This window comes from Paraburkholderia sp. Ac-20340, from assembly GCF_017104965.1.
In the GTDB taxonomy this organism is placed as follows: domain Bacteria; phylum Pseudomonadota; class Gammaproteobacteria; order Burkholderiales; family Burkholderiaceae; genus Paraburkholderia.
This window is the reverse complement of sequence record NZ_JAAGPR010000004.1, coordinates 230,686-288,356: the sequence shown is the minus strand read 5'-3', so window position 1 is coordinate 288,356 and position 57,671 is coordinate 230,686. Positions and strand designations below refer to the sequence as shown.

Sequence of the window (57,671 nt, the reverse complement as noted above, 5' to 3'; positions counted from 1 at the left end):
ACGTCTGGAAGGCAGCCTCGCGCTGCTCGAAAGCCAGATGCCTGAAGGCACCGAAGGCAATCTGCGCGCGAAGGCCATGCTGATTTACAGCGCCTATGTGGGTGCGCTCGGCCTCTCGCGCGCGGTCTCCGATCCCAAGCTTTCGCGCCAGATTCTGAATTCCGTTTCGGCTGAGTTGATCTCCCTCTTTCCCGCCAGGAAGTCTTGAGATTCCGGCGCCCGGTCGACGGTGCATCGGGATGCATTCCAGGCGAGTCGCACGGACAGCCGATCAACCCGCGCCAGGCTTGGCGGCTTTGCTACGCGCAAGCAACTGCCGAATGCGCAGAAGGTGCAGGTCGCCCACGGAAGTGTGCGTGGACTCGCCTTCGATTGCGCGGCGCTGGACGGGCGGCCACGCGCCCAGATACCGGCACAGCGCAGAAACAAACGGCCGACGCCCGCCCTCGGACAAACGCTGCATAGCCGCCCGCACGCGCTCCGCGCCTACGTTCGCCATCAGCCAGTCCAGATTCTCGCGATCCTCGGCATTCACAATGCGGATAAGCGATTCCATGTGACCTCCATACTGGATGCATGCACATACTGTTAATTTATACAGTATTTTGCGCATTCGCAAGCATGGTGTCGCTGGCAATCGATAGTGGGCGGCCCCTGCGCCCTGGCTAGCCTTCCTGCACGATATCGGCGATCTGGTACACCCGCGCGTTCAGCACCGGAAGCTGCGGCGGCTCCTGCGCGATGCCCCAGGCGCTCAGCAAGCCCTCGAAGCACGGCGCTGCAATGCCCGCGCGCGGCTCCGGCAACGCCGCGCCGGTCGATCGATAGCGAGCCAGACCGCGCGCGCCGGCCGTCACCCGAACGGCCGCACCGTGGCGGATGGCATAGCGAATCACGTCCGAAGCCTCGCGCGAATTCATCAACCCCGACGCGACGATTTCACTGACCGACGCGCTTTCGCGTTGCGCCAGCCAGCCCAGCAATGTGAGCGCACTTGCGTGGACTTTCATGCCTGACCTCTCCCCTGCGGCCTGATTTTGCTTATTTGATTGTTCTGTCCATGGCGAAGGTTTGAGGCGCGCGATATCCGCCTTTGGGCCTTCGTGTCGTCGTTGCGTTGCTGTTATGTCGCCAGTGTGGCTCGACAAATCAGTTATCGGTCTGGCTCAGCGGGAGCTTTAATCGGCTCTTGGGATGGCCGTTCGGCGCGAGTCCATTTTTGGCCGCTTAATGTCTACCAGGCATTTGAAAAGCCGCTTAATCGACAAAGGGACTTCCATGACCGTGATCGCGCAGGTTTCCGATATCCACGTCCGCCCGCGCGGGCGGCTGTATCAGGATTGCGTCGACTCGAATGCGATGTTCGCGGAGGCCATCGAAACGCTCAATCGCCTGGACCCTGCGCCACAACTCGTGCTGATCACCGGCGACCTGACCGACGAGGGCGAGCCCGAGGAATATGCCATGCTGCGCAAACTGCTCGCGCCGCTGAAGCATCCCTATGCGGTCATGCCGGGCAATCATGACGATCGTGCACACCTACGGAGTGCGTTTGGCGACCAGCCCTTGCTGCCGCGAGAAGGCGAGCTGAACTTCGGTATCGATGTCGATCAGGTGCGAGTCTTGGCGCTGGATACGACGGTTCCAGGATTTCACCACGGCGAACTCTCCGAGGCCACGCTGCTCTGGCTGGAGCGTGAGCTTGTGGCCTGCACAGGGAGACCGGCGATCATCGCCATGCATCACCCTCCGTTCACGACCGGGATACCCTATCTCGATCTCTACGGCCTGCGGCAGCCCGAAGCGTTAAGCGCTCTTCTCGCGAAACACGCTCACGTCGACAGGATCATCGCCGGACACGTGCACCGGTCGATGCATACGCGCCTTGGAGCGGTTCCCGTCGTGACCTGTCCCAGCACCACGACGCAGATCGCGCTGCGCCTTCACGCGGGCGCAGAGGCCGCTTCATGGATGGAACCACCGGCCTTCATGCTTCATCACTGGAGCGATGCGGGGAATAACACGGTATCGCATCTGTGCTACATCGGCCAGTTCGAAGGACCATTGCCGTTCGCCTGAGCGTCGTTTGCGGCGACAATCCGCTTTCGTCGATGGACCCATCGACGTTCACTTTCACGCTCAGAAACCGGTCGCAGCCGATGGCGTAACAAGGGTGAATGCGCATGGTCTGCAGACATCGCTGCGGGAACTAATAGGTCAATCCCTATGGTTCAATCGCCGAAATGCGCTTGAGGTGAACGTCTATGGTTTTCAGATGTTTACGTTTTCTCTGCCAGCGACGGGCAGTTTACGTGTTTTCAGTTAACACGTTTACACCCTTTAATAGTTTACGCATCCAGATCCCTTACCTGGCTTGGCTTTCAGAGGGAAAAGGTCAACGCGGATGGTTCGTTGGGTGCAAGCGCATGGTTCTATAGGTTAACGAACATGGTTTCCATGGCGAATGACTATGGTTCGATACGTCAACGCACATGGGTCAAAGGCCAACAGCTATGGTTCGCGGGGCTTTGCGGGCCTGCAAAACGGTCTGTTTCGCGTGCCCGATCGACCCCGTTCGGCCCCAATCTTCGCGCTATGGGTGCAAATCTATGGTTCTCCGCTCTCGGGCAAAAATCCAGGGTGTTACCTTCAATAACGCCGCCATGTTATTGATTTTTATTGACTAATTTCTAACACCTCGCTACCCGTAGGGCGGCATACGAAGGGTCAAAGGATAACGGCCATGGTTCTTGAGGTGAAAGGCTATGGTTCGTTTGCCCGGCTTTTCGCATGATTGGTCAACGGCTATGGTTCCCGGACACCTGTTTCTGCCGATAGAGCATGCAAATCGGCCTCAGGTGAACGCCTATGGTTCTGGTGACAGCCAGATCCGCGATTTTCAGGCACGGGGAACTCACTTAGGGTGAATGCCTATGGTTCAGAATCGCTATAGGAGTGAGCACTTGCTAACTCATAAATCCTTGTTTTATCGATGTTTTATCGAAAGACGCACCATAAAAAGCTTCAGGTGAACGCGTATGGTTCACTCAGAACGGCACTTCGCGGGGTAATTTCCGCAGGGTTGAAGGTGAACGCGGTACAGTGTATTGTTACCCCGAATTGCCCTTCCGACCTGAAGCTACTGTGCCGAAGAAGAACGAGACAAAAACCGACCCGACTCAGATCGCCCTCTTCCAGATCCCCGAGTTACCGGAGCCTTTCCGGAAGGCTGTACCCGCTGTACACATCGCGCCCCAGGCGGGACCGATTTCGTTGCAGCAGGCGAAGATGTTCAACGCCCTGATCAAGAACGCGATCGAACAGAACAAGGAAGGTGAACGCGTATGGTTCGAATACACGGTCGGCGATCTGATTTCCGACGTCGGCCTGAACACGAAGAACCGTGACTACGTGAAGGCGACGATCAACTCGCTGGTCGGCTTCGTCGTCAACTGGGATCACCTGTCGGGCAAGCCGGAATGGAACGCCAGCGGTCTGGTGGCCGGCGCGAAGTTGTCCGGGTCCATCCTCAAATACCAGTTTTCCGAGAACATCCGCGAGATCCTGATGAATCCGCGGATCTACGCGAGCATCGATATGCGTATCGCTCGCGAGTTCAAGCGCGGCCATTCGCTGACCTTGTGGGAAAACGTCGTCCGGTATGAAGGCGTGGGCCGTACGCCGCGTCTGAGCGTCGATACCTTGCGCGACCTGCTGTTAGGCATGGACTGGAAGCGCGGTTCCTACGCGCAGTACAAGACGTTCAAGAGCCGCGTGCTGTTGCCGGCGCTCGAAGAGATCAACCGCATTGCCGATCACGAGGTCGAACTGCAGGAGTTCAAGGTGGGCCGCACCATCGCTGAAGTCCAGTTCACGATCAGCGGCAAGGTGAAGCCGGAGCTGTTGCAGGAAGACGATCTCGATTTGCTCGGCGCGATCACGAAGCTGGATATTCCGCTGACCGAGGCGCGCAAGCTGCTTGCCGAGCACGGCGCGGAAGCCATTCAGAAGGCCCTGAACTACACGGAGCAACGCCTGAGCAAGAAGAACGCTCAGCCCGTGGAGAACGTCGGCGCGTACTTCCGCAAGGCGTTGCTGGGCGGATGGCAGATCGAGGAGCCCAAAGGCAGCGCGTCGCGCAAGGTCGTCGCCACGGAATCGCGCCAGGAGCAGGCCGAAGACCAGTTGCTCGCGAAACTGCAGGCGTTCCGGGCTGGCGAAGCGAAGGGCTATTTCAATGAACTCGATGCGGATGAGCAGACCGCCTATGTCTCGCGCTACAACGAGCAACAGCCCGCGACGCCGTTGAAGCTGTTGGCTGGCAAGAAGCCGAAGAAGGCCGCGGAGGCGGCGTTCTTCAACTGGCTCGCCGAGCAGGTCTGGGGCAAGCCGACGGACCGCGATCTCCTGAACTTCCTGCTGACGAACGCCGCGACCGGCGCGAAGTAAGCGGAGCGGCAGGCAGACGGCGCGCAAGGCGTCGTTTGCTGCCGGTTCGTATTGCAAACTTGCCAGGCTGCCGTTTTCGCCTGTTACCCGACCGCCCGATGTGTCGCCAGCAAGAGTTGCGGGCTGGTCGCGGCAATCTGCCGACGCAAGGTCAACGCTCGGCCCTCGCTGCATCCCAGCAGCCGCACAATCTCCGAAATCGAGTTGGTCGCAGCGCCGGATTCGAGCGCGTCGCGCAGCACCCTTTCCTCTTCCTCGTCGCTGCGCATGAGCGTGCTGTTGCTCATTGCCGATGACGCAGTCTCTGCGTGCGGGATGCGGGTTTGAGCCGCATTATTCATTGGCTCGGAATCGTTCGCTGCCGGCTGGGACATGGTGTAGATCATCGCCAGCGGCTTCGGTGCGGGACTGTCTGCTGCGAGGTGAAACGCCTCTTTCGCCGGTTCGCGTTGTTCCGCCGGGGCCTGCTCCTGCCTGGGCCGCGACAAGGCGACGTACCAGGAAAAGCACGCGATGCTTTCGAGAAGCCAGCCGAAGAAGATCGCCATGGCGAGGTCGATCGTCGTCGCCGGCACGCCCAGCCAGAGCGACAACTTCGTCGATACAGGGTCGCCGCGTTGTGAATCCTGACGCGCAATCGCGTGGGCACGCTCGGCGGCCGTGCGGTCGTTGTCTCGCTCGACGCGCCGCGCCTGATCCAGTTGCCCCTTGATCGAATCGAGCTGACTGCGCAGCGTTCGGCGTCGCACGTCCAGCGCGCGGCAATCGTCATGGCACTTCGCCAGCGTCGACTGGTTCAGCGCCCCTTCGACGCGCGCCTGCTGACGCAACAGCGCCGAGATCGCCTCGCTCGTGGTCAGGTCCGCGGGCGCAGCGCCTGGCACCGCCACTTGCCCCGCACGGACGTCGCCGGCATGCTGCTGTGCCGCCAGGAAGAACGTGCCGTGCGTGTAGCCCGTCGACACCATGGCTGCGGCCCACAATCCGTACGCGACGATGCGGATTCCGTGGCGCGCACCGTGCGTCATGGCCGGGATCAAATGAGCGCCGAGCAGCAGCGACAGGCCAACGGTCACCCAGATCAGCTGTTCGGCCTCGGTGCCGCCGCGCTCGCGGCCGGCCATCCACGTGATGGCGATGGATGCGCTGGTCGCGACGGCGGCGAGACCCAGCGCGAGCCGCCGCGTGCCCGATGAAATGCCGGGGGGGACCGTCATTGCGCGTCCGGCTCGTCGCTGCCCGGCTTCGACGTGACGAATCGCTGCAGCGCCTGCTGGATGGCTTCCTGCAACCGGTCGCGAACGTCGATCGGCAGCCCGGAAACGCGCAGATCCAGACGATCTTCGCCGTAAGTCTTGAGGCTACCGACGCTCTCGCCGCTCGGCAGACGGAAATCCACGCGGCGATTGAAGACCGGGCGCGAATTGGCCTTGCCGCCCGCCGACGCGGCCTTGAGACCGGCGATCGCCGCCTGCACGCGCTTGATGGCGTAGTCGCCATTGGCGATGTGCTCGATCAGCTTGGCGGTGGCGGCTTCGTCGTGACCGCTGACGGCCCAGTAGCGGCCCACCTCATAGGCCTTGCGCAGGCCCATCTCTTCAGCCGGGATCGCGACCATGAGTTCGAGCAGATCTTCGGGAAGATCGGCGAGCGACAGCGTCTTGGAAATCTGCCCTTCCGCGATCCCCAGCACTTCCCCTAGCTCGCGCGCACTTTTGAACGTGCCATCGGCCAGCATGCCTTTCCACTTGACGGCGTCGTCGAACGGCGTCTGATCCTGCTTCGTGACGTTGAGGTCGTACGACAACTTGTAGCTTTGTACGCCGAGCGGCACGTCGACCACCAGTGCGATCACGTGCGGGCTTTTCAGCGCCTCCAGCGCACGCCAGCGGCGACCGCCATCGGTGACAAAGTAGTAGCCGGGATTGTCGTAGTCGGGAGTGACGTGAATCGGCTGCTGTTGCTTATGTTCCGCAATGTTTGCGATTAATTCCTGAAGTTGTGTGGAAAGATAGAAGTGCCGCGCGTTGTAGCGCGACGACTTGAGTTTTCCAACAGGAATTTCGATGTTCGTGCCTGGACGATAGGCATTCGCTTCGCACCATTGCCGATATTCGCTGCTTGCCGTGCTGAGATCGCCAGTCAGGACCTGAAGCTGCGGTTCGACGGCGGGCGCTGCAACGGGCGCGACGACGGGGGCGATCGAGGCATGAGCCAGAGCGCGTCGCGCGTGGTCGAATTTCGACGGCGTTTCCCGAAGCTGCGACAGACCAGACGTCTGCTCGCTAACAGTCTCGACGGTGCGTTGACGCCCGAAAGCCTGCTTGAGTTTGTTCGAACCCATAACCGTCTCCTTTACGCCGTGAGCCGTTCGACTTCGACTGCGAGCTTGCGCGCTTCATCGGCTGCGGCGCGGTAGCCCACCGATTTGCTGGCAAAAATGGTCTGCCCCAACGCGTAGGCATGGGTATGCAGCTCGCGCCGGGCGATCATGGTCTTGCACAGCGGATAGCCGAGTTCCTTGATCGCGTCCTTCGTGAACTGCAGCTGCAGACGCTTGTTCGAAACCATCGTGAGCAGAAGCGAGAATTTCAGGTCGGGACGTTCGTCCTGCGCGACGCGAATTTCCTTGACGATGCCCTGGGTGGAGTGAAGATCCGCGAGCGACGCCTGCAGCGGAACCAGAACCAGGTCGCTGAGAAGCAGGAGCGCGCTCATGCTGATTTCCAGCGTCGGGCGGCCATCGATGACGATGTAGTCGAAATCGAACTGCCGGCGTTCCAGCTCATCGCTGATATCGATGCCGGGCTGCGCGAGATTGAGGTACGGAACCTCAATAGGATTCGCCTCATCGGCTTGTCCATACCAACCTAGCAGCGTGTTCTGCGGATCATAGTCGACCAGCAGGACGCGTTTGCCGGCGTCATGGAACGCTGCTGCAAGACTCATCGCTGTGGTGGTCTTGCCGCTGCCTCCCTTTTGATTCGTCACCAGGACGATAACGGCCGGGTTGGGATTCTTCTTCGACGCCATAAGCAGCCCCTAAATAGTCAGTAAAAACTTTGCACGTGCACAGTTCGAGAACCAAAAAACTTTGCACGTGCAAAGTTTCAGGACGATTCGATCACGATGCTGCAGATAATTTTCGAATCCTAGCAGAACATTTGGGAATTGCGAATTGATTCGAGGTTTTTCGAGATTATCTGCGGGGGAAACTTTGCACGTGCACAGTTTTTAAGGCGCAGTGCTTTTGTGGCCGTGATCGACTGGGCTGAGCCTGAACTAGTCCGGTTCTCGGTTGCGCCGATTCGACCGACTAGCTGGATAGAGTGGCCTTGACGCGGAAGCGCATCACCATTTGCCGAGCGTCATTTCGGATGCGGAAGCACGAGTGTCTGTCCGTTGCGGCCTGCGTCGGCGGCGCGCTGAATAGAGATGAGCCGTGCTTGGTATCGAGCCGAAGCTGTCTTGATGCTAGCGATAGGAGATTGCGCGACTCCGTACGCGATGTTACTGACGCGGCTGGACGCGGAAGCATCGGCCGGCGAGTCCACCTACCGTCGCTTTGCGCGCGACCCACGCCGATAAAGTTTTCGCCCGTTTGCCTATACGCTTGTCGCGCCGCTAAGTACTTCTTCAACGTGCGACTAGTGCTGGTGTTCCGCTGGCTGAACTTTCCGGCTTGTTGGCACGCGCGACCTTCCGCTGTGCGTGTCAATTCGAGGCGGTTTCAGCGATCACGCATGCGATTGAGGCCGGTTCTGATCGGCGCTCCTGGTTGTTGCCGTTAGACGTGGTCGCGCGGCGATATCCGTCTTGCGTTGATATTCCTTCTCAACAATAGGCCGGCGGGACTTTGGCCGGATGCCACGTCGAAACTTTGCACGTGCACAGTTCGATGCCCGCAAGCTTGCCGTTTCGAGTTTTGGGTCGGGCACGCATGGGGATCATCGGCGCAAGGCTTTTAATCTGCCGGCAACGTGCCTCAGAGCCTATTCAATTGCACCGACGGCTTGGTGTTTGGTCTTTGCGTGTGAGCGGCTTCTACGAGTTTGAGAAGCGCAGCGGCCTAGGCTCTGGCTTCTTCAGGCACAGGAATCAGCGCGCGAAGCCTTGCGTGAGCTTTCATCGGCGAGGATGTACGGGCGCCGTTAGGCGCTATCGGCTGAGTTGACTTCGATCGGGCCTAGCACCGCCGCGGGGGAAACTTTGCACGTGCACAGTTTGATCGATTGGCGTCGCCCTCGTCGGTCCTGAGCGAGATGAAACACTCGGATCTTGGTTGCCGGACAATATCCGTCGCGAGCCCAGTTACCCGTACCAGCGGCGTAGTGTTGTCGAGGACGGAGGAAGATTCTGATCCACGGGAGCGAGCGACAGTTACAGGCGCCATAGGCGGAACGAGTAAGGCTTACGGCCCGCGCTATCTGCATGACCTCTGCCGCGCAAGTCAACGCCTCGCGCAGCGAGCACGATGAAGGCCGCTGGAAAACTTTGCACGTGCAAAGTGTGTGATGCGCTTAGTGGATTGGCGAATACCACAGCGCCCAACCTGCGGAAGGGCCACACTGATAATCCTCTGACCCCGGATCCCTACTCACGCGGGAGTGCGCCCGCGCGCCGTAGAGAATCGACTTTCATCGTCGGTCTGAAGCTGTCGAGCGCGTCCAGATTGAGCGCTGTTGCCTTTGATGCGGAGTGACCGCTGTGCCATACAGAAGCGGTGATTGTCCGATGCCGCTGAGCCAGCTTCTCCACGCCGGAACGCTCTGCGGTCATTCCGTGGCGAGCCTGCCGTCAAAACACTGCCGATCGGTAAAGCCGCAGGGTAGGGCGCCTGCCGCTGACGTGTCTTGAGCCCCTGCATCGAAGCCCCGCACTGGCTCAGAAAACACGACGCAGCATAGATCGCATCCCGATATCAGCGATGCACAATCTCCATCTATGCAACTAACTGCCTAATCACACCTGCACCCACGCTCGCGCCAATCGGCGCCAATACTTTGGCTCATAACACCAGGTTCGACGTTTGCAAGAACTGCCAGCCAAAACAAAGCAAAACAACACAAGCCGAAGCAAACCAAACCGCGTTAGAGCCGCACTATTTAGCAACTACGGACAACTTCGCAGCCGGGTAGGGCCGCGGCGAACACACTGCCGATCCCGGCGCCTCGCACACAAACACGAAGATGGCACAAGCAGCACCTGCTGCATCGACATCCACGCTGTAGTTAGCCCTGAAACCGAGCGCCAACGACCCAACCGTGAAACAACCACTAAAAATAAAATTTCCACATAAGCCACTGTTAATAAAGGATATTTTTATAACAACACCAAAGTGTTTCACGTTTCGACCCTAACGATCGCCACAAAATCCACCCAAACCTGCCTAAATTCGAGCCCAAATCATACGAACGCATGGTTTGTACGATTCATTACGTAAATCGTAGTCTTTGAATTTCTACTGAATATAAGCAACCCAACTCACCTCCAACCCGCACCCACCGTTGCCCCCACCTGGCCCCTCAAAATTTTGACCCCGCTGAGTATCAAGAAAATCGTGATACACGATCTGTGCGCATTTTCTGCCAGGCCGAAAGGCCGCCATTCAAAGCGAAAGCGCGCACGCCGTTTTTCTCATCAATCACGCTTTTTCACGGGATCTACATGCTTATCAAGAACGTAGCAGTTAGCTTGCCCTCGAAGGTCGTCACGAACGAAGAAGTTGTTGAAATGATCCGTTCGCACTCGGTTGGATTCGATGGCGAAATCGATCGCAGTCTCAGGACCATCAAAACACTGCTCGATCGCAGCGGCCTCGTTAGCCGTCGCTGGTGTGAGAGTCACGAGTCGCCTATCGATCATGTTGCAATGGCCATTCGTAAAGCGCTTTCGGAAAGCTATCTGCGCCCCGAACATATCGAGCTTTTTATTTTCGTCGGTATCGGACGCGGTTTTCTGGAGCCTGGCAATAGCCACATGATGGCAAGCGCTCTGGGTTTCACACACGCGGAATGCTTCGATGTCGTGGACGCGTGCATGAGCTGGACACGTGCGATGTCGCTGGTCGATAGCCTGTTTAAATCCGGTCAGTATCGCAATGCGTTGATTGTGAATGCGGAATTCAACATGCTGACCGGCGGGCCGCTTTATCCTTCGAATTTTTCCTTGAAGAATCACGCGCAGATCGAATACACGCTACCATCGTTCACCATCGGCGAGGCGGCCACGGCAACGCTGGTCGTGCCGAAAGACCCGGAGAACTTTGAGTTCGTTTTTCGCGGCAAACCGGCCGCTGCCGATCTCTGCACGATTCCCATCCACGGTTATGAAGGGTATTGCCATCCCACCGAACGGGTTGGCCGCAATGGCGATATGCGCTTCACATCGTATGGTCACGAGCTGCACAAAAACTCGGAAGAAATTACGGAAGTGTTTGGCAAGCTTTCCGTGCCGAAATCCGAAATCGATGTGGTTTTCACGCACGCGTCTTCAAAGGCTGCGTGGCAGGGTTATGGTGTGAAAGCCGGGATCGAGGACAAGATGTATCACATCTACCCGGAGACCGGTAATCTTGTATCCGCATCGATTCCTGCTGCGCTGGCGATGGCGAAAGACAGCGGCAGACTCAAGCGCGGCGACCGGGTCGCGTGCTGGGTTGGCAGTGCTGGCATGTCGTTCAACGTGAGCAGCTTCCGCTTCTGAAGCAGCAAAACAAAAAGAGAGTGAGATGAAAGCCATTGCAGGGGGCGTCCGCTTTGTGAAGCAGCGTATTCACGACGCTTACCATGTGTCGGACTACAGCGTGCTCGCAGTCGGTGTGATCGGCACGCTTGGCCATCCGCTGTACTGGTTCTGGTGGACGATCATCGATCCGCAGCCGAATGAAAGCGCATTGATGCGCTTCGCAGGCTCGCTTTCGTGTCTGCTATTGCTGTTGCGGCGTTTCTGGCCCGCTTCGCTGAAGCGTTTCCTGCCGTGGTATTACTTTGGAACGGTGGCCTATACGCTGCCGTTCTTTTTTACGTACTACCTGCTAGCCGGCCATTTTTCGATGCTGTGGTCGATGGCCGAATTGGGCATGGTCTTCTTTCTGATTGCGATATTCCCGTCGTATATCGCCTTGACCATGAATCTGGCGATCGGGCTGGGGCTTGCCATTGCCAGTATTGCGCTGATCGATCCATCGGCGCTGCAGGTCGATCCGCATTTGCTGCTCTATATTTATCTGCCGGTTTTTGCGTTCGGCATTTGTGCGGGCATTACCTTCAGCCATAGCAATATGAAGGGCATTACGGCGCAGGCGAAAAGCGAGGCGCTGCGCGCGCTCGCCGGAACGATCGCGCACGAAATGCGCAATCCGCTGAGCCAGTTGCGTTATGTACTCGATCGTATCGACGACGGTCTTTCGGCAATCGGCACATCGTCGCGCGACGCACGCGCTCAGGCGCCCGGCACGCTGGCATCGCTTTCGCAGCACCTCGAGCATGGGCAGATCGCCATCGATCGCGGGCTGCGCATCATCGCCATGACGCTTGACGAAGTCAGCGCCAAACCACTGCGCGCCGACAGCCTGACCTATCTGAGCGCCGCCGCGACCACGCGCAAGGCGCTCGACGAATACGGCTTCAGCGATGCGAAGGAGCGCGGCCGCGTCTCGCTGGTCGTGATCGAAGACTTCGTTTTTGGCGTCGATGAAACCGTCTACCTTTTCACGCTGTTCAATCTGATTCGCAACGCCTTGCATCACATGGGCACGCGCCAGTCGGCGAAGCTGACGATCACGGTGGATCTGAACATCGTGACTGTGCACGACAACGGCCCCGGCATTTCCCCCGAGACCATGGCAGACCTGTTCGCGCCGTTTCGCACGCATGGCAATTCAGCGGGCACGGGGCTCGGTCTCGCGTATTGCCAGCGCGCGATGCGCTCGTTCGACGGCACGATTACCTGCCAGTCAGAAGTCGATAAATTCACGCAGTTCACGCTGGCCTTTCCGCCGATCTCCGAAACGAAGATCGCCGATCAACGCCAGCAGGTGCTCGCCCGTGCCGCGGAATTCTTCACCGGCAAACGCGTGCTGATCGTGGACGACGACGCCAGCCAGCGCGCCCGCGCCGCGCTCGCGTTCGCGTTCGCGGGCGTGCATGCGCTGGTGAGCGAAGCCGAAAGCGGCGAGGCGGCGATCGCCATGCTGCAGGAAGGCGAGATGGTCGACGTCGTGCTCATGGATATCAATATGCCGGGCCTCGACGGCTATTCGGCCACGGAGGCGATACGCTCGGGCGGCAATCAGACGATCTCGAACGTGCCTATCGTCGGTTACTCGGTGGAGCCGCCGGGCGTTGCGGGCACGCTGGCGCGCAATGCGGGCATGGACGAGATGATCAGCAAGTCGAGCAGTGCGATGGAGTTGATCACGTCGCTGCAGGCGATCATGGAAAGCGGTGCGCGCAATAGCAAGCGCGCGCGTTTCGACGGCTTCGCGGGGCGCCTGATCGTGCTCGCCGACGACGACACCTACAGCCGCCTGATCGCCAAGAGCTATCTGGAGCGCTGCGGCGCCGAAGTGCTCGAAGCCGAAAACGGCCAGCAGGTGCTCGATCTGCTCAAGAGCGGCATCAACGCCGATGCCGTTGTCATCGACCTGAATATGCCCGGCATGGGCGGCATCGAGTCGGCGCGCCTGATTCGCGGGAGCGGCAGCGCGTATGCGAAGCTGCCGATCGTCGCCTTGACCGGGCAGTCCGATGTCGATGCCTTGCGCGCGTGTCTCGCGGCGGGCATGAACGAAGTGATGGTCAAGCCGGTGCGCGTCGGCGCGCTGTATGCGAGCCTGTCGCGGCAATTCGCGCACGCGCGCGGCAGCAAAGGGCGCGAGAGAGGCAACGTTCTGCGCGAAGCGAAGGTATTGTCGCCGCCTCGGCTCGCAAAAGCGTCTTCGACATCGCTTGCCGCCGCGAGCGACGCGGCAGTGGCCGATGAAGATCTGCTCGACACCGTGCAACTGGAAGAACTCGCGTCACTGGGTCTGCTCGACCCGAGCTTCCTGAAAGGCATCGGCCAGATTCGCGCGCTGCTCGACGAAATCGGCAAGCACGCGCGCGCTCAGGATAGCCAGAATATGCATCACGCGATGCATATTCTGCTCGGCGTGAGCGGGAATATCGGCGCGAAGGCGCTGCATGCGTTTGCGCGGCGCATCTATCCCGAACTGCAAGCCGGCCGCTTACCGGCGGAGCCAGGCTGGCTCGACGAGCTGACCGCACTGGGCACGCGCTCAGCCGACGCGCTGCAAAGTTATTTCGTGCTGGTAACGGGATTCGGCGAAGCACGCCGCACATTCGCGGACGACTGAGCCGGTTGAGCCGACTGAGCCGACTGAGCCGATGTAGGCGGCTGAAGCGATTCAGGCAAAGCCGCATCGATCGCGCGCACAGCGGCGGCCGCTTCATCGAGCCCGGCCATGGCCGGGTTTTTCTCGTGCTTGCCGAAACATAGCGTGACCGTCGTGCCCTGGCCCCACGTCGATTCGATCTTCAGGCTGCCTTTCAGGGAGCGCATCACGCGGTTGCAAAAGATCATGCCCATGCCGTGGCCGCCGTTCTCGGCGTGCGTGGTCACGGGGTCATGCAGCAGGCGCGCCTGAATTTCCGGCGGAATGCCCGCGCCGTTGTCGTGCATGCGGATTTCGGGCGCCGCGCCGCCCACGATCTCGATGCGCAGCGCCGGCGCGGCACAATCCACCAGCGCGCGCAGCGCATTCGTCAGCAACGAGGACAGCACCAGCACCACGCAATTGGGCATCGAATGCACAACGAAGTCGGACTGCAGATCCACGCTGATCCAGTCGCGCTGCGAGGCCGTAAATGGCCAGCTATCGAGCAGTGCCGCGACCAGTTGCGTTGCAGTGGTTTCGCGTCCCGCTTCCGGCGTGAGCGCCGTGTTGGTCGCGCTCTGATTGAGCGTGTCCCAGAACGATGAGATGAGCGCCATGCAATATTGGGCGTTATTCAGCATCGAAGCCGCGGCCTGTGCGAGATCGGCGGGATTCGACGGCGCGTCTGTATCCTGGACCGTGTTCTGCATATTCCCCGCGAACAGCGCAATGGTTGCGAGCGGCGTATTCAATTCGTGCGCGAGAAACGCAATCGTCTCGTTCATGGCGAGCAGGCGTTGCTGATGCGCTTCGCGCTCGCTAAAACGCGAAAACGCTTCGCGCAGGACGCCGCGAATCGCGCTCACGCGCAGCGGCTTTTCCAGCACGCGGAACACGTTTCCCGAATTCACGGTTTGCAGCAGCATGTCCTTGTCCGCATACGCCGTAACAATCACGCCGACGATATGCGGATAGCGCCGCGCCGCTTCGCCCAGCAGGCTCGCGCCGTCGTCGGTGGGCATGCGGAAGTCGGTGACCAGCACGGCGATCTCGGCGTGATGCCGCGCGAGGATCGACATCGCTTCGTCGGCGTTGCGCGCCAGATGGACCGGCCACGTGCCATCGATCGCCCGTTCGAAATGAACTCGCGACAGTTCGTCGTCGTCGACGAAAAGAATGGAAAGCGGCGCAGCGGATGGCTGGGGCATCGTGGTCCCGATCGATAAGCGTTGATCTGTTGCGGCTCGCCTCACGAACGCCGCCGTTTTGCGCGCGGAGCGGCGCTAACGCCGTGAACGTGATGCTATGCGCCGCGAATCTTGTACGCGGGCGAGCCCATACTGACTGAAATGATAGCCTGGCCAGCCTTCGGCGGTGCCTGCGTGACGCCGTGAGCGTTCCTGATTTCTTGTTAATTTGATTTGCATAATGCCGCGATCGGGCGTGGACCGCGCTCGTTGCATTGAGACCATCACTATGCCAATCCTGCGCGTTGGCGGGATGTTCGACAGTCACGTGAAGAAGATTCGCCATCCATTCGAGGCGATTGCGCCGGGCGAAGACGCGATTCAAGCCGTGTCCGGCGCAGGATTCCGGCTGGCTTTATAAGGGCGATGGGCTTCGTTTGCGGTTTCAGTCGCCTGCGCGCGCGACACTCGCGCCATCGATATGATGCCGCTCCAGCGCAGCCGCAACGAAGCCCGAGTCGCGCATGGCTTCGACGAATTGCGCGACGCACTGCGCGGCTGCATCGCCCTTCGATTTCGGCACGCCCATCGCCTGGCGGATCACCATGAAGCGGCCGTCGAGCACATGCAAACCGCTTGCGAGTGACGCGTATTGCACGAGTTGCGGCTTGACGCCGGCCAGCACATCCAGATGCTGCTTTTCGAACGCATCGAATACCGCCGCCGAAGGCGAAATGCGCACGATAGTCGCGTGCTGCAAGGTGCGCGACAGATAGAGATCGTAAGCGCTGCCTTTGCTGACGGCCACGCTCACGCCGGGTCGATCGACGTCTTCGTTTCGCGCGATGGGCGAATCGCCGCGCACCGCATACGCGCCTTCGATAAGCACATAAGGCGCGGTGAAACGCACTGCCTCGCCGCGCCGGGGATCGATGGCGAAAAAGCCGATATCGGCATGGTCATTCAGGACGTTATCGAGCGAAGCCGCAGCCGCATTCGCCACGACGAGTTGCAGCTTCGCGTGCAGACGTCCGGCGAGTTCGGCGGCCAGATCGACGGACACGCCTGCGGGCTCGCCAGAATTCGCATCGATTGCAGCAAGAACCGGATTGCCGATGTTGATCGAGGCGCGCAAGGTGCCGCCCGGCGCCAGCACGGCAGCCGCGGTGGTGCAGACATTGGCTTCGCCTGCAGCCGATGTCGCGGGTGTTTGCGCGCAGGCATGCCCGACGATGCAGGCGAAGCCGAGCATCGCAAGACTCGTGCGGGAGAGACGTGTTTTAAATGCCGTCATGGCGTGTCCGAAGTGATCTGTTCAAAACCTTATTGCATGACGTGATGCAGACGTTCGTCGAATGGCCCGCCGAGTAGCGGCTGGAGCGTATTGCGCAGCGCTCGCACATAGTCGCGCGACACGAACGCATCATAATCCGCCTGAGAATGCAGCACTTCAACGAGCGTGAAGTGATTTTCCGCGCCGCTTTGCTGAAGCACGTCGATACTCGCGACGGCGGGATCGTGTTTCGCCCGCGCTTCGAAGGCGTGCAAGGCGGGCAAGGCTTCCTTGACCCTTGGCGGTTCGATATCGACATGGACGACCGCGTACACGGCAGCGGACGCTGGCGCTTCGACTTGCGCCGCATGAGCGGCATTGACACAGAGCGCCGCAGCGATGGCAAAAAAGGCAAATTTCATTTCGGTAATCAAGCGTGTGGTCGCAATCAGTTTGCCGCGTTTGCGCTATTGAGCCCGCGCAGCAAGGCAGCGTGAAACTGATCGGGAATCTGCATTTGTGGCGCGTGGCCGGCTTCAGGAAACTCCACCAGTTGAACGTGCGGGATGACACTGGCGGCCTGATGCGCGAGCAGCGGGTAATTGCCGAGCGTCGGCCGCAGCGCAGCGGGCGCGAATTCCTTGCCGATGGCCGTCGTATCTTTATCGCCGATCATCAGCAACGTGGGCGGTTGAAGCTGCGAAAGCTCGTAGAAAACCGGCTGCGTGAGAATCATGTCGTAGAGCAGCGCCGAATCCCATGCCACCCGCGCACGATCGGGACCGCGATACATGCCCGCGAGCATCTGTACCGAAGGTTCGTAAGCATCGCGCCATTGGCCTGCAAAATAGGTATTTTTCTCGTAGTTGCGAATGCGCGCCGCCGAGGTATGCAGTTCGCGCTCATACCATTGATCGACGGAAACGGGCGGCACGCCTTTGGCGCGCCAGTCTTCCAGACCGATGGGATCGACCAGCACGAGTTGCTGGGTTTGCTCCGGCCAGGTGAGCGCATAGCGGATCGCCAGCATGCCGCCCGTCGAATGGCCGATCATGATCGCGTGCTCGATTCCAAGCGATTCGAGCAGGGCGTGCGTATTGAGCGCGAGTTGCTGGAACGTGAACTGATAATGCTCGGGCTTGCTCGATTTGCAGAAGCCGATCTGATCGACGGCAATCACGCGATAGCCCGCCGCGCTGAGCACCTTGATGGTCGGTGCCCAGGTGGCCGAGCAATAGTTTTTGCCGTGCAGCAGCACGGCGGTGCGGCCGTTCGCGTGGCCAGCCGCGGGCGGCACGTCCATATAGGCCATGTTCAAGGTCTGGCGCTGCGATTCGAACGTGAAGGTCTTGACCGGCCAGGGATAGTCGAAGCCTTGAAGTTCGGCGCCATAAACCGGGCCATCCTGGGTATCGGCAGCCGCGCTGGCGGCGGGGGTGTTTTCGGCGAAGGCCTGATTGCCCGTCGCCGATAGTGCGGAAAGTGCGAAAGCAGCCGCCAGCGCGAGCGGCACGAAGTTACGGAGCACGTTGAGTCCTGTTGCAAGGCGTTGAAAAGCGGGTGCGCGCGGCTTAGGCGTCGAGCGTGGCTTCGTCGTAAGCGGGATAGTCGGTGTAGCCGCGCTCGTCGCCGCCGAACAGCGTGGCCGGATCGAGATCGGCCAGCGGCCAGCCATTCGCGAGCCGCGCCGGCAGATCGGGATTGGCGACAAAGGGACGGCCGAACGCCACTAGGTCCGCATAACCTTGCGCGATGATCGCGTTGGCGCGCGCGAGATCGTATTGCCCCGCGACGATGATGGGCCGCGCAAAGCGCTCGCGAATCTCGCGGCGGAAGGCTTCCGTGAATACCGGCGCATCGTCCCAATCGGCTTCGACCAGATGCAGATACGCAATGCCGCGCGACTGCAGGAAGGTTGCGGCCTCAAGGATCGTTGGCAGGATATCGGGGCAGGCCATGCCGCGCGCAGTGAGGAACGGCGCAAGGCGAATCGCGGTGCGCTCCGCGCCGATTTCATCGGCGATCGCATTCACCACTTCACGCAGGAAACGCAGGCGGTTGTCGCGCGAGCCGCCGTATTCGTCGTCGCGCTGGTTCGACGTCGTGCGCAGGAACTGGTCGATCAGATAACCGTTCGCACCGTGAATTTCCACGCCGTCGAAGCCGGCCTCGCGTGCGCGACGCGCCGCCAGGCGGAAATCCTCGACGATCTGGCGCACTTCGGCGGTCGTCAACGCGCGCGGCGTCGGGCAGTCGACCATCGCGCCCTGACCGGTCGCGGGATCGACTTTCCAGATCTGCCCTTCGAACGGAATGGCGGACGGCGCGACCGGCAACGCGCCGTTGTGGAAATCGGGATGCGACATGCGGCCCACGTGCCAGAGCTGCAGAAAGATGGTGCCGCCTTGCGCGTGCACGGCGTCGGTGACGAGACGCCAGCCGGCGACCTGCTCGGCGCTGTAAATGCCCGGCGTGAACGAATAGCCTTTGCCTTGCGGCGAAATCTGCGATGCCTCGGTGACGATCAGCGCGGCGCTCGCGCGCTGCGCGTAGTAGGCCGCGTTGGTGGCGTTGGGGATATCGCCGGGCTGCGTGCTGCGCGCGCGCGTCATGGGCGCCATGACGATGCGGTGGGCGAGTGCGTGACGGCCGAGTGTGATCGGCGAGAAAACGGTACGGGAAGTCATGATGGCCTGCTCGAAGGTTTATCAGCGGGTGATTGTCGAGCAGGCACCGCGACCTGAGAACGGGGCCGGATGTTGAAAGATTTTTCGGAAAAATTTGAAAATGGGGCAGGCGATGGAGCGTCAAGCGGCGCGCGGCGCGGCTAATGTGAATTCCCTGCAACTCTCTATTTCAGCGCATCGCATTTAAACCGGCGTGCTGGCGGCATAGACTTCAAGCCTGATCGATGAAGCGCATTCCGCGCATTTCACGAGTGCGGAGTAACAAAGCATGAAATTCCTGAAACTGGCAGTCCTGGCGACTGCGGTGCTATGCGGCGCTGCCCATGCGTCCACGCTGACCACGGCCGATAACAGCGGCCAGCAACCGGCCCATCTGAAAGTGCAACAATGCGATTCCGCGTCGTTCGCGACGGGCGGCGCGAAGAATCGCCAGGCGTGCCGCCGCGAATTTGCGCGCGAAGCGCGCCCGACGGTGCAAACCGCACCGCAAAGCGCCTCCGACTACGCGTCCTAGACAGGCACGTCCTGATCCGGCGCGGCCAGCGTGCTGGCCCGCACGACCAGTTCGAAACCCACATCGACGATTCTCGGCGCGATCTCTTCAGCGGGCTGTTCCGCGCGCTCGATGAGTTCCTGCGCAATACGCAGGCCAATTTCGGTGGCACGCGGCTGAATCGTCGTGAGGGGCGGAACGCATTCCTCGCTGAACGGCAGATCGCCGAAACCGGCCACGCGCAACTGATGCGGTACCACCATGCCGCGCCGTTGCGCCTCGAACAGCACGCCCAGCGCGATGACGTCGTTCGAACACGCGATGGCGTCGATTTCCGGCGTGCTTTCCAGCATCTCGGCCAGCGCGTGTGACCCGGCCTTGGGCGACGCATCGCCCGCCACGTCCTTCACCTGCACCTGAATCCCGGCGTCGAGCATCGTGCGCGAAAATCCTTCGCAACGCTGCCGTGCCCGCACGTCGCTGTCCATGCGCGCGCCGATGAACGCCACATGGCGCGCGCCGATTTCCACCATATGCCGCGCCATCGCTTCGCCCGCCGCGTGGTGCGAAAACCCAACCTGCAAGTCAAACGGCTGCTCGCCGAGATCCCACATTTCCGCCACCGGAGCGCGCGCCGAACGCAGCAGCGTGCGCGTTTCGTCGTCGTGACGACAGCCGGTCACGACCAGCGCCGTGGGCGACCACGAAAGAAACGTGCGCACGATGTCGGCTTCGCGGCCGGGCAGATAGTCGGTCGCGCCCAGCAGCAACTGGTAGCCGTGGCGATCGAACTCCTTTTGCATGGCCGCGACCGTCGCCGCAAAAAACGCATTGCCGAGCGACGGCACCACCACGCCGATGGCCCGCGTGCGCGCCGCCGCCAGGCTGCCGGCCAGCAGATTCGGCACATAGCCGAGCACGTCGATCGCCTGTTTGATACGCGGCGCGATGCGCGGGGAAACCGCTTCGGGATTGCGCAAAAACAGTGAAACTGAGCTGGCCGAGACTCGGGCGCGCGCGGCTACGTCGTCCATCGTGACGCGGTTGGTGCTGCGGCGCGAGCGCGGTGCCCTGGCTGTCTGGGACATAGGCTGCAAGCGGTCAGAAAGGCATGCGCCAAACGGGCGCGGGAATCTTCATTGTAAGGGCCGCAGCGCAACGAGTCATCCTCTCCGCACTAACCCTGGTATTGCCTTTCAAAATAATAGCGCTATTATTTCGCAGCGCTGCGATTTTTCGTCGCGCCACCTGAACCGCTTCTGTGACCATGTCATCTTCCGATTTCCACTGCGTTCTGGATGCCCGTGCCCAGCTAGGCGAATGCCCTCGCTGGGACGAGCGCGAACGCGTGCTGTACTGGGTCGATATCCTCCAGCCCGCGCTGCACCGTTTCGACCCCGCAACCGGTGTCGACCAGGTGTTCGCGCTGCCCGAGCATATTGGCTGCTTCTCCCTGCGCGAAGGCGGCGGTTTCATCGCGGGCCTGCGCTCCGGCGTCTGGACGCTGGACGACTCGGCGCGCCCGGTGACGCAACTGGCCGCCAATCCCGAAGACGTGCGCACGAGCCGCTTCAACGATGGCCGTTGCGACGCCGCCGGGCGTTTCTTCGCGGGCACGATCGACGAGCCGAAGGCGGGCGGCCACGCGCATCTTTATCGATACGCCGATGGCCGCCTCGAATCCCTGAGCAGCGGCCTGCTGACGTCGAACGGGCTGGCGTTCAGCCCCGACGGCCAATGGCTCTATCACTCCGATACCCCCAATTTCACGATCTACCGCCGAGCCTATGACGCCGCGACCGGCCAGAGCGGCGCGTCCGAAGTGTGGGCGCGCATCGAGCCGAGCGCCGAAGATCGCGGCCGCCCGGACGGCGCCGCCATCGACGCCGAGGGCTACTACTGGAGCGCTTTCTACGAAGGCTCGCGGGTGGTGCGCTTCGCGCCCGACGGCACGGTCGACGCCGTCTATCCCGTGCCGGTGAGCTGTCCGACCATGTGCGCGTTCGGCGGCGACGATCTGCGCACGCTCTACATCACCACGGCGCGCGCGGGCCGCAGCGCCGACGAGCTGCAGCGTCAGCCGCTTGCCGGCGGCCTCTTTGCGATGCGAACCGATGTGCCTGGCCTTGCCGAACCGCGCTGGCGCGAATCCGCATGACTTCACTCTCGACGGACCCTGACATGCCTGATCTGAAAGACCCCACACTGCTGCGCAACCGCTGCCTGATCGGCGGCGAATGGCGCGCGGCGCACGACAGCCGCACCTTCGACGTGACCGATCCCGCTACCGGCGCGCTGATCGGCCGCGTGCCGTCGATGACGGCGCTGGAAACGCGCGAAGCGATTGCCGCCGCCCAAGCCGCGCTGCCGCAGTGGAGCGCGCTGACGGCCAAGGCGCGCGCGACGCTGCTGCGCAAGTGGCACGACCTGATGCTCGAACATCAGGACGATCTCGCGCTGCTGATGACCGCCGAACAGGGCAAGCCGCTCGCCGAGGCAAAAGGCGAAATCGCCTTCGCGGCCAGCTTCGTCGAATGGTTCGCCGAAGAAGCGCGGCGTGTCGATGGCGACGTGATCGCTACGCCCGCGAACGATCGCCGCCTGGTCACGATCCGTCAGCCGGTGGGCGTTTGCGCGGCCATCACGCCGTGGAATTTCCCGGCCGCGATGATCACGCGCAAGGCCGGCCCGGCGCTCGCAGCCGGTTGCACGATGGTGCTCAAGCCCGCTTCGCAGACGCCGTTTTCGGCGCTCGCACTCGCGGCGCTGGCCGAACGCGCGGGCATTCCGGCGGGCGTGTTCAACGTCGTCACCGGCGACCCGCAGCCGATCGCCGAGGAACTGACCGGCAACCCCGTGGTGCGCAAACTGTCGTTCACGGGCTCGACCGGCATCGGCGCGCGTCTGATGGAACAGGGCGCGCGCAATATCCAGAAGATGTCGCTCGAACTGGGCGGCAACGCGCCGTTCATCGTGTTCGACGATGCCGATCTGGACGCCGCAATCGAAGGCGCACTGATCTCGAAGTACCGCAACGCGGGACAAACCTGCGTGTGCGCCAACCGCTTTTACGTGCAGGCTGGCATCTATGACGCTTTCGTCGGCAAGCTGGCGCAACGCGTGCAGGCGCTGCGCTGTGGCGACGGACGCGAGCCGTCGACGCAAATCGGCCCGCTGATCGACGCCCGCGCCTTGAACAAGGTCAGCGAACTGGTGGTGGATGCGCGCGAGCAAGGCGCGAACGTGCTGTGCGGCGGCGAAGCCGTTGCGCTGAACGGCGACGGCGTGGCCCGCCACTACACGCCGACGGTGCTGACCAACGTCACGCCTGCCATGCGCGTCGCGCGCGAAGAGATTTTCGGACCGGTCGCGCCGGTGATGCGTTTCACCGATGAAAAAGACGTGATCGCTCTCGCCAACGACACCGAATACGGCCTCGCCAGCTACTTCTACACGAAGGACATGGCGCGCGTCTGGCGCGTGGCGGAAGCGCTGGAGTTCGGCATGGTCGGCATCAATACCGGTCTGATTTCGACCGCCGAAGCGCCGTTTGGCGGCGTCAAGCAGTCGGGTCTGGGCCGCGAAGGTTCGAAGTACGGTATCGACGAGTATCTGGAGATGAAATACTTGTGCATGCAGGTGGCATAAGCCTTCAGACGAATAGCGCACGACACCGGCAGGCATCGACGATCGCACAAAAATCGTAGCGCTGCGAAAAAAGCCGCGCCGATTCAGGCAGCGACATCGCGCCGCCGGTCCTCCGCACGAAACGGAGACAACCTCAAAGAGACGAGGAGACAATGACTTTCACCATACTGAGCTTTGCGTTTTTCACCGCGCTCGTCGGCTTCGTGTCGTATCTGTTCACGCGCCGCGCGAAGGATCACGGTGCACGCGGCTACTTCATGGCCAGCGGCGGCCTCACGGGCTGGTTTATCGCCGGCTCGATGATGCTGACCAATCTCTCGGCCGAGCAGATGGTCGGCCTGAACGGCGACGCCTACGCACACAATATGTCGGCGATGGCGTGGGAATGCACGGCGGCCATCGCCACCGTCGCGCTCGCGATGTTCTTTCTGCCGCGCTACCTCCGCGGCGGTTTCTCGACGCTGCCGCAGTTTCTCGAAGAGCGCTTCGATTCCACGACGCGCCGCGTCGTCAGCGCGTTCTTTGTGATCGGCTACATGCTGGTGGCGAATCCGTCGGGCCTGTATCTGGGCGCGATTACCTTCAACCAGGTGTTCGGCGTGCAGGCGCTGCTGGGCACGTCGTACGCCAGCACCATCACGATTCTCGTGTGGATGTCGGGGATTATCGGCGCGCTGTATGCGATTTTCGGCGGCCTGCGCGCGGTGGCGGTGTCCGACACGATCAACGGCGTCGGCCTGCTGGTCGCCGGTCTGATGGTGCCGGTGCTCGGCCTGTTCGCGCTCGGTCACGGCAATTTCCTGGCGGGCGTGCATACGATCGCCACGCAGGCGCCCGAAAAGCTGTCCGCCATCGGCGGCCCGCACGACTCCGCGCCGTTCGGCACCTTGTTTACCGGGATGATCTTCGCGAACCTGTTCTACTGGTGTACGAATCAGGCCATCGTGCAGCGCACCTTCGCGGCGAAGAGTCTTGCCGAAGGGCAGAAGGGCGTGCTGCTTTCGGGCCTCATGAAGCTGCTGGTGCCGCTGATCATGATGCTGCCCGGCGTGGTCGCGTTTCATCTGTACGCCTCGCATCCGCTCGGCCGCCCGGACCTCGCCTATCCCACGCTGGTCTCCGACGTGCTGCCGTGGTGGGCCAAGGGCTTTTTCATCGCCGTGCTGTTCGGCACCGTGATGAGCCACTTCAACGCCGTCATCAACAGCACGGCCACGCTGATCGCTTTCGACTTCTATCGCGTGTGGCGTCCGCAGGCCAGCGATGAAAAGCTGATCCGCGTGGGCAAGACGGCGAGCGTGGTGATCGCGGTGGTGTCGCTGCTGGTCGCGCCGCTGCTGATGTACGCGCCGGACGGCATCTACACCGTGATGCGCCGCTTCACGGGCTTCTACAACATTCCGATCATCGCGGTCGTGCTGGTGGGTTTCTTCAGCAAGAAGATCGGCGCCTTCCCGGCCAAGATGGTGCTGCTGCTGCACGTGATCGTCTACACGCTCGGCATTCTCGTGTTCCAGGTGGACAAACTGCTCGGCATCAACTTCATCCACGTGATGGGCATTCTGTTCGTCTGCGAAGTCACGCTGATGGTCGTGCTGGGCATGCGTCACCAGCGCGCCAAGGCTTACGAGCCGCAATTGCGCCAGACCGGCGATCTGACGCCGTGGCGCCATGCCAGCACGATGAGCGTGTTCCTGATCGCGATGCTCGTGAGCATCTACCTGACGCTCTCGCCGATTGGCGTCGCGCGGCAAGGCGGCGTGACGCTCCAGTACCAGATCCTGATGGTGGTGACGTGGTGCGTCGCGTTCGGACTGATCGCGTGGTTTCGACGCCGCGCATCGGCGGGCGGTCGCGAACTCGCATGGAGCCAGTCGCCGCGCGAGTCGAACGGACATTGATCGAACAGCAACAACTCAACGCAATACAAACGCAATAGCAAGGTAAAGCTGATGAACTGGCACACAGATGCGGGCGGCAAGCTCGTTTTCAGCGCGGCTGGCCGCACGCTCTTCGAACACGCACCGGAAGCACCGGCGGTGTTCGTCGGGCACGGCGTCGAAACGATCGACATGTATCGCGGCAACTTCGACATTAGCGATTACGTCGAAGAGCGCGTCGCGCTGCGCGACGCCCGCCTTACGCAGCTTCAGGACGGCAGCGCGCGCATCGAACTGGCGCGCGACGCGCACAGCGCGCCCGAACTGACGTTTATCGCGAGCCAATCCGCACATGGCGTGACCTTCGCCGTTTCGGCGGCGAATGGCGCGATCAACCGCGTGTGGTGGCGCGTGCCCGCGCAACGCGGCGAACACGTGTGGGGTTGCGGCGAGCAGATGTCGTACTTCGATCTGCGCGGCCGCAACTTCCCGCTGTGGACGTCGGAGCCCGGCGTCGGACGCGACAAGAGCACGCATCTGACGTGGCAGGCCGACACGACCTCCAAGTCGGGCGGCGATTACTTCAACACGAACTATCCGCAGCCGACTTTCGTCTCCTCGCAGAAGTACTGCCTGCATGCGCAGACGACGGCTTACGCGGATTTCGACTTCCGCCACGACGAGCGCCACGAACTGCAATTCTGGGCGATTCCCGAGCAGATCGAATTCATGCTCGCCGATGACTTCGTCACGCTGGTCGAGCGTATTTCGCAGCGTTGCGGGCGTCAGCCTGCCTTGCCCGCGTGGGTGCTGGACGGCGCGATTCTCGGCCTGAAAAACGGCCGCGAGCATGCGCAAACCATCATGGAACAAAGCCGCGCGGCCGGCCTCAAGGTCAGCGGTCTCTGGTGCGAAGACTGGGTGGGTATCCGCCAGACCTCGTTCGGCAAGCGTCTGTTCTGGGACTGGCACTGGAACGACGCGCGCTACCCGGATCACGCGCAATGGGTGAAGCAACTCAATGCGCAAGGCGTGCGCTTTCTCGGCTACGTCAACCCGTATCTGTGCAACGACGGCGCGCTGTACGTCGAAGCGAAGCAGGCGGGTTATCTGGCGACGCGCGCGGACGGCAGCGACTATCTGGTCGATTTCGGCGAATTCGATTGCGGCGTGGTCGATTTCACGAATCCCGACGCGGCGCGCTGGTTCGAAGACCGCGTGATTCGCGACGAGATGCTGAACAAGGGCCTCGACGGCTGGATGGCCGACTTCGGCGAGTATCTGCCCACCGACGTGACGCTCGCCAACGGTATCGACGCGAAGCTGATGCACAACGCGTGGCCCACGCTCTGGGCGCAGGTGAACGCGCAGGCAATCGAACGCGCGGGCCGCACCGGCGACGCTGTGTTCTTCATGCGCGCGGGCTATACGGGCGTGCAGGCGCATTGCCCGCTGCTGTGGGCGGGCGATCAGTCCGTCGATTTCACGCGTCATGACGGGCTGCAAACGGTGATCTGCGGGGCGCTGTCTTCCGGCTTGCTGGGCAATGCGTATCACCACAGCGATATTGGCGGCTACACGAGCCTGTTCGGCAATACGCGCACGCCGGAACTGTTCCAGCGCTGGGCCGAAATGGCGGCCTTCACGCCGATGATGCGCACGCACGAAGGCAATCGCCCGGACGACAACTTCCAGTTCTGGCAGGACCCGGCGGTGCTCGCGCATTTCGCGCGCATGACGCGCGTGTTCGCCGGGCTCAAGCAGTATGTGCAAGGTCTCGTCGATGAAGCGGGCGCGCGGGGTTTGCCGCTGCAACGTCCGCTGTTCCTGCACTACGAAGACGACGCAGAAACCTACGCTATTCAGGATCACTATCTTTATGGCCGCGATCTGCTGGTAGCACCGGTGCATGCGGCAGGCGCTTCGCAATGGCGCGTGTATCTGCCCAAAGGCGATGCCTGGATTCATCTCTGGAGCGGCGTGCGGTACGAAGGCGGTCAGCACGTGGAGATTGCAGCGCCCATCGGCGAGCCGCCGGTGTTCGTTCGTCAGGGCGCGGCGCGCGAGCAGCAATTGCTCGACCTGCGCACGCTTGCGGGAGCCGCGCAGTGAGTTCGGGCGCAATCCTGCATCACCTGCTGTTCGCTGCGTGCGTGGCGACCGCGACCTTCACGCAAAGCCTCACGGGTTTTGCGTTCGGGCTCGTGCTGCTGGGCCTCGTCGCGGTGTTTCACCTCGCGCCGTTGCCGGTTGCGGCGAACGTCGTCACGGTGATGGTGCTCGCGAATGCGGCCTTGCTCGTGCGTACCATGCCCGCCTTGCCGCGCCGCCTGCTGGCGCCGTCGTATGGCAGCAGCCTGGTGGGCGTGGCGATCGGCGCGTGCCTGCTGGCCTGGCTTTCCGATAACGCCATCGGCGTCGTGCGCTTTGCGCTGGGCCTTGCGATCCTCGCCTGCAGCCTGCTGCTGGTGGTGCAGACGAAGCCGCGTGCGCAGCTGGCCTCGCCGGGCACGTTCGCGTTTTATGGCTGCATTTCGGGCGTGATGGGCGGCGTGTTCGCCAGCGCCGGTCCGCCGATGGTGTTCCATCTGTATCGCCAGCCGCTCGACCGCGTGGTCGTGCGCGACACGCTGGTCCTGCTGTTCGCGGTCAACGCCGTGCTGCGCCTGATTATCGTGCTGGCGCAAGGACGTTTCGATGCGGCTTCGCTCGCGCTCAGCGCCGAGGCATTGCCCGTCGTCCTCACCGTGACGTGGCTCGCGCGCCGCTATCCGCCCAACTGGTCGCCGACGGCAGTGCGACGCGTCGTGTTCGTGCTGCTGGCCATCGCGGGCATGAGCCTGGTCGCACCGGCCATTACCAGCGCAAGCGCAAGCACCAACGCAAGCGCCAGGGCGCACGGCAAGGTCAGCGTGGCCTCTCTTCAACATCGTATTTTTACGGCGTGAATATCGTGCAAAAGAAGCTCAAGCAACTCAGCGAACTGCGCAGCCAGCGCTGGCTGGCCCCGGACGACATGCGCTCCTTCGCGCATCGGCAGCGCCTGCAGCAAATGGGTCTGCGTCGTGAAGAATTCATGTCGCGTCCGGTGATCGGCATCATCAATACGTGGAGCGATCTCTCGCCGTGTCACGCCCATCTGCGCGAACGCGCGGAAGCCGTGAAGCGCGGCATCCTGCAGGCCGGCGGCATGCCCTTCGAACTGCCGGCGATGTCGCTGGGCGAAGTCATGGTCAAGCCGACCACGATGATCTACCGCAATTTCCTCGCGATGGAAACGGAGGAACTGCTGCGCTCGCTGCCGATCGACGGCGCGGTGCTGATGGGCGGTTGCGACAAGACCACGCCGGGCCTGCTGATGGGCGCGCTGTCCGCGGATCTGCCCTGCATCTTCGTGCCCGCCGGGCCGATGCTCAGCGACCGCCATCGCGGCCAGGCCGTGGGCGCGGGCACGCATACCAAGAAGTTCTGGGACGAATACGTCGCGGGCAATATCGAGCAGCCCGAGTGGATTTCGCTCGAAGCGCGCATGACGCGCGCGCCCGGCACCTGCAACACCATGGGCACGGCCAGCACGATGACGTCGATCGTCGAAGCCATGGGCTTCACGCTGCCCGGCGCGACCAGCATTCCGGCAATGGATTCGTCGCATACGCGTATGTGTTCGACCAGCGGCGAGCGCATCGTCGGCATGGTGTGGGAAGACCTGAAGCCGAGCCGCTTCTTCAATCGCCAGTCGGTTGAAAACGGCGTTGTCACGTATATGGCGCTGGGCGGTTCGACCAACGCGGCGATCCATACGATCGCGATTGCGGGGCGCGGCAATGTGCCGTTGACGCTCGACGATATCGCGCGGATCGGCAAGAACGTGCCGGTGCTCGCCGATGTGTTCCCTTCGGGCAAGCGCCTGATGGAAGACTTCTATTACGCGGGCGGCGTGCCCGCCTTGCTGAGCGGCGTGAAGGAGTATCTGACGCTCGACAGCATGACCGTCACGGGCGAAACGCTCGGCGAGAACATCGCGCGCTTCGAAGCGGGCATGCGTCCGCAGGGCGAAGATGCGATCCGCCCGCTGACCGATCCCGTCAGCGAGCGCGGCGCGCTGGGCGTGCTGCGCGGCAATCTCGCACCGAATGGCGCGGTCATCAAGCCGAGCGCGGCCAGCCCGCATCTCATGAAGCATCGCGGCCGCGCGCTGGTATTCGATTCGGTTGCCGAGATGAACGCGACCATTCACGCGCCCGACCTGGATGTCGATGCCGATACGGTGCTCGTGCTGCGCGGCGGTGGTCCGATTGGCGCGCCCGGCATGCCGGAGTGGGGCAATCTGCCGATTCCGAAAAAGCTGCTGGCGGCCGGCGTGCGCGACATGGTGCGGATTTCCGATGCGCGCATGAGCGGCACGCATTACGGCACCTGCGTGCTGCACGTCTCGCCCGAAGCCGCTGCTGGCGGCCCGCTCGCGCTGATCCGCACCGGCGACCTGATCGAACTCGACGTGGAAGCTGGCAAGCTCGACGTGCTGCTTTCCGACGAAGAACTCGCACAACGCCGCGAAGCATGGCGCGCGCCACCGCTGGCGCGCAAGCGCGGCTATATCCGTCTCTACGTCGAACAGGTTTCGCAGGCCGATAAAGGCTGCGACTTCGACTTCTTGACAGGCTTCGAAGAACCGGTCGAACCGGCGATCTTCTAGACACAGGACATCAGAACATGGTCAACAGAATGAAAAAAGATCCGCTGCACCACGCCTTCCGCCACGCACTCGCGCACAAGGACGGCTCGGCGATGCGCAAGAAGCCGCTCGGCACCTGGCTGATGGCCGGCTCGGCGGCACCTGCGGAAGCATTCGGTCACGCCGGTTTCGACTGGCTGTTGATCGACATGGAACACGCGCCGCTCGAATTCACCGACGTGCTGCATATGCTGCAAGCCGTCGATTGCGGCGGCGCTGCGCCCATCGTGCGTCTTGCCCGCAACGACGCGACGCTGGCCAAGCGCGCGCTCGACATGGGCGCGCCCACGCTGATGTTCCCGTATGTGCAGAGCCCGGAAGAAGCGCGCGCGGCGGTGGCATCGGCGAAGTTTCCGCCGCTGGGCACGCGCGGCTTCGCGGCGATGCATCGCGCCAGCCGTTACGGCACGTGGAGCGAATTCGGCGCGCGCGCCAACGAGGCGACCATGTGCATCGTGCAACTGGAAACGCCCGAAGCCGTGGCGCAACTCGAATCGATCGCTGCCGTGCCGGGCGTCGACGCGCTGTTCGTTGGCCCGGGCGATCTGTCGGCCGCGATGGGAAAGATCGGCAATCTCGCCGATGCAGGCGTGCGCGAAATGATTGCGGATTGCGCGCGTCGCGCGAACGCCATCGGCATGCCGATCGGCATCGTCGGGCCGACGCCCGCGATGGTGCGCGAGTTCATGGAAATGGGCTACGACTACGTGGCGATTGCGTCGGACATGGGCATGATGATGCGCCAGGCCAATGCGTTCATCGCCGAACTCGATCAGGTCGAAGCCAACGCCAACGCGGGCGGCCCGTACTGATCATGAGTGGCACGACCGAACTGTTCGCGCTTGGCAACGACGCCTGGCAGGTGCGGGTGGCGCCGGCGCTGGGCGGCGCGATTATCGATGCGCGCTGGCACGGCCGCGATGTCCTGCGGCCGACGCCCGCTGCCGAACTGCAAGCGCGCAACGTACGCAAGACGGCGTGCTATCCGCTCGTGCCGTTTTCGAATCGCATTGCGTTTGGCGCGTTCGCTTTCGCCGATTCGCAGTACACGCTCGCGAAGAATCTCGCCGATATGGCGCATGCGATTCATGGTGTCGGGTTTCAGCAGGCATGGCGGGTGATCGCGCAGGACGGCCGCTCGATCGCGATGCAGATCGAGCATGCGCCCAACGAACGCTGGCCGTTCGCGTTCGTTGCGCAGCAAACCCTGGCGATCGAAGGCGATACCTTGACGCTCGGCATGCGCATCACCAATACCGACAACATCGCTGCGCCTTGCGGTGCGGGCTGGCATCCGTTCTTTCCGCTCGACAGCGCGGCGGGCGAGACGCGCGTGCACACCGAATGGAAATCGATGCTGGTGAATGACGGCGACTCCCTGCCTTGCGCGCGTATCGATCCGCCCGGATTCGGCGCATTGGACAGCACGGTGGTGGATAACTGCTTCACGGGCTGGAGCGGCGCGGCGCACATTGAAACGCCACATCACCGGATTGCGATCGACGCGAACGATGCACTGCCGTGTGTCGTATTTTTCAGGCCCGCAGGGCAGCCGTTCTTCGCGTTTGAACCCGTGAGTCACGCGAACAACGCGCTAAACGGCAATGATCCGCCGATGCATGTGCTCGCGCCGAACGAGGCGCTGGAGGCACGCGTCAGCTTCACCGTGCAGGCGCTTACGAAAGAATTGGAAAGGACATCAAAATGAATTCGACCCAGGCAATCTATCCGGCGCTTGCCGGACAAGTGGTGTTCGTATCGGGTGGCGCGTCGGGCATCGGCGAAGCGATTGTCGAGGCCTTCTGGCAACAGGGCGCGAAAGTGGCGTTCTGCGATCTCGACGAAAACGCAGGCCACGCATTGTGCGAGCGCCTTGGCGCGACGGCAGAAGGCCGCTTCAAACCGTGGTTCGGGCGCTGCGACGTGCGCGACATCGACGCCTATCGCGCGGTGCTCGACAACGCTGCGCAGGCGCTCGGCGCGATCCATACGCTCGTGAACAACGCCGGGCGCGATACGCGCCACGCACTCGACGATCTTTCCGTCGACATGTGGAACGAGATGATCTCCGTGAATCTCACGCACCACGTCTTCGCGACCCAACGCGTCGCGCCTGGCATGCGCGCGATGGGCAGCGGTTCGATCATCAACCTGGGTTCGATTTCGTGGCTGCGCGGGCGTCCCAATCTGATCGGCTATACGGCGTCCAAAGCGGCTATTTCGGGCATTACGCGCACGCTCGCGCGCGAACTGGGCGATGGCGGCATCCGCGTGAATGCGGTGCTGCCGGGCGCCGTGGTCACGCCGCGTCAGACCGCATTGTGGCGCGATGCGGCGTCCGATCAGCAGTTTATCGATCTGCAATGCCTGAAGTTTCGCGTCGAGCCTAAACATATTGCCGATTCAGTGTTGTTTCTCGCCAGTCCTCAGGCAGCGGCCATCACGGGCCAGAATCTGCTCGTCGATGCCGGGCTGGCGCAGGTGTCAGTGGTTGGTTAGACGAGCGGCTAACGCTCGCGTGCATCATTAGAAGAACTATTAGAACCAAAGCAAACTTGGAGACTTTCTGATGTTTTACGCGAAGAGGCGTCCGGCAACGGGCGCGTGGGCACGTGCGTGCCTGCGAAACGGAACGGCACTCGCGGCGCTGGTGGCCGCGGGCAATACGGCAGGTTGGGCGCAATCGACGGTCACGATCTACGGTATCGTCGATTCGGCCGTTCAATACGGCAAGTTCAACGACACCGTGAGTCCGACGGCGATGGCGGCAAGCGGCAATCTGCAGGCCTCGCGCTTTGGCTTCCGCGGCAGCGAGGATCTGGGCGGCGGCTATCGCGCGAACTTCCAGCTCGAAACGGGCTTCAACACCTATACGGGTGTGGGCGGCGGCACGACCTTGTTCAACCGTGGTGCGTCAGTCGGGCTGTCGAGCACGAAATACGGTAGCGTCGATGCGGGCTTGATGTACCTGCCGATCTACTGGGTCTTTCTTGCATCGGACGTAGCGACTTACGGCTTGTCGAACCCCGCGGCCATCATGTCGCTGGAACATACGACGACGCTGGGGAAATCGGGCACCGGCGGCTTTTATCCCAACGCCGTGCGCTATCGCACGCCGAATTTCAACGGTCTTTCCGGTGAAATTGGCTATTCGTTCGGTGCGCAGAATGCAGCCGGCCAGACCGCCGATGGCCGCAATATCGGCATGAATGTGATGTACCAGCGTTTCGGCATGATGCTCGGCTATGGCGTGAACCGCTATCAGTATTACGCCAATACGACCACGCTCACGCCGTCTTCGCAACTCACGCAGGTGTTCGCCGCGACCTATGCCTATAGCGGCAATTTCATCGGCGCTAATTACATCTATTCGAAACGTACCGACGCGGCCAACTGGTTTGCATCGGCGTTTCTCGTCAACGCGAAAATTCCGGCCGGGCCGGGCGATATCGAACTGGGCGTCGCGCGCCGCATCGAAAACGCCAATGCGCGGGCGATGGCCTATAACGCGGGCTATGTGTATTTCCTCTCGAAACGCACCCAGCTTTATGGCTATGCCTCGATGATTACGAATAACAGCCATTCGAATCAGGGCTTCGCGCTACTCAATTCCACTTACTCCACCGTGACGCCGGGCTTCGACCCGTGGGCCGTCACCGTGGGCTTGCGTACTTCCTTCTAACGCCACCTTCGCCTTAAGGAGATTCCATGACTGAGCCTTTGAGATACGGCATTATCGGTGCCGGCATGATGGGACAAGAGCACATTCGCAATATCGCGCTGTTGCCGGATGCGCTTGTCACAGCCATCGCCGATCCGCACACGGAATCGGTGGCCTCGGCCATCAAGACCTTGGGGCGCGAAGTGAGCGTGTTTGCGGATCATCGCGATCTGCTCGCAAGCCGGACGTGCGATGTGCTGGTCGTTGCCACTCCGAACGACACGCATCGCGCGGTTCTCGAAGATGTGTTCAGCGCGGCGACGGCGTATCCCACGCTGATCGAAAAGCCGCTTTGCACCACGATCGAAGACTGCCGGCAACTGGCGGAAGCCGCCCAGGCGCACAAGGCGCCGCTATGGGTGGGGATGGAGTATCGATACATGCCGCCGCTTACCGCGATGATCGACGAGATTGCCGCCGATCGCATTGGCGCGCTGAAGATGTTTTCGATTCGCGAGCATCGGCATCCGTTCCTTTCGAAGGTGGGTGACTGGAATCGATTCTCGGCACGCACGGGCGGCACGCTGGTTGAAAAGTGCTGTCACTTTTTCGATCTGATGCGTCTGATCGTGGACGATGAAGCGGTGCGCGTATTCGCTTCGGGCGCGGCCGATGTCAATCATCGCGACGAACGTTACGACGGCCAGGTGCCCGATATGATCGACAACGCGTATGTGATCGTCGAATTCAAAAGCGGCAAGCGTGCCTCGCTCGATCTGTGCATGTTCGCGGATGGCGCGGAATGGCAGGAAGAGTTTTCGGCGGTGGGCGACAAGGGCAAGGTGGAGTGTTTCGTGCCGGGCGCGGGCAAGCATTGGCCCGGACGCGGCGAGCGCCAGGCCGAAGTCGTGGTGAGCCCGCGCGATCCTAAAGGGCCTGTGCGCCGTACCGTTGAAGTCGATGAAAAGCTGCTGAGCCTGGGCGCGCATCATGGCTCGACTTACTTCGAACACCTGGGATTCCAGCAGGCGGTGCGCGAAGGCGCGCCGGTCAAGGTGACGGTGGAGGATGGGCTGAAGGCGGTGGTGATTGGTCTGGCCGCCGAGAAGTCGATCCGCGAGAAGCGGGTGATCGAGATTGAGGGTTTGTCGCTTAGTTAAGCTGAAGCGGATTTTCAAGGGTCGAGGCGCGGCAGCCGCTTTGGAGAGGCGCCGCGCGCGCGTCAGTCCGGTTTGCCTGCGTACCACGTGGGATGAAACGCCTTGACGATCGCGCCGTCGGCCTTGAGCGCGTAGCAGCCGTCGATCTGGAACGGCCGCTGCGCGTGGCTGGCGTTGAGCTCGATGCTCATCGTCTGGAACGCGGCCGTGGCCACCGCGCCGATCAGCTCCGTCAAATGCGTGCAACCCCGCGTGCCGCCCACCAGACGCCGCACGTCGCGCATGAAACCGGCGGCGATCGTCAGACCGCGCAGCTGGCGATAGTCCTGTCCGGCCACGTCGCAGTAGCCCGAGTACGGCACCACGAACGATTCCACGCGCACCTCGCGAATCACCAGATCGCTCCCCACCGTCATGCACAACAGCATGTCGTGGATGGGCTCGCCCGCTTTTACGTTGACGCCGTGCGATTCGCGATCATACGACTTGGTGTCACGCAAACGGCCTTCGATATCGTAAAGACCGTCCGCGCGCCGATAGCCTTGCAGCACGATGTTGCGGGTGTGGAGCGGGGTGCGCGCGACGTCTTGCGCTTCAGCCTGCGCGGGGGATTCGGCAACGCTCACAGCGCGCTCACGAGTTCCGGTACGTTCGTGAACAGATCGCCCACAAGACCGTAATCGGCGACGCTGAAGATTGGCGCTTCGTCATCCTTATTGATTGCGACGATGACCTTCGAAACCTTCATGCCGGCCAGATGCTGGATCGCGCCCGAGATGCCGACTGCCACATACAGTTGCGGCGCGACGATCTTGCCGGTCTGGCCAACCTGGTAGTCGTTCGGCACGTAACCGGCGTCGACTGCCGCGCGCGACGCGCCCAGTGCAGCGCCGAGTTTGTCGGCGAGCGGTTCCAGAACCTTCGTGTAGTTTTCGCCGCTGCCAAGGCCACGGCCGCCGGAAACGATGATCTTCGCGCTCGTGAGTTCCGGGCGATCGAGCTTCGTGACTTCACGGCTCACGAACTGCGAGAGGCCCGAGTCAGCCGCCGCTTCGATCTTTTCCACCGCTGCGCTGCCGCCCACCGCTGCAACCGGGTCAAAGCCCGTGGCGCGCACGGTGATGACCTTGACCGCGTCTTGAGACTGCACGGTTGCAATTGCGTTGCCAGCGTAGATCGGGCGCTCGAACGTATCGGCGGAATTGACCGCCGTGATATCGCTGATCTGCGCAACGTCGAGCCTGGCGGCAATGCGCGGCGCGACGTTTTTACCCGCCGCGGTGGAAGGCGCGAGAATGTGCGAGTAGTTCTTCGCGATGTTCAAAACCGTCGCTTCGACGTTTTCCGCGAGACCTTGTTCGAGTTGTGGCGCGTCGGCCAGCAGCACCTTCGCTACGCCCGCGATCTTCGCGGCTGCATCGGCGGCCGCTTGCGCGTTGTGGCCCGCGACCAGCACATGCACGTCGCCGCCAAGCTGTTGCGCCGCGGCAAGCGTGTTCAACGTTGCCGGCTTGATCGCGGCGTTATCGTGTTCGGCAATAACCAGAATCGTCATTTTTTACAGATCCTTTTACAGCACCTTGGCTTCGGTTTTCAGCTTCCCGACCAGCGTCTTTACGTCGGCGACTTTCACGCCCGCGCTGCGCCGGGGCGGCTCGGCGACCTTGAGCGTCTTCAGACGCGGTGTGACATCCACCCCGAGATCCGCGGGCTTGATCGTCTCCAGAGGCTTCTTCTTCGCCTTCATGATGTTCGGCAGCGTGACGTAGCGCGGTTCGTTCAGGCGAAGATCGGTCGTGACCACAGCGGGCAACGTGAGCGAAAGCGTTTGCGCACCGCCATCGACTTCACGCGCGACCGTGGCGCGGCCGTCGGCAATCGTGAGCTTCGAGGCGAAGGTCGCTTGCGGCAAACCGGCCAGCGCGGCCAGCATCTGCCCGGTCTGGTTGGAATCGTCGTCGATTGCCTGCTTGCCGAGTATCACCAGCGAAGGCTGCTCTTTATCGACCAACGCCTTCAACAGCTTCGCGACAGCCAGAGGCTGAAGATCCTCGCTGGACTCAACCAGAATCGCTCGATCCGCACCAATCGCCAACGCCGTGCGCAGCGTTTCCTGTGCCTGCGCAACGCCGCACGACACCGCAATCACCTCGGTTGCCACGCCCGCTTCCTTCAAGCGCACCGCTTCTTCAACGGCGATTTCGTCGAACGGATTCATCGACATCTTCACATTGGCGATATCCACTCCCGTGCCGTCCGATTTCACTCGAACTTTCACGTTGTAATCGACCACGCGTTTCACTGGCACCAGAATCTTCATGCTTACATGTTCTCCATAAGGCCGCGCTCAGGCGGTCTGAATTACGTGGCCCGAACTACGCGGCTTGAATGCGTTTCGCGCGATCGACGATGGGTTTGTCGACCAGCTTGCCATCCACCGAAATCGCGCCGCGCGGATTGTCGGCCAGGGCGGCCAGCACGCGTTTGGCCCACGCACGTTCGGCGTCGCTGGGCGCGAAGCCGCGATTGACCGCGTCGACCTGCTTCGGGTGAATGCAGAGCTTGCCGCCGAAGCCGAACTGACGCGCATCGAGCGTGTCGGCCGCGATGATTGCCGGGTCGTCGGTCGAGAGCGTGACGCCGTCGATGGGCGCGGGCAGCCCCGCAAAACGCGACTCGATGACGAACTGCGAGCGCACGTAATCGAGCGCGCGCCCGCTGCTTTCCGTGCCCGCATCGACGCTGTAATCGAACGAGCCGAAGGCCAGCCGCACCACGCCGCTGGCATGCGCGATCTGCCGCAGCGCCACCACGCCCGCGACGCTTTCCACCAGCGCGACCAGCTCCACGTTGCGGCCGCAGCGCGCGGCGATATCGGCGAGCTGGCTCGGGTTTTCGGCCTTCGGCACCATCACGCGGCGCAGGCTGGCGGCGTTGAGCATCGCGACGTCGGCCGCATGCCACGGCGTGCCGAACGCGTTGACGCGCACCATCACGCGCTCGCGTTCGGTGTCGGCCATGCCGGTGCGCAGCCACGACGCGAGCTGATCGCGCGCGCCGGTCTTGGCGTCGGGCGCGACGGCGTCTTCCAGATCGATGACGACCTGGCTTGCCTCGGTCGCCAGCGCCTTGAAGAAGCGTTCCGGCCGGTCGCCGGGAACGAACAGAAAACTGCGTGCGATCATGAAGATTCCTTTCGAAAAGGCTTCAGACGCCGGCCCATCCTCGCTGGAAGGTTTCGGAGTAGCTGAAGCGCTCGGCAGGGTGAATGCTGATCGCCACCTCGACGATCTCGCCGCGCCGGTTCAAATAACGGCGCGACAGCCACAGCGCCGGCGTACGCGGCTTGGCATTGACCAGGCGCGCGACGTCGGCGGGCAGCGCCACCGCCTTGATTTCCTGCTGCACCTGCGCGATCTGCTCGCCGAACTGACGCTCGATCAGCGCGTAGATCGGCGTATGCGGGGCGTCCTCGACGCCCGTCAGCGAACGGAACGCAGGCTGGATATAGACCTCGGTGTAGCAGATCGGATCGATGTTTTCCGGCGAGCGGCGCACGCCTTTCAGGCGCAGCCAGGTTTCGCCGGTTTTGGCTTCGAGCATCGTGCGTAGCGCAGGATCGTCGATCTCGACGGTCTCCTGCTCGAGCAGATGCAGCGCGGTGTCGGCGGTATAACGGTGCAGGTCGTTCAGTTGCTGCATGACCTGCCGATAGCCGCCTTCCGCGCTCGTGGCCTTGACCGTGGTTCCCACGCCCGCCTGACGCACCACCATGCCCAGTTGCACGAGTTGCTTGACCGCTTCGCGCACGGTCGAACGACTCGCGCCAAACTGCTCGCACAGTTCGAATTCGGTGGGAATGGTGGACCCCACGGGAAAGCGCCCACCCTGTATTTCGTTGATGAGCGTCTGCGCCAACTGCATATAGCGTGGCTGCTGACCGAGCACATTAACCATCTTTTGCACGCACGAAGAGAGATTGACAAACGGAGTCGCCTGTCGCGCCGCGTCGTGCGTTGCCTGCAAGGTCATTGCACGACACCGCTCTCGCGCAGGGCGGCGACTCGTTCAGCATCGTAACCGAGTTCGGCGAAGAGTCTGGCGTTGTCCTGACCCAGATCGGGCGCGGCCCGCGCCGGCAGCGGCTCGTCCACGCGCACCGGCGCCGCCACGCCGCGAATCTTGCCAAAGCGCGGATGCTCCGCTTCGACCACGTTCTGGCGCTCGGCCACGAACGGACTGTCGAGCGCCTGCTGGATATCGTAGACCGGCGCGGCGGGCACGCGGCCGCCCAGGCGTTCGAGCCATTCGGCCGTGGTCGCGCGCGAGAGCGCCGCGTCGAGTTCCTGCTCGACCAGATCGCGGTTCGCGAGCCGCGCCTTGAAGTTGCAGAAGCGCTCGTCGGTGATCCACGAAGGACGGTCGAGCGCCTCGGCCAGCACGCCCCAGAACTTTTCCTTGTTGCACATGAGGAAGATCCAGCCGTCCTTGGTCTTGTACAACTGGCTTGGCGTGAGCGAAGGATGCGCCGAGCGGCGGTCGCGCCCCGTCACCGTGCCGCCGTTCAGATACCACGTGCCCACGTAGGCGAGGTTATGCAGCGCGACGTCGAACAGACTCGTGTCGAGGTCGCGGCCCACGCCCGTCGCGCGCGCCTGCACGAGACCCGCGAGCAGCGCCATGGCAGCGGTGGTGCCCGTCATCAGGTCGATGATCGACAGGCCGAAGCGCGCGGGCGGCGCGTCGGGTTCGCCCGTCACCGAAAGATAGCCGGCTTCCGCCTGCATCAGATAATCGTAGCCAGGCCACGACGCGCGGCTGCCGGTGCGTCCATACGCCGAAAGATGCGCGCAGACGATGGCCGGATTGGCTGCTTTCAACTGCTCGTAGGTGAGGCCGAGCTTCACGGGCAGGTCGCCGCGCAGGTTGTTGAACACCGCGTCGGCGGTGCGCACGAGATCGTGCAGCACCTCGCGTCCTTCGGGCTTTTTCAGATCGAGCGTTAGGCTGCTCTTGTTGCGGTTGAAGGCCTCGAAAAAATGGCTGTCGCCTTCGCCGAAGAAGTGCGGCCCGACCGCGCGGCCCACATCGCCGCCTTCGCGGAAATTCTCGATCTTGATGACTTCCGCGCCGAGATCGGCCAGATGTTGCGTGGCGAACGGGCCCGCGCCGTATTGTTCGATGGCGACGATGCGTACGCCGGAAAGGGGCAGGCTCATGCAGGGTTCCTCGCAATCAGCATCTTCGCGATGATCAGGCGTTGCATCTCGTTGGTGCCTTCGCCGATGGTCAGAAGCGGCGCATCGCGATACAGCCGCTCGACGTTGTATTCCTTCGAATAACCGTACGCACCGTGAATGCGCATGGCTTCCATGCTGTTTTCCACCGCGGCCTCGGTGGCGAAATACTTCGCCATGCCGGCTTCCATGTCGCAACGCAGGCCCTTGTCGTAGGCGCGCGCGGCGGAATCGGTGAGCAGGCGCGCGGCTTCCACGCGCGTGGCCATTTCGCCGAGCTTGAGCGCGATGGCCTGGTGCTCGCAGATCGGCTTGCCAAAGGTTTTACGCTGCTGCGAATACGCCACGGCTTCGTCGAGCGCCGCCTGCGCCACGCCCACGCCGCGCGCCGCCACGTTGATGCGGCCCAGTTCGAGCCCGCTCAGAATCTGCTTGAGGCCAAGGCCTTCTTCGCCGCCGATCACGCGCGAAACCGGCACGCGGAAGTTCGTGAAGTTCAGCTCGCAAGTGTCGATGCCTTTGTAGCCGAGCTTTTCCAGCTGGCGGCTCACCTCGAAGCCCGGACCTTTTTCGACGATCAGCAGACTCATGCCCTTGTGGCGCGGCTGCGCATCCGGGTCGGTCTTGACCAGCAGCGCGAGCAGGTTGCCGTACTTGCTGTTGGTGATCCACGTCTTGCTGCCGTTCACGATGTAGTGATCGCCGTCGCGCTTCGCCACCGTGCGGATCGCCTGCAGGTCGGTGCCGCAATCCGGCTCGGTCAGGCCAATGCCGCCGCGCAGTTCGCCCGTCGCCATGCGCGGCAGGAACTCGCGCTTTTGCGCCTCCGTGCCGTTGCGCTGGATCGTCATCGCCATGATCAGATGCGAATTGATGATGCCGCTCACCGACATCCACACCGCCGAAATACGATCGACGATCTTCGCGTAGGTGGACGTGGACAGCCCGAGCCCGCCATATTCGGTGCCGATGAGACAGCCGAACAGGCCCATCTCCTTCATCTTTTCGACGATCTCGTGCGGGTATTCGTCCTTCGCATCGAGGTCGTGCACATACGGTTTCACTTCCGTCTTGAGAAAGCGGTCCAGCATGTCGAGAATCAGCGTTTCGTTCTCGGCGTAGTCGCCGGCGTCCTGTTGATGATCGGCGTCGATCGTAGCCATCGTCACTCCTGGTCAGTCGTTTCGTTGTGCACGCAACGTGTGCGTGCGGGTATTGGATTCAGTGCCGATTCAGCGGGCCGCGCCCAGCACCTGTGCGAGTTCGCGCGCGCTCAGGCGTTCGAGCGAGAGCACCGCTTCGCAGATGCGCGCCGCCGCGTCGCGCGACACCTTGCGCTGCGCGTTGTCGTAGAACTTCGCGACGATATCGTCGTTGCTGAGCGGCCGGTCGGCGCTGCCGCGATTGACGGCTTCGCGGTGCGTGAGCGTGCGCCCGTCACGCGTGTGGATCGTCACTTCGCCCGTGTAGTGCTGCGGGAAAGTGGTCTCGGGATCGGCTTCGTGCGTGACGCGGGCGGCGAGGGCGCGCACGGCTTCGTCGGCGAGCGCGGCGGGGTCGAGATCGTCGAGCGTGAAGCGGCCGTGCAGCAGACCGGTCGCGACGATGTACGGAATGCTGAACTGCGCGTCGTAGCTGTTCGACGGTTTCTGCTTGTTTTCCACCGGCTCGCAGATGATCGGAATGGTCGGGCCGGGCACGCGCACCACCACGCGCTCGATCTCGCTGGCCGCCAGTCCGTGCGCGCGATGCAGGGCGATGGCCGCATCCGAAGAGGCATGCGTGAAATGGCAGGCCGGAATCGGCTTGAGCGCAACGCCGTCGATTTCCCACGTCTCGCCGAGGCCCGCCGTAGCGAGCGCGAGATCGTCGGCGCCCAGCGGCGTTTTCATGTAGAGCGAGTACAGACCGAAGCGGCCTTCGTACGGCGCACCCGGGCCGATATAACCGTGCTTCGCGAGCGTCGCCGCCGTGGTGCCCGCGACCGCGGCCCAACCGGGATGCAGACGCTTGGTCCACGCGCCGTCCTGCAGAAACTCCAGGCTGCCCGAGGCCATCGACAACGCAATGCCCTGGGCGTGCTGCGCCTGTTCCTGCGACAAGCCGAGCAGACGCGCCGCGCCCAGCGCACAACCGAACGCCGCCACGAGCCCGGTCGGATGGAAGCCCGTGTTGTGGAAGCCGCTTTTCGCGGCGGCGCCCACACGCGTCGACACTTCCATGGCGCAGAGATAGGCCGCGAGCAGAGCGGCGCCGCTGGCGTTTTCGCGCTCGGCCAGATTGAACGCGACGGGCAGCGCGCTGGCGGTCGAATGAATCACGCCGCGTGCGTGGGTATCGTCGAAATCGAGGCTATGAATCAACAGGCCGTTGAGCAGCATGGCGTCGCGCAGCGCGAGCTTTGGCGCGTAGCCGAACACGGTGGCGCTGCCATCGCCGAGTTCCTGCATCGCGGCGAGCGTGGACGTGGCGTAGGGCAGGTCGATCGTGGCGCAGGCGAGGCCGATGCTGTCGAGCATCAGATGCTTCGCGCGTTCGCGCACGGCGGCGGGCACGTCGTCGATGTCGAGCGAGGTCGTGAAGGCGGCCAGTTGCTGCGCGATGGTGTGTGCGTGTTGTGCGTGCGGATCGATGTCGTTGCGAGCGTTCATCGGGTGGCTCCCTGATGGTTGAGCGATAACGGGTCGGCGCTGGGGTCTTCGTCGGGCGAGACGGCTTCGAGCGAGAACTGGTTTGCATCGACGCCGAGTTTCAGCACGGCGATCACGAGCAGCGCCAGCACGCCGGCCACCATGCCGAGCACACCGAACAGGCCGAGTTGCGCAAACAGGATCACGGCGGCGTACGAGGTCAGCATCGAGGCGATCCGCCCGCACACGCCCGCCACGCCGGTGCCGCGCAGGCGCAGCGCCGTGGGAAACAGTTCGGGCACGTAGCCGAACAGACCGAGCGTGACGATGGCGTAGATGCAGCTGACCAGCGTGAGGCCGACCACGGCGATGGCCGCGTTGGCCGTCATCTGCGGATAGACGAAGCCGAGCACGATCGTGAGCACGCTGAAGAACACCACGCCCTTGGCGCGGCCGAGGCGATCGGCCGTGAGGTAGCCGAGCACGGCGCCGAGCGGCGCGCCCAGCGACATCAGCGTGGTGAAACCGAGCGAGGTGACGATGTCGCGGCCTTCGTGCACGAAGAAGGTCGGCAGCCACGCGACGAAACCGTACACGGCCACGTTGACGGCCACGGCGGTGAGGGCGGCCGTCAACGTGCGGCCGATCATGCCGCGGCGGAACAGCGCCGAAAGCGGGGCGCGCGGCACTTCGAGGTTCTGCGAACGCGTGACCTGCGGCAGCGGGCCCTTGAGTTGCTCGACTTCCTGCTCGATGGCGCGCACGGTTTCCTCGGCTTCGGCGGTGCGGCCGACCGATTCGAGCCATCGCGGCGACTCCGGCATGCGGTGACGCAGCGCCCACACGACCACCGCGCCGATGCCCGCGATGCCGAACATCCAGCGCCAGCCCAGATGCGGAATCACCACATAGCCCACGCTGGTCGCCATGACGAGCCCCGAGTTGACGATCAGGCCCAGCAGCGAGATCCAGCGGCCGCGATACGCTGGCGGAATGAATTCGCACAGCGTTCCGGCCGCCACCACGAGTTCCGCACCGAGGCCGATGCCCATCAGAAACCGCGCGCCGATCAGCCAGTGAATGCTCGGCGCAAATGCGGCGGCGAACGACATCAAGCCGAACAGCGCGAGATTGAATTGATACGACGAGCGCCGGCCGAAGCGGTCACCGAGATAACCCGAGAGGCCCGCGCCGATCACCATGCCGAAAAAGCCGCACGAGACGAACAGCGCGTTGAGCTGCAGCGTGGAAAAGCCCGTCTTGAGCATCGCCGCGGACACGCCGCCCGCGAGATAGACGTCGAAGGCGTCGAGGCACGCGCCCGCGCTGATGAGCCCGAGAATCTTCCAGTGAAACCGCGACATCGGCAGCCGGTCTAGCCTGGCGCCCGAGCTAACGTTGTGACTCACAGTTGTCTCCAGTCCTGTGGCAGTGAACCGTTGCGCGGGCCGCTCTATGGATGAGGTGGCGGTTTATCGGCGTGACGGCAAAACAGCGGAACGCAGCGGCGTTCCGTGCGGTTGTCCTGCGGGTGCTCAGGCCTCGTTGGTGCCGTGGCCGCGTTTGGCGATCAGCGCCGAACGGATGTAGTCGAGAACGGGCTTGCCGTCCTGATTGAATGCGCGCGTGTGCACGGTCACGATGCCTTGCGTGGGCCGCGATTTCGACTCGCGCACTTCAAGCACTTCGGACTCCGCATAAAGCGTATCGCCCGCAAATACCGGGCCCGTGAGGCGAATTTCCTTCCAGCCGAGATTGGCGATGGCTTTGCCGCTCACGTCGTTGACCGACATGCCGAGCACGATGGCCACGGTGAGGCCGCTGCTCACGAGCAGTTTGCCGAATTCGCTCTTCGACGCGTGATTCGCATCGCAGTGCATCGGATGCGGATTCATCGTCAGCAGCGAAAACTGGATATTGTCCGCATCGGTAATGGTGCGGCCCGGGCGATGTTCGTAGATGTCGCCCACCGTGAAATCCTCGAGATAACGGCCGTAGCTGGCACGGTAGCGCTGCGTCCCCACTTTCTCCGACTGCATCATGGTTTGTCTGCTCCTGTCTTAAATGTCACTTTGTGCGGACAAAGTATCGGGCGCAGTGAGTTGGGGTGTCAAGCGGGAGCTTTCTACGGTTTACCCTGGCGATTCGGGGAGCGGGCGGGGGCGATAGCGACCTTTATTCTGTCTGGGTGGCTGCCAGCTCGATACGATTTCAGTCATTCTTCGAAAATAATGCCTGCTGCTCTCAAGTCATGGAATCTGATGCCGTAATTCCGGTTACGCAGGCTTCAGCGGTCGGTCAACGACGTATGCGAATGCCCCAGCAAACGTCGTTTCTTCGAACTTCATCGACCATGAATAGCCTTTCGCGCGTACAGCCGCACAATGACGTGTATGAGCTTCTCGTTCAGAGCATCACGCGCTATGCGATCTATATGCTGGACATCGACGGCTTCGTCGCCACGTGGAATTCGGGCGCCGAGCAGAAGAAAGGCTATCGGGAAGAGGAAATACTGGGGCGGCACTTTTCCTGTTTCTATAGCCGCGAAGATCGCCTGAATCAGATTCCCGCGCGCAACCTGCACGTGGCGCGAACGAAAGGGCGATACGAAGCCTATGGCTGGCGCCTGCGCAAGAATGGCACGGCGTTTCGGGCCCATGTCGTGATCGATGCGCTGCGCGACCCGCAAGGCGAATTGTTCGGCTTCGCCAAGATCACGCGCGATTGCACCGATATTGCGGCCTTCGACACCCTGCCCGCCGAAGGCGAAGACGTGAGCCGGTCTCCAGTGAGCGGGGCCGAGCACGCAATGTTGATGCTCGATGCCGATGGCCTGATTTCACACTGGAGCGCGAGCGCACAGATGTCCGGCGGCTATTGCCGGGACGATGTGGTCGGCAGGCATTATCGCTCGCTCTATACCGCCGACGATCAGGCGAGCGGCAGGCCCGAGCGCGAACTGCGCGCCGCCATGCGCGAAGGGCGCTTCGAGGGCGATGGATGGCGCGTGCGTAAAGACGGCGTGAGCGTCTGGTCGCATGTGCTCATCGAGCCGATCTATCACGCGGGCAACGAGCTGTTTGGGTACGCGGTGCTGACGCAGGACCGGACCGAAGCGCGCCGCATACAGCAGCAATCGCTCGATCACGAGCGACGTTTTCGCATGCTGGTCGAAGGCGTCACCGACTACGCGATCTATATGCTCGATACCCGCGGCTGCGTTTCGAACTGGAATGCCGGCGCGCAACGGGCCAAGGGTTATAGCGCCGAAGAGATCGTCGGGCGGCACTTCTCGCTGTTCTACACCGAAGAAGCGCGCATGCGTGGCGCACCCGAAAGCGGGCTGCGGCAGGCGCGCGAGACGGGCAAATTCGAAGCCGAGGGCTGGCGTCTGCGCAAGGACGGCGGCAAGTTCTGGGCGCATGTGGTGATCCAGCCCATCTACGACGATGCGGGCGAGTTGTTCGGCTACGCGAAGATCACGCGGGATCGCACCGAGCAACAGGAATCGGCGCTTACGTTGGAAGCGACCCGGCGCAACCTCGATCTCGCGCTCGACAATATGCGTCAGGGGTTGTGTCTGTTCGACCAGCAGGAGCGCCTTGTCATCGCGAACCGGCAGTTCTCGTTGCTGTTCGATATGTACGAAGCGCCGGCGGCGGGCGCGAGCCTCAGTGCGTTGCTGTGGCGCATCGGCAAGCAATTGCGCGGGCAGTCCGCAAACCGCGCGGCGCTCATGACGCAATTTCGCCGCGTGATTGCGGCAAGCTCCACGCCGGATACCGCGACCGAAGTCAATCTGGCGAACCGCGTGATCTCCGTGACGACCCGGCAGTTGTCCCACGGCGGCTGGGTATCGACGCTCGAAGATGTCACGCTGCGGCACGCCGCCGAAAAGCAGGTTCGTCATCTGGCGCTACACGATCCCTTGACCGACCTGCCGAACCGCTTTGCGTTCCACGCGAAACTGCAGCATCGGCTTGCCGATCTGCGGCGCAGTCAGCCATTCTGTCTGCTGTATCTCGATCTCGACCGCTTCAAGTCGGTCAACGACACGTTTGGGCATCATTCCGGCGACGAATTGTTGCGTGCGGTCGCGCAACGTCTTGCCGCGAGCGTGCGCGAGGGCGATCAACTGGCGCGCCTCGGCGGCGATGAGTTCACCATTATTCTCAACACGCCCAGAGGCGTCGACGATGCCAGGGCGCTGGCCATGCGATGCATCGAGATGCTCTCGAAGCCGTTCGCGCTGAGCCGGGGCGAAGCGTCGATTGGTGTCAGCATCGGTATCGTCGAGTTGCCTCGGGGTGTGGACGTCGCCGATAAAGCGCTGGAGCGCGCGGACCTTGCGCTCTATGCGGCCAAGGCGGCCGGGCGCAATTGCTTCCGCGTTTTCGAAGGCGATATGCATGATGCGGCCAGCCAGCGCAACGAACTCGAATTCGAGCTTCGGCGCGCAATGAGCGCGGAAGATCTGCAGATTCACTATCAGTTGATCGTCGACGGCATCACCGGCATGCCGACTGCTTGCGAAGCGCTGCTGCGCTGGCCGCATCCGCGACACGGCAATATCCCGCCGTCGAAATTCATTCCGCTTGCAGAAGAGCGTGGTTTGATGCCGGAGCTGGGCGCCTGGGTACTTCGTCAGGCGTGTCTCGACGCGGCGCAATTGCCGATGCCATTACGACTTCACGTCAACGTTTCGGCCGCGCAGGTCACGCGTATCGATTTCGTCGATACCGTGGCGCAGGTGATTCGCGAGTCGGGTCTGCCGGCATCGCAACTCGAAATCGAAATCACGGAAACCGCATTGCTCGAATCGTCCGAGACCTTGCGCTCGGTGCTGAATTCGCTTCGCGCACTCGGCATTGGGATTGCAATGGACGATTTCGGTACCGGTTATTCGTCGCTCAGCCTGCTTCGGGACTTTTCGTTCACGAGTATCAAGATCGACCGCAGTTTCGTGAAGGATGTGGAAGAGAGCCGGAAATCGCGGGCGATTGTCCGTTCGATTGTCGGGCTCTGTAAGGACCTGAATATTGCGGTAATTGCGGAAGGCGTCGAGACCGAACAGCAGCGCGACATACTCGTGCATGAGGGATGCACCGAGCTTCAAGGTTTCCTGTTTGCGCGCCCCGTTGCGCTATCCGATATCAAGGCTTCGCTGCCGGATTGGGCCGTTTAATGCTGGGGGCTCGGCTTGAGCCAGCCCAGCCAGCCTGTTGCGTACGCAACGATATCGATCAGCCTTGCTTGCGCGAGCGGGCTGCCGCAACGAGGCCGTCGAGCCAGTCCTGATGACCGTTGATCATGGGATTCGGTTTGGCATTGCGCAGATCGACGGCCGGTTTGCCCTTCTGGCTTTCCTGCGTGAGGATGCGCACGCGGCCACCGTCCAGATCTTCAACCAGCCAGGCGTGGATGACGTCGAGACGGGTGTCGCCTTCGCCCGCCCAGCCGTGCCATGCAACGCGGCCCGGCTCGCCGTTCGCGGGCGCGACGAATTCCGTGCATTGCGACTCGACCGGAAAGCCAAAGGTTTCGAAGTAAAAGCGCGCGCCATTCTGCAGTTCCGGCCCCTTGCCGTCGTGGAAGCGGATATTCGCCGAATTGGCGTAATAGGTCGGCCAGTGCGACGGCGTGCTCAGCAGCGGCCAGACATCGGCCGCACTCAGACCGGCCACGATCACTTCGTTCGAGCAGTAGTTATCGGTGAAACCAGGCGTGTAATCTTCGGGCCAAATGATTGCGTTCATCTTCATTGCGATACTCCAGAATGGGCGATTGATGATGTGATGATGCACGCCCCTCTGAAATAACGCCAATGACATCTTGTGATTCCTGTTATCGATTCACGTGATATCAGGACCCTGTCCTTGCTGCCGCCCAAGCTGCACGGCACGCCCGTAAATCGCTTCCATGAGCAGCGTTGCGCTTTGCGGCGGCGCCGAGAACTTCGAATAAACGAAGGTCGCCGTCATTTCCAGATTCTCAACCAGCGGCCGCACGGCGCAATCGGCACCTTGCGCGGCGAATTCATCGACGATCGCAAGGCCCAGACCGCCGCGCACAAGTGCGAGCGCCTGATCGGCGTGCGTGACGTCCACAACCGAAGTGAGATCGACGTCCGCATGCTGGCAGGCGCGCACGATCACAGTGCCGAAGGGAATATCGCGGCGAAACAGGATCATCGGTTCGGACTGGAGATCGGCCAGTGCAATGCGCTCCTGCGAAGCCAGCGGATGCCCGGACGGCAGCGCGCACACCATGCGTCCGCGCATGAACGGTACGACTTCCAGATGTTCGTGCTCGATCGGCATCGAGGTCACGGCCAGGTCGACCGTCTTGCTCAGGACCTCCATCGGCATTTCCGCCATGAGGGTCGTGTGCCAGTCGACTCGCAGACCCGGCAATCTGCGTTTGAGCTCGACGATTGCGGGCGCAACGATCGTGGTTGCGAGCGACGGGCTGCACGCCACGCGCAGCAGACTGGACGGGCCGAGCGCCAGCGCGCGCGCGAATTCGTCCACGCGCAGCGCGGACTGATAAACCTGCTCGACTTCACGAAACAGCGCCTGCGCTTCCGCCGTGGGAATCAGGCGGCCTTTGGTGCGTTCGAACAGGCGCAGTCCCAGCGTGGTTTCGGTGTGCGAGACCAGCTTGCTCACGGCGGGCTGGGAAACATAAAGCATTTTGGCGGCGGCGTTGATCGACCCCGTCAGCATCACCGCACGAAACACTTCCATTTGCCGGAGTTTGAAGCGCATTGCCGTTCCTGAGGCCCGCGCGGCGGGCGATTAACCAAAAGTTATAGGATATCTGAAACTCGGCATACGACAGCCGCGCGGCACTTCCCTAGTATCTCCATCAAGGACCGCACCGGCCAGAAACGGGCTTCAAGAACCCGGCGGCGCGGCAAAAAATCAATGATGGAGACGCGATGAACCCAGTCCAGACATCCAGGGCGCTCGGCGCCTGTGCCGATCCGGCCACGATGAGCGCCGCGCGTACCCGCACGCGATTCGGCATTCTCGCGCTGCTCTCGATCGGCACGATGATCAATTACCTCGATCGCAGCGTGGCCGGCGTTGCCGCTCCCGCGATGAGTCACGATCTGGGGCTGACGCCCGCGCTGATGGGCGTGATTTTCTCCGCGTTTTCGTGGACTTATACCGCTTCGCAGATTCCCGGCGGCCTGTTACTCGATCGAATCGGCACGCGCTGGACGTATTTTTTCGCGCTGACCCTGTGGTCGTTTTTCACCGGCTTGCAGGGACTTGCGACGGGGTTCGTCTCGCTGATCATCATGCGTCTTTTGATCGGCGCGGCCGAAGCGCCGTGCTTTCCCACGAATAGCCGCGTCGTGGCGATCTGGTTTCCGCAAAGCGAGCGCGCGCGAGCCACAGGCGTCTACACCTTCGCCGAATATGTGGGCCTTGCGTTCCTGAGCCCGCTGCTGTTCTGGCTCGAACAACGCTACGGCTGGCGTGCGCTGTTTGGCATGGTCGGTGCGGTTGGGGTGGCGTTCGGCGCGGTGTGGCTGATGCGCTTTCACGAGCCGCATCAGTCGAAACGGGCCAATCGTGCGGAACTCGACCATATCGCGAGCGGCGGTGGCGTGATCGACGGCAGCCAGGAAGTGACGCGCTTTCGCTGGTCGGACGTGGGCGCGTTGCTGCGCCATCGCAGCATGTTCGGCATCTGCATCGGCCAGTTCGCCTGCAACTCGACCAATGTGTTTTTCCTCACGTGGTTTCCGACCTATCTCGCCACCGAGCGGCATATGCCGTGGCTGAAGGTGGGCATCGTCGCCGTGCTGCCGTTTATTGCGGCTTCGGTGGGCACGCTGTCCGGCGGCTGGATCTCCGACGCCATGCTGCGCCGTGGCGTTTCGCTGAACTGGGCGCGCAAGCTGCCGGTGATCTCCGGGCTGCTGCTGGCGGCGACGATCGCAGCGGCGAATTACGTCGATTCGACGGCCGCGGTCATCGCCATTCTTTGCGTGGCGTACTTTGCGCAGGGCATGTCGGCGCTCGCCTGGATGATTGTTTCCGATATCGCGCCGAAGGGTCTGCTCGGCCTGAGCGGCGGCATCTTCAATCTGTTCGCGAATGCCGCTGGCATCGTCACGCCGCTGGTGATCGGCTTGATCGTCAACGCAACAGGATCGTTTGTCTACGCACTCGCATTCATTTCGGCCGTCACGCTGATGGGCGCGCTCTCGTACCTCTTCGTGGTCGGGGACATCAAACGGATTGTTCTCGATCCACTCGCGAATTCCCGCACTTGAACTTCAAAGGAAATGTTAGCCATGAGTCACACTCTCGACGGCCAGGTCGCTATCGTCACGGGCGCCGCGCGCGGCATCGGGCTGGGTATTGCGCGCCAGCTCAAGGCGGATGGCGCACGCGTCGTAGTCTGGGATCTCGATACCGCGGGTTGCGATGCAAAGCGTCTGGGCTTTACGCCCGATCATCTGGAATCCGTCGATGTTTCGTCGTACGAATCGGTTGAGCGCGCCTTCGAATCGACGGTTGCAGCGCTGGGGCGTGTGGACATTCTCGTCAACAACGCGGGTATCAACGGGCCGGTGGCGCCGAGCTGGGAATATCCGCTCGACGCCTGGAATCGGGTGCTGGCCGTCGATCTGAACAGCGTGTTTTATACCTGCCGCGTGGCGGTGCCGCATATGCGCAAGCACGGCGGCGGACGCATTCTCAATGTCGCGTCGATTGCGGGTAAAGAAGGCGTGCAATTCATTTCGGCGTATTCGGCGGCGAAGGCGGGCGTGATCGCATTTACCAAATCGGCGGCTAAAGAACTGGCGCACGACAACGTGCTGATCAATTGCATCGCGCCGGCCATGGTCGAAACGGAACTGTTCCGCGAAATGTCGGACGAGCATATCGTCGCGAGCAAGGCGAAAATTCCGCTGGGCCGTTTCCTGCAGATCGAAGAAGTGGGCCGCATGGTGAGCTGGGTGGTCAGCCCCGCATGCAGCTTTACCACCGGCTTCACCTTCGACCTCACGGGCGGGAGGGCCACGTATTGAAACCGGCCGAACCGCTTGCCCGCCCGCTGGCCGCCGCGCATTTAACGGCGCTAGACCATGCGCCCACGCAATGGGTGCGTCTTGCGGCTCGCGCCGGATTCAGTGGCGTGGGGCTGCGGCTCTATCCGGCTGCGCCTGGCGGGGTGGCTTATCCGATCATCGCAGGCAGTGCGGCGCAACGCGAGTTGCGCGATGTGCTGAGCGGCGAGGGCGTTGGTGTTTTCGATGTCGAATTCGTACCGGTCGTGCCCGAACTCGATCCCGCTTCCTTGCTGCCGTTGTTCGAAACGGCGGCGTCGGTGGGCGCATGTTGTGTGAGCGTATCGGGCGACGACCCTGACGAAGCACGTCTTGCGGAGAAACTCGCCGCGCTTGCGCAATTGGCAAAACCATTCGGGCTGCGCATCGATCTGGAATTCATGCGCTGGCGGCATGTCGGTACGCTCGCGCAGGCGCGCGCTGCGATCGAGCGAGCGGCTCAACCCAATCTTGCGGTGCTAATCGACGCCCTGCATCTGTCTCGCGCGGGCGGCACGCCCGACGACGTTGCAGCCATGCCGCCTGAAGTGGCAGGGTTCGCGCAGCTTTGCGACGCACCCGCAAGCCTGCCCGCCAACGACGAGGAAGCGATACGCGAGGCCCGCACCGCACGCCTTGCGCCCGGCGACGGCGCCTTGCCGCTCGATGCTCTGTTGCGGGCGTTGCCGCGAACGTTGCCGCTGAGCGTCGAAATGCCGATGCCATCATTGCATCCGCAAGCGCGGATTGAACTGGCTTATCGCAGCGCGCGACGCGTGGTGGATCGCGCAAGCGTTGCTGCAAGTGTTTGAAGAGGAAAACAACTCATGTCCGTATTTGACGACGACAAGATCGACTGCCATTGTCACGTGTTCGATCCCCTGCGCTTTCCGTATCGCGAGGACACGGTTTATCGGCCGGCGCAGCAGGAAGTCGGCACGCCGGACCAGTTCGTGCGCGTGATGGATGCCTATGGCGTGCGCCATGCGTTGCTGGTCGGCCCGACGAGCGGCTATCGCACCGACAATCGCTGCATGCTCGACACCATCGAATCGTGGGAAGGGCGCTTTCGCGGCGTGGCCGTGGTCGACCACACGATCGCGCGTGGCGAACTGGCCGCAATGCAGCGCGCCGGTGTAGTGGGCGTGGCGCTCAATGCCGCGATGGAGGGGCTCGATGCGGTGCGCAACGCGGGACCGCTTTTGGCCTTGCTCGCGGATCTCGGCATGATTGCGCAGGTGCAGGTGGAGGGCGACCAGATGAGCGCGCTGGGACCGTGGCTCGCGAATCAGCCTGCGCAGATCGTGGTCGATCATTGCGGCCGCCCGCATAGCGCGGATGGCATCGGCCAGGCGGGTTTCGACGCACTGCTGCGGCTTGCGGATAGCGGCCGGGCGAGTGTGAAACTCTCGGGCTGGCAGAAATATTCGCGCGGCTCGCATCCTTATGAGGACACCTGGCCGTATGCCCATGCACTGCTGCGCGCATTCGGGCCCGAGCAGTGCATGTGGGGCTCGGACTGGCCATTTCTGCGCGCGCCCGAGCGGCTCGATTATGGCCCGCTGCTGACGCTGTTCGAGGCCATCGTGCCCGACCCGGTCGTCAGGCGTCAGATTCAATGGGACACGCCGCGACGGCTATTTGGTTTCGACACGCCGCTGCGCGCGGGCACGTCCAATGCAAACGTCGATCATGCGTTGCGCAAAGACAGTTCGAACGCCTTACACTGCACTATCGATGGGCCGTCCGTTTGATTGAATGCCGGCGTTGGCGCGCGATCCGGCAAAGGAGAATGCAGCATGACCGCTCCACTGCATCCGGTGATTACCGTGTTCGAACGCTCGCCGGATCGCGGCAAGGGACTGGCGCGGGACATGCGGGTGCGCTGGGCGCTGGAAGAAACCGGTCAGGCGTATGAGGTCCGCCTGGTCTCGTTCAGTGCGATGAAAGAGCCCGCGCATCGCGCGCTGCATCCTTTCGGGCAGATTCCCACTTATGAACAAGGCACGCTGGCCTTGTTCGAGTCGGGCGCGATTGTGTACCACATCGCCGCCTCGCATGCCGGCTTGTTGCCCGACGATGCGCAGGCGAGGGCACGCGCGATTACCTGGATGTTCGCCGCGCTCAATACGGTCGAGCCGCCTGTTCTCGATCTGCAGACGATCCGCTTTCAGGAGCGCGATAGAAGCTGGTATGCGGAGCGTCTGCCGCTTGTCGAAGAGCGCATTCGCCAGCGCTTGAGCGATCTTGCCGATCGGCTGGGTAGCGCGGATTGGCTCGATGGCGCGTTCAGCGCGGGCGATCTGTTGATGGTGTCGGTATTGCTGAGATTGAAGGCTTCAGGTTTGCTCGATGAATTTTCAAATCTCGCCGCTTATGTTGCGCGCGGCGAAGCGCGGCCTGCGTATCGACGCGCCTTTGCGGCGCAACTGGCGCTTTTCAATCGCGGTGAATCCGGCGCTTGAAACTGCGCCGGTTTTCTTTGGAAAGACTCCGCGGATTTCAGGAACGCATCATTCGCGCCGTGCCCGAAACGCGGATCGAACTGCCCGCTTCCGGCGTAATTTCGGCGCGCAGAAGCGAGCGCATACCCATATCCTCGCCCTGAACGATTTCGATCGTTCCTTCATGCGGCCACTGAAATCAGTTCGCCGCTGCGCCACGCTTCGACGGTAATGGCGGTTTGATTGAGGACGAGTGGAAATATACCATCGCCATGTTTAAGCGCCAGCGCTGCGCCGAGAGCAATGGTTGCGTGACCGCAGAACGGCACTTTGGCGGTGGGCGGCTGCATTTCATCGTCTGCCGGGAGTTGCGAGCGCGCAGCCGTTTCGCGACTCGCCGTCAATCCGCGATCTGTCGATTAGGTGGCGTGTCAGAAAATTTTGTCAAACATCAAGCGTGCACTGCGTTTTTATGCGCGTCGGTTGTATTCCGAGTTTTTCGGAAGTTACTTATTCCCTCTGCCGGCGGAGTTCGGATGATTGTCGTTAAGGCGATGTTTAAGGCGCCTTAACGAGCGCTCACATTGCTGTAAAACGATGCGCCCGAACCGATTTTAAATGTCGACGGAGGCTCGCTTATGTCAAGACAAGTAGATTTGCGATTTACCTTTCAGGTTGCCAGTGGTGTCGCTTTCGACGTCGTGAGTTTTGAGCATGAAGAAGGCGTTTCGGAAGGTTATAAACTTGCGATTGATCTTGTTAGTACCAACCCGGGGATAGAGTTCGGCAAGATTTTAGACCAGCCTGCCGTTCTAACGATCTACCAGGACGATAAACCCGTGCGTTACGTGCATGGCATCGTTAGCCAGTTTGCACAGGGCGATACGGGCTTTCGGCGCACGCGATACAGAGCTGTAGTTGAACCGATGCTCGCTAGCGCCGGACTTTGCTCCGACTGGCGGATTACGCAACGAAAATCCGTTCCCCAGATTCTTGAGGAGCGGATCAAGGAACTCGGCATTACCAATTTCGAGCAGCGTATCTACGGTGAACACCTGACGCGTGAATATTGTGTGCAACATGGAGAAACCACGCTCGATTTTATTAACCGCGTCGCCGCAGAAGAGGGCGTGTATTCTGCCTACCGCCATACTGCCGATGGGCACCGCCTTATCATGGGTGACCGAATCATTGTGCATGGGGCGATCTCCGGTGCCGTGGTCTACAACGCGACATCCGGCGGCGAACAAGGAGAACCGTGCATCTGGGCAATGCGCTACGGCGAACAGGTAAGGACTAGCCGAGTTGTACAGAGGGATTATTTCTTCCGCAATCCGCGATATAACCTGCAACACAGCAGCGATGGGGCGCACCTGGCGCATCAGGGGCGCAACTACGAAAAATATCAATTTCCTGGACGTTTTAAGTTCGATTCCGCCGGACGACCTTTTACGTTGACCCGGCAACTGGCGGAACGCCACGATGCCCAGATGGCGACAATCAAGGGTGACGACGCGCGCATCACCCCCGGAACAGCTTTTACGCTGGAAGGGCATCCACGTGACGAATGGAACCGTAACTGGCGTCCTGTGCGCATCGTTCACACGGGCACGCAATATGTGAGTGTGGAAGAAGAAGCCGCTGGTGCCGCGCATGGCACAACATACAGCTATATCGCCGAAATTATTCCCGATGATGTGGAATGGAAAGCGCCGCTTCTTCCTAAGCCAGTTATTGATGGTCCTCAGATCGCGACTGTAACCGGCCCGGTTGGTGAAGAAATTCACTGTGACGAATGGGGCCGCGTGGTGGTGCAGTTCCCTTGGGACAGACGAGGCAATAGCGACGAACACAGTTCGTGCTGGATACGTGTGGCTCAAAACTGGGCTGGTGCGGCGTGGGGAAATCTGGCAATCCCGCGCATTGGTCAGGAGGTCATTGTCGCCTGGGTCGATGGTGATTGTGACCAACCGATGATTATCGGTCGAAGCTATAACGCCTTGAATCTACCGCCTTATGAGTTACCGTGTCACAAGACACGCATGACGATCAGGAGCCAGACACATAAGGGCGATGGTTTTAACGAACTACGCTTCGAAGACGAAGCTGGACAGGAAGAAGTCTATATCCATGCACAGAAGGACCGGAGCATCCACGTCAACCACGACGAATCTACTTTCGTAGGCAATGACCGCATTGAAAATGTGGAACATGACGAGGCTTTCGATATTGGCCACGACCGCGCAGAGAGCGTAGCTAACGACGAGCGGGTGAACATCGGTCACAACCGCTCGCACACCCTTGGCGAGGACGACATACTGAATGTTCAGCGCAATCACGCGATCAATGTCGGTAAGGACCGCGTTGAGAAGGTAGGAAACCACCGCAAAGACCAAACGACGGCCAATCACATTATTGATGTGGGCGGGAACGTCGAGGCAATGGTCCAGGGTCATTGCAGGATAAATGCAGGCCAGAGCATAGAAAGGCAGACACAGCATTACGAACTAAATGCCAGTCAGAAGTTGGTTATACGCGGTCCGGGCGGAACGATAACGCTCGATTCTGGCGGCATCACCCTGGAAGCTCTTGAGATCAAACTTAAGGGGCCGATGACGCAAACCAGCGGCACCGGGAATGCCATCTCGTTTGACGGTAATCCGCTGCCAGGCATTCCCTCTGACGATCTCTCCATCATGGGTCTCCTTTCCGATTAACATTCATCCAGGTGTCAATCTATGCTTGTTAGCCTGCCTTTTATCACTAGTGTCAATGAAGATAATTCGACTGACGGTAATACCCTCGGAGAAATAACCGGGCAAGGTGCATTTCCTCTGAGTTCGCAATTTGGCTGGCATGGTGGCATGCATTTTCAGGCGCCGGGCAATCCGGATTCACCTGAATCGGTTCGCGCCATGGCGGATGGAACGGTTGTGTTCGCGCGTGACAGTGCGGAAATTCCGGATCACGCAGAAGACCCCGACGTGCTGGAAGCGAATCCCCTGTTGTACTACAAGGGATGGACTAGTAACGGCGTAGTTATTATTCGCCACGATACGGAAATTGGCGATGATGTGAAGGTCACGTTTTATTCTATCTATCAGCACCTGCATAAGCGCGCGACGCGAAAGAAGAAGGTCCGGACGACCGATAGTCATGGTCACGCCCACAACACCGTTCAGGACGTTCCCCTTGATTGCGGCGATAAGGTTTATCGCAAGGAATCGATCGGACAGGCCGGTGTCATTTACGGCCAGATCAATCGCATTCACGTCGAGTGTGTCGCGGATGCTGCCAACGTCGCCGCGTTGATGGGGCGCAACCAGGGTCAATTTACCCAGACCCGAAAAACGTGTGTATGGGGTGCATCGCATATTACGGTGCCAGCGGGAACGTTGTGCTATTCGAAAGACCCACGAGAGGAAACGCTCAAATACACGGTGCGGCTTTTCAGTACCTCAACGCCCACCAGCAATGAAACGCTTGCAAGTGTTGCCGCGCAATTCTGTACCACGCCAGAAAAAATAACCCAATTAAATGCAGATGCGATCGCTCGCTTGAGGCAGCACGACCCGCATCTAACGAACTGGTTTGCGGCGATCTGTGGTTCGTACCAGAACATGATGGGTCTGCCTGCACCCAACGATCCGGCGCGTACATTGATCGTTCCTGCGATCTGGGGGGATGGTCCTGTTCCGGCAGACGTATCGCCGCAACTCTGGGCGACGTGGCAGGTTG

50 protein-coding genes (2 of these 50 only partly in view) are annotated in these 57,671 nt (G+C 61.9%); 26 read left to right on the top strand and 24 right to left on the bottom strand.

Annotated features, from left to right (window positions below; genetic code table 11):
* A protein-coding gene (locus G3N59_RS08450; RefSeq protein ID WP_205982105.1) for a TetR/AcrR family transcriptional regulator crosses the window boundary here: on the top strand, window positions 1-208 show its final stretch. 365 nt of this gene lie to the left of the window's left edge; the window shows 208 of its 573 coding nt (coding positions 366-573); its start codon lies off the left edge, out of view; it ends in the stop codon at window positions 206-208.
* 63 nt (window positions 209-271) lie between these two features.
* On the opposite strand, the gene G3N59_RS08445 is transcribed toward G3N59_RS08450, so the two are convergent.
* Window positions 272-556, bottom strand: coding sequence for a hypothetical protein (locus G3N59_RS08445; RefSeq protein ID WP_205982104.1), 285 nt, complete (start codon window positions 554-556; stop codon window positions 272-274).
* A gap of 109 nt (window positions 557-665) precedes the next feature.
* Window positions 666-1,010 (bottom strand): hypothetical protein, encoded by a 345-nt coding sequence (locus G3N59_RS08440; protein WP_205982103.1) that lies wholly within the window; start codon window positions 1,008-1,010, stop codon window positions 666-668.
* Window positions 1,011-1,278: 268 nt separating this feature from the next.
* Here G3N59_RS08440 and G3N59_RS08435 point away from each other — a divergent pair, with 268 nt between their 5' ends.
* A complete protein-coding gene (locus tag G3N59_RS08435) occupies window positions 1,279-2,079 on the top strand; it encodes a phosphodiesterase (protein ID WP_205982102.1) in 801 nt (266 codons plus the stop codon).
* 1,065 nt (window positions 2,080-3,144) lie between these two features.
* Window positions 3,145-4,449 carry a replication initiation protein gene (locus G3N59_RS08430; RefSeq protein ID WP_205982101.1) on the top strand — a complete coding sequence of 435 codons (1,305 nt, stop codon included), beginning with the start codon at window positions 3,145-3,147 and terminating at the stop codon, window positions 4,447-4,449.
* A gap of 83 nt (window positions 4,450-4,532) precedes the next feature.
* Here G3N59_RS08430 and G3N59_RS08425 read toward each other — a convergent pair whose 3' ends face one another.
* From G3N59_RS08425 to G3N59_RS08415, 3 genes are read right to left on the bottom strand one after another with little or no spacing between them, the layout of a single operon-like run.
* A complete protein-coding gene (locus G3N59_RS08425; protein ID WP_205982100.1) occupies window positions 4,533-5,666 on the bottom strand; it encodes a hypothetical protein in 1,134 nt (377 codons plus the stop codon).
* Window positions 5,663-6,793 carry a ParB/RepB/Spo0J family partition protein gene (locus G3N59_RS08420; RefSeq protein WP_205982099.1) on the bottom strand — a complete coding sequence of 377 codons (1,131 nt, stop codon included), beginning with the start codon at window positions 6,791-6,793 and terminating at the stop codon, window positions 5,663-5,665. The genes G3N59_RS08425 and G3N59_RS08420 overlap by 4 nt, the downstream gene beginning before the upstream one ends.
* 11 nt (window positions 6,794-6,804) lie before the next feature.
* Complete coding sequence (locus tag G3N59_RS08415; protein ID WP_205982098.1) at window positions 6,805-7,482, bottom strand: ParA family protein; 678 nt, start codon at window positions 7,480-7,482, stop codon at window positions 6,805-6,807.
* Between the two features lie 2,634 nt (window positions 7,483-10,116).
* Here G3N59_RS08415 and G3N59_RS08410 point away from each other — a divergent pair.
* Both G3N59_RS08410 and G3N59_RS08405 read left to right on the top strand, forming a co-directional pair.
* Window positions 10,117-11,154, top strand: coding sequence for a 3-oxoacyl-[acyl-carrier-protein] synthase III C-terminal domain-containing protein (locus G3N59_RS08410; RefSeq protein WP_205982097.1), 1,038 nt, complete (start codon window positions 10,117-10,119; stop codon window positions 11,152-11,154).
* 25 nt (window positions 11,155-11,179) lie between these two features.
* A complete protein-coding gene (locus G3N59_RS08405) occupies window positions 11,180-13,807 on the top strand; it encodes a response regulator (RefSeq protein WP_205982096.1) in 2,628 nt (875 codons plus the stop codon).
* On the opposite strand, the gene G3N59_RS08400 is transcribed toward G3N59_RS08405, so the two are convergent.
* Window positions 13,750-15,036: a hybrid sensor histidine kinase/response regulator gene (locus G3N59_RS08400; protein WP_205982095.1), complete on the bottom strand. Its 1,287-nt coding sequence runs from the start codon at window positions 15,034-15,036 to the stop codon at window positions 13,750-13,752. The two genes, G3N59_RS08405 and G3N59_RS08400, sit on opposite strands and share 58 nt — an antisense overlap.
* A gap of 268 nt (window positions 15,037-15,304) precedes the next feature.
* On the opposite strand from G3N59_RS08400, the gene G3N59_RS37270 reads away from it, so the two are divergent.
* Window positions 15,305-15,436, top strand: coding sequence for a hypothetical protein (locus G3N59_RS37270; protein ID WP_277397900.1), 132 nt, complete (start codon window positions 15,305-15,307; stop codon window positions 15,434-15,436).
* Between the two features lie 24 nt (window positions 15,437-15,460).
* Here the strand turns inward: G3N59_RS37270 and G3N59_RS08395 are convergent, their stop codons facing one another.
* Genes G3N59_RS08395 through G3N59_RS08380 form a run of 4 tightly spaced genes read right to left on the bottom strand, consistent with a single transcriptional unit; the run spans window position 15,461 to window position 18,975 of the window.
* A complete protein-coding gene (locus G3N59_RS08395) occupies window positions 15,461-16,309 on the bottom strand; it encodes a transporter substrate-binding domain-containing protein (protein ID WP_241023269.1) in 849 nt (282 codons plus the stop codon).
* Between the two features lie 29 nt (window positions 16,310-16,338).
* Window positions 16,339-16,710: a hypothetical protein gene (locus tag G3N59_RS08390; RefSeq protein WP_205982094.1), complete on the bottom strand. Its 372-nt coding sequence runs from the start codon at window positions 16,708-16,710 to the stop codon at window positions 16,339-16,341.
* A 26-nt stretch (window positions 16,711-16,736) separates the two neighbouring features.
* Complete coding sequence (locus G3N59_RS08385; RefSeq protein ID WP_346777862.1) at window positions 16,737-17,816, bottom strand: alpha/beta hydrolase; 1,080 nt, start codon at window positions 17,814-17,816, stop codon at window positions 16,737-16,739.
* 43 nt (window positions 17,817-17,859) lie between these two features.
* Entirely contained in the window at window positions 17,860-18,975 is a 1,116-nt protein-coding gene (locus tag G3N59_RS08380; protein WP_205982092.1) for an alkene reductase, read from the bottom strand.
* Between the two features lie 268 nt (window positions 18,976-19,243).
* Between G3N59_RS08380 and G3N59_RS08375 the strand changes: the two genes are divergently transcribed.
* Window positions 19,244-19,489, top strand: a complete 246-nt coding sequence (locus tag G3N59_RS08375; protein ID WP_205982091.1) for a hypothetical protein — start codon at window positions 19,244-19,246, stop codon at window positions 19,487-19,489.
* On the opposite strand, the gene G3N59_RS08370 is transcribed toward G3N59_RS08375, so the two are convergent.
* Window positions 19,486-20,556 (bottom strand): LacI family DNA-binding transcriptional regulator, encoded by a 1,071-nt coding sequence (locus tag G3N59_RS08370; protein ID WP_205982090.1) that lies wholly within the window; start codon window positions 20,554-20,556, stop codon window positions 19,486-19,488. The two genes, G3N59_RS08375 and G3N59_RS08370, sit on opposite strands and share 4 nt — an antisense overlap.
* A gap of 179 nt (window positions 20,557-20,735) precedes the next feature.
* Between G3N59_RS08370 and G3N59_RS08365 the strand changes: the two genes are divergently transcribed.
* The 11 genes from G3N59_RS08365 to G3N59_RS08315 all read left to right on the top strand — a co-directional run bounded on the left by G3N59_RS08365 (window position 20,736) and on the right by G3N59_RS08315 (window position 34,552).
* Complete coding sequence (locus tag G3N59_RS08365) at window positions 20,736-21,626, top strand: SMP-30/gluconolactonase/LRE family protein (RefSeq protein WP_205982089.1); 891 nt, start codon at window positions 20,736-20,738, stop codon at window positions 21,624-21,626.
* Window positions 21,627-21,649: 23 nt separating this feature from the next.
* The gene (locus G3N59_RS08360; protein WP_241023268.1) at window positions 21,650-23,116 is read left to right on the top strand and encodes an NAD-dependent succinate-semialdehyde dehydrogenase; all 1,467 of its coding nucleotides are present in this window, start codon (window positions 21,650-21,652) and stop codon (window positions 23,114-23,116) included.
* Between the two features lie 152 nt (window positions 23,117-23,268).
* Window positions 23,269-25,017 carry a solute:sodium symporter family transporter gene (locus tag G3N59_RS08355; RefSeq protein ID WP_205982087.1) on the top strand — a complete coding sequence of 583 codons (1,749 nt, stop codon included), beginning with the start codon at window positions 23,269-23,271 and terminating at the stop codon, window positions 25,015-25,017.
* Between the two features lie 51 nt (window positions 25,018-25,068).
* Window positions 25,069-27,108: an alpha-glucosidase gene (locus G3N59_RS08350; RefSeq protein ID WP_205982086.1), complete on the top strand. Its 2,040-nt coding sequence runs from the start codon at window positions 25,069-25,071 to the stop codon at window positions 27,106-27,108.
* Entirely contained in the window at window positions 27,105-27,944 is an 840-nt protein-coding gene (locus G3N59_RS08345) for a TSUP family transporter (RefSeq protein WP_205982085.1), read from the top strand. The genes G3N59_RS08350 and G3N59_RS08345 overlap by 4 nt, the downstream gene beginning before the upstream one ends.
* A 5-nt stretch (window positions 27,945-27,949) precedes the next feature.
* Entirely contained in the window at window positions 27,950-29,692 is a 1,743-nt protein-coding gene (locus tag G3N59_RS08340; protein WP_346777861.1) for an IlvD/Edd family dehydratase, read from the top strand.
* Between the two features lie 17 nt (window positions 29,693-29,709).
* Window positions 29,710-30,543, top strand: coding sequence for an aldolase/citrate lyase family protein (locus tag G3N59_RS08335; RefSeq protein ID WP_241023267.1), 834 nt, complete (start codon window positions 29,710-29,712; stop codon window positions 30,541-30,543).
* Window positions 30,544-30,545: 2 nt separating this feature from the next.
* On the top strand, window positions 30,546-31,439 hold the full coding sequence (locus tag G3N59_RS08330) for an aldose 1-epimerase (protein WP_205982084.1): 894 nt from the start codon (window positions 30,546-30,548) through the stop codon (window positions 31,437-31,439).
* Window positions 31,436-32,230, top strand: coding sequence for an SDR family oxidoreductase (locus tag G3N59_RS08325; RefSeq protein WP_205982083.1), 795 nt, complete (start codon window positions 31,436-31,438; stop codon window positions 32,228-32,230). Before G3N59_RS08330 ends, G3N59_RS08325 begins: the two co-directional genes overlap by 4 nt.
* 70 nt (window positions 32,231-32,300) lie before the next feature.
* Window positions 32,301-33,413, top strand: coding sequence for a porin (locus tag G3N59_RS08320; protein ID WP_205982082.1), 1,113 nt, complete (start codon window positions 32,301-32,303; stop codon window positions 33,411-33,413).
* A 26-nt stretch (window positions 33,414-33,439) separates the two neighbouring features.
* A complete protein-coding gene (locus G3N59_RS08315; protein ID WP_205982081.1) occupies window positions 33,440-34,552 on the top strand; it encodes a Gfo/Idh/MocA family oxidoreductase in 1,113 nt (370 codons plus the stop codon).
* 62 nt (window positions 34,553-34,614) lie between these two features.
* On the opposite strand, the gene G3N59_RS08310 is transcribed toward G3N59_RS08315, so the two are convergent.
* The 10 genes from G3N59_RS08310 to G3N59_RS08265 all read right to left on the bottom strand — a co-directional run bounded on the left by G3N59_RS08310 (window position 34,615) and on the right by G3N59_RS08265 (window position 44,458).
* The gene (locus G3N59_RS08310; RefSeq protein ID WP_205982080.1) at window positions 34,615-35,178 is read right to left on the bottom strand and encodes a DUF2889 domain-containing protein; all 564 of its coding nucleotides are present in this window, start codon (window positions 35,176-35,178) and stop codon (window positions 34,615-34,617) included.
* Window positions 35,175-36,107 (bottom strand): FAD-binding protein, encoded by a 933-nt coding sequence (locus G3N59_RS08305; RefSeq protein ID WP_205982079.1) that lies wholly within the window; start codon window positions 36,105-36,107, stop codon window positions 35,175-35,177. Before G3N59_RS08305 ends, G3N59_RS08310 begins: the two co-directional genes overlap by 4 nt.
* A 15-nt stretch (window positions 36,108-36,122) precedes the next feature.
* Window positions 36,123-36,872: an electron transfer flavoprotein subunit beta/FixA family protein gene (locus G3N59_RS08300; RefSeq protein WP_205982078.1), complete on the bottom strand. Its 750-nt coding sequence runs from the start codon at window positions 36,870-36,872 to the stop codon at window positions 36,123-36,125.
* 55 nt (window positions 36,873-36,927) lie between these two features.
* Entirely contained in the window at window positions 36,928-37,737 is an 810-nt protein-coding gene (locus G3N59_RS08295) for a CoA ester lyase (RefSeq protein ID WP_205982077.1), read from the bottom strand.
* Between the two features lie 22 nt (window positions 37,738-37,759).
* Complete coding sequence (locus G3N59_RS08290; RefSeq protein WP_241023294.1) at window positions 37,760-38,509, bottom strand: GntR family transcriptional regulator; 750 nt, start codon at window positions 38,507-38,509, stop codon at window positions 37,760-37,762.
* 71 nt (window positions 38,510-38,580) lie between these two features.
* Window positions 38,581-39,771: a CoA transferase gene (locus G3N59_RS08285; RefSeq protein WP_205982075.1), complete on the bottom strand. Its 1,191-nt coding sequence runs from the start codon at window positions 39,769-39,771 to the stop codon at window positions 38,581-38,583.
* Entirely contained in the window at window positions 39,768-40,952 is a 1,185-nt protein-coding gene (locus G3N59_RS08280) for an acyl-CoA dehydrogenase family protein (protein WP_205982074.1), read from the bottom strand. Before G3N59_RS08280 ends, G3N59_RS08285 begins: the two co-directional genes overlap by 4 nt.
* 69 nt (window positions 40,953-41,021) lie before the next feature.
* Window positions 41,022-42,440 carry an MmgE/PrpD family protein gene (locus G3N59_RS08275; RefSeq protein WP_205982073.1) on the bottom strand — a complete coding sequence of 473 codons (1,419 nt, stop codon included), beginning with the start codon at window positions 42,438-42,440 and terminating at the stop codon, window positions 41,022-41,024.
* The gene (locus G3N59_RS08270; protein WP_205982072.1) at window positions 42,437-43,828 is read right to left on the bottom strand and encodes an MFS transporter; all 1,392 of its coding nucleotides are present in this window, start codon (window positions 43,826-43,828) and stop codon (window positions 42,437-42,439) included. Before G3N59_RS08270 ends, G3N59_RS08275 begins: the two co-directional genes overlap by 4 nt.
* 126 nt (window positions 43,829-43,954) lie before the next feature.
* Window positions 43,955-44,458, bottom strand: coding sequence for a MaoC family dehydratase (locus G3N59_RS08265; protein WP_205982261.1), 504 nt, complete (start codon window positions 44,456-44,458; stop codon window positions 43,955-43,957).
* 314 nt (window positions 44,459-44,772) lie between these two features.
* Between G3N59_RS08265 and G3N59_RS08260 the strand changes: the two genes are divergently transcribed.
* Entirely contained in the window at window positions 44,773-47,604 is a 2,832-nt protein-coding gene (locus G3N59_RS08260; protein ID WP_205982071.1) for an EAL domain-containing protein, read from the top strand.
* 58 nt (window positions 47,605-47,662) lie between these two features.
* Here G3N59_RS08260 and G3N59_RS08255 read toward each other — a convergent pair whose 3' ends face one another.
* Together G3N59_RS08255 and G3N59_RS08250 are read right to left on the bottom strand one after the other, a co-directional pair.
* A complete protein-coding gene (locus G3N59_RS08255) occupies window positions 47,663-48,187 on the bottom strand; it encodes an SRPBCC domain-containing protein (protein ID WP_205982260.1) in 525 nt (174 codons plus the stop codon).
* A gap of 84 nt (window positions 48,188-48,271) precedes the next feature.
* On the bottom strand, window positions 48,272-49,186 hold the full coding sequence (locus G3N59_RS08250; protein ID WP_205982070.1) for a LysR family transcriptional regulator: 915 nt from the start codon (window positions 49,184-49,186) through the stop codon (window positions 48,272-48,274).
* 227 nt (window positions 49,187-49,413) lie between these two features.
* Here G3N59_RS08250 and G3N59_RS08245 point away from each other — a divergent pair, with 227 nt between their 5' ends.
* The 5 genes from G3N59_RS08245 to G3N59_RS08225 are packed head-to-tail and all read left to right on the top strand — an operon-like array spanning window position 49,414 to window position 53,954.
* Window positions 49,414-50,709 carry an MFS transporter gene (locus G3N59_RS08245; protein ID WP_241023292.1) on the top strand — a complete coding sequence of 432 codons (1,296 nt, stop codon included), beginning with the start codon at window positions 49,414-49,416 and terminating at the stop codon, window positions 50,707-50,709.
* Between the two features lie 21 nt (window positions 50,710-50,730).
* Window positions 50,731-51,471, top strand: coding sequence for an SDR family NAD(P)-dependent oxidoreductase (locus G3N59_RS08240; RefSeq protein WP_205982068.1), 741 nt, complete (start codon window positions 50,731-50,733; stop codon window positions 51,469-51,471).
* Entirely contained in the window at window positions 51,468-52,301 is an 834-nt protein-coding gene (locus G3N59_RS08235) for a sugar phosphate isomerase/epimerase (RefSeq protein ID WP_241023265.1), read from the top strand. Before G3N59_RS08240 ends, G3N59_RS08235 begins: the two co-directional genes overlap by 4 nt.
* A 15-nt stretch (window positions 52,302-52,316) precedes the next feature.
* Window positions 52,317-53,243 carry an amidohydrolase family protein gene (locus G3N59_RS08230; protein ID WP_205982066.1) on the top strand — a complete coding sequence of 309 codons (927 nt, stop codon included), beginning with the start codon at window positions 52,317-52,319 and terminating at the stop codon, window positions 53,241-53,243.
* Between the two features lie 45 nt (window positions 53,244-53,288).
* Window positions 53,289-53,954 (top strand): glutathione S-transferase family protein, encoded by a 666-nt coding sequence (locus G3N59_RS08225; RefSeq protein ID WP_205982065.1) that lies wholly within the window; start codon window positions 53,289-53,291, stop codon window positions 53,952-53,954.
* 161 nt (window positions 53,955-54,115) lie between these two features.
* Here the strand turns inward: G3N59_RS08225 and G3N59_RS36925 are convergent, their stop codons facing one another.
* Complete coding sequence (locus tag G3N59_RS36925) at window positions 54,116-54,283, bottom strand: PhzF family phenazine biosynthesis protein (protein WP_241023264.1); 168 nt, start codon at window positions 54,281-54,283, stop codon at window positions 54,116-54,118.
* 288 nt (window positions 54,284-54,571) lie between these two features.
* Between G3N59_RS36925 and tssI the strand changes: the two genes are divergently transcribed.
* Window positions 54,572-56,650: a type VI secretion system tip protein TssI/VgrG gene (gene tssI, locus G3N59_RS08215; RefSeq protein ID WP_205982064.1), complete on the top strand. Its 2,079-nt coding sequence runs from the start codon at window positions 54,572-54,574 to the stop codon at window positions 56,648-56,650.
* Window positions 56,651-56,671: 21 nt separating this feature from the next.
* On the top strand, window positions 56,672-57,671 hold the beginning of the coding sequence (locus G3N59_RS08210) for a M23 family metallopeptidase (protein WP_205982063.1). 1,628 nt of this gene lie beyond the right edge of the window; only the first 1,000 of its 2,628 coding nucleotides appear in the window; its start codon is at window positions 56,672-56,674; its stop codon lies beyond the right edge, outside the window.

Bases quoted from the DNA above. Each gene is read 5' to 3' on its own strand.
- G3N59_RS08445 (WP_205982104.1), bottom strand. From the start codon at position 556: ATGGAATCGCTTATCCGCATTGTGAATGCCGAGGATCGCGAGAATCTG.
- G3N59_RS08440 (WP_205982103.1), bottom strand. From the start codon at position 1,010: ATGAAAGTCCACGCAAGTGCGCTCACATTGCTGGGCTGGCTGGCGCAA.
- G3N59_RS08435 (WP_205982102.1), top strand. From the start codon at position 1,279: ATGACCGTGATCGCGCAGGTTTCCGATATCCACGTCCGCCCGCGCGGG.
- G3N59_RS08425 (WP_205982100.1), bottom strand. From the start codon at position 5,666: ATGACGGTCCCCCCCGGCATTTCATCGGGCACGCGGCGGCTCGCGCTG.
- G3N59_RS08420 (WP_205982099.1), bottom strand. From the start codon at position 6,793: ATGGGTTCGAACAAACTCAAGCAGGCTTTCGGGCGTCAACGCACCGTC.
- G3N59_RS08415 (WP_205982098.1), bottom strand. From the start codon at position 7,482: ATGGCGTCGAAGAAGAATCCCAACCCGGCCGTTATCGTCCTGGTGACG.
- G3N59_RS08410 (WP_205982097.1), top strand. From the start codon at position 10,117: ATGCTTATCAAGAACGTAGCAGTTAGCTTGCCCTCGAAGGTCGTCACG.
- G3N59_RS08405 (WP_205982096.1), top strand. From the start codon at position 11,180: ATGAAAGCCATTGCAGGGGGCGTCCGCTTTGTGAAGCAGCGTATTCAC.
- G3N59_RS08400 (WP_205982095.1), bottom strand. From the start codon at position 15,036: ATGCCCCAGCCATCCGCTGCGCCGCTTTCCATTCTTTTCGTCGACGAC.
- G3N59_RS37270 (WP_277397900.1), top strand. From the start codon at position 15,305: ATGCCAATCCTGCGCGTTGGCGGGATGTTCGACAGTCACGTGAAGAAG.
- G3N59_RS08395 (WP_241023269.1), bottom strand. From the start codon at position 16,309: ATGACGGCATTTAAAACACGTCTCTCCCGCACGAGTCTTGCGATGCTC.
- G3N59_RS08390 (WP_205982094.1), bottom strand. From the start codon at position 16,710: ATGAAATTTGCCTTTTTTGCCATCGCTGCGGCGCTCTGTGTCAATGCC.
- G3N59_RS08380 (WP_205982092.1), bottom strand. From the start codon at position 18,975: ATGACTTCCCGTACCGTTTTCTCGCCGATCACACTCGGCCGTCACGCA.
- G3N59_RS08375 (WP_205982091.1), top strand. From the start codon at position 19,244: ATGAAATTCCTGAAACTGGCAGTCCTGGCGACTGCGGTGCTATGCGGC.
- G3N59_RS08370 (WP_205982090.1), bottom strand. From the start codon at position 20,556: ATGTCCCAGACAGCCAGGGCACCGCGCTCGCGCCGCAGCACCAACCGC.
- G3N59_RS08365 (WP_205982089.1), top strand. From the start codon at position 20,736: ATGTCATCTTCCGATTTCCACTGCGTTCTGGATGCCCGTGCCCAGCTA.
- G3N59_RS08360 (WP_241023268.1), top strand. From the start codon at position 21,650: ATGCCTGATCTGAAAGACCCCACACTGCTGCGCAACCGCTGCCTGATC.
- G3N59_RS08355 (WP_205982087.1), top strand. From the start codon at position 23,269: ATGACTTTCACCATACTGAGCTTTGCGTTTTTCACCGCGCTCGTCGGC.
- G3N59_RS08350 (WP_205982086.1), top strand. From the start codon at position 25,069: ATGAACTGGCACACAGATGCGGGCGGCAAGCTCGTTTTCAGCGCGGCT.
- G3N59_RS08335 (WP_241023267.1), top strand. From the start codon at position 29,710: ATGGTCAACAGAATGAAAAAAGATCCGCTGCACCACGCCTTCCGCCAC.
- G3N59_RS08330 (WP_205982084.1), top strand. From the start codon at position 30,546: ATGAGTGGCACGACCGAACTGTTCGCGCTTGGCAACGACGCCTGGCAG.
- G3N59_RS08325 (WP_205982083.1), top strand. From the start codon at position 31,436: ATGAATTCGACCCAGGCAATCTATCCGGCGCTTGCCGGACAAGTGGTG.
- G3N59_RS08320 (WP_205982082.1), top strand. From the start codon at position 32,301: ATGTTTTACGCGAAGAGGCGTCCGGCAACGGGCGCGTGGGCACGTGCG.
- G3N59_RS08315 (WP_205982081.1), top strand. From the start codon at position 33,440: ATGACTGAGCCTTTGAGATACGGCATTATCGGTGCCGGCATGATGGGA.
- G3N59_RS08305 (WP_205982079.1), bottom strand. From the start codon at position 36,107: ATGACGATTCTGGTTATTGCCGAACACGATAACGCCGCGATCAAGCCG.
- G3N59_RS08300 (WP_205982078.1), bottom strand. From the start codon at position 36,872: ATGAAGATTCTGGTGCCAGTGAAACGCGTGGTCGATTACAACGTGAAA.
- G3N59_RS08295 (WP_205982077.1), bottom strand. From the start codon at position 37,737: ATGATCGCACGCAGTTTTCTGTTCGTTCCCGGCGACCGGCCGGAACGC.
- G3N59_RS08290 (WP_241023294.1), bottom strand. From the start codon at position 38,509: ATGGTTAATGTGCTCGGTCAGCAGCCACGCTATATGCAGTTGGCGCAG.
- G3N59_RS08285 (WP_205982075.1), bottom strand. From the start codon at position 39,771: ATGAGCCTGCCCCTTTCCGGCGTACGCATCGTCGCCATCGAACAATAC.
- G3N59_RS08280 (WP_205982074.1), bottom strand. From the start codon at position 40,952: ATGGCTACGATCGACGCCGATCATCAACAGGACGCCGGCGACTACGCC.
- G3N59_RS08275 (WP_205982073.1), bottom strand. From the start codon at position 42,440: ATGAACGCTCGCAACGACATCGATCCGCACGCACAACACGCACACACC.
- G3N59_RS08265 (WP_205982261.1), bottom strand. From the start codon at position 44,458: ATGCAGTCGGAGAAAGTGGGGACGCAGCGCTACCGTGCCAGCTACGGC.
- G3N59_RS08260 (WP_205982071.1), top strand. From the start codon at position 44,773: ATGAATAGCCTTTCGCGCGTACAGCCGCACAATGACGTGTATGAGCTT.
- G3N59_RS08250 (WP_205982070.1), bottom strand. From the start codon at position 49,186: ATGCGCTTCAAACTCCGGCAAATGGAAGTGTTTCGTGCGGTGATGCTG.
- G3N59_RS08245 (WP_241023292.1), top strand. From the start codon at position 49,414: ATGAGCGCCGCGCGTACCCGCACGCGATTCGGCATTCTCGCGCTGCTC.
- G3N59_RS08240 (WP_205982068.1), top strand. From the start codon at position 50,731: ATGAGTCACACTCTCGACGGCCAGGTCGCTATCGTCACGGGCGCCGCG.
- G3N59_RS08230 (WP_205982066.1), top strand. From the start codon at position 52,317: ATGTCCGTATTTGACGACGACAAGATCGACTGCCATTGTCACGTGTTC.
- G3N59_RS08225 (WP_205982065.1), top strand. From the start codon at position 53,289: ATGACCGCTCCACTGCATCCGGTGATTACCGTGTTCGAACGCTCGCCG.
- G3N59_RS36925 (WP_241023264.1), bottom strand. From the start codon at position 54,283: ATGCAGCCGCCCACCGCCAAAGTGCCGTTCTGCGGTCACGCAACCATT.
- tssI (WP_205982064.1), top strand. From the start codon at position 54,572: ATGTCAAGACAAGTAGATTTGCGATTTACCTTTCAGGTTGCCAGTGGT.